Origin of the sequence: Paraburkholderia sp. Cpub6, assembly GCF_014201065.1 — a bacterium.
In the GTDB taxonomy this organism is placed as follows: domain Bacteria; phylum Pseudomonadota; class Gammaproteobacteria; order Burkholderiales; family Burkholderiaceae; genus Paraburkholderia; species Paraburkholderia tuberum.
The window spans coordinates 1-51492 of sequence record NZ_JACHDM010000031.1 but is presented as its reverse complement, the minus strand read 5'-3'; the positions used below and the strand labels follow the sequence as shown (position 1 = coordinate 51492).

Below are 51492 nucleotides of genomic sequence, written 5' to 3'. Positions count from 1 at the left end.
CTTCTGCCGCAGAAATTCCCGCAGGGAGGAGCTTGGTTTTGCGGATACGCTTGTTCTCGATGACGCGCTCGAACGTCCAGCGGTAGCGGCGGCGACCGGCTTTTGTAATGGTTTCGATTGGCATGATGCGAGGAATTTGTAGAGCGATTCGAGTTCGTAGACGTGAGTTTTGTGACCGAGTTTGTAACGCTGAATTATCTCGCCGGCTCGGTCTATCCGGCTTATCGCATACCGCGGCACCCCGAGGATCTGCGCCGCTTCGGTCGCGCTCACGCGCTTGCCTTTCACAATGTCCATTTCACACCCCAGTGTTTGCGCGTGATTTCTAGAATTCGTTGTGCTGCTGCGGTCATGCTAGGATTTGCGGGACCTTTTGGAGGCCACGATGGAAGATGCGTTTCAGATTACGGACGTAAGCGATGTCACCACGGGCGATCACATCAGCTTTGTGATCAGCGACCGCGACGGAAAGGTGCCCGCCAGGGTCTCCGGCACCGCTCTTGCGGTCCTCGCGGGAACCGATCAATTTGCAAATCGGCTTGACGTATTCAACAAGCATCGCGAAACGATTCGAGCAGCGGCATACAAATCGCGGCGAGCTAATCCGACTCTCGCGATGGTTTTCCTCGGCGCCAACGACTTCGGCGGCTAAGCCATGCGCAAGTGGAGTTTGGCCACTTGGGCCATGTTGGTTGCTGCCGCGGCGGTGCTCATTGCCGCATGGATGTTCAGGTACGAGACCACCGAGCGCATTGGTATCGTTTGGGACCGGTGGTCGCACGACTTCTGCACGGTGGGAAGCGGACAGTCCGGAAAGCTTATTCATTGCTTCGGCGACATGTGATTCGTCGTGCTGGCTCAAGCCTTATCTTCCTTCTCTGTGGATGCCGCGATAGCGGCGTCGACGCCGGCCGCGGCGCGGTCATAGCTGGCATCCGACACAAAGCTGAGTTCGCCATAGCCGCTGACCGAGTAGCCGATCAGCTGCGCGAACTGCTGGCGATCCACGTCCGTGAAGTCGAGCGCGGCGATCGTGTTCAGATCGATGCCGCCGTTGTCCAGCAGGTGCCGCACGATGTCGTTCTGCTTGAATCGGACGGCGCCGTGTCCATCAACGATGAGCGGCTGCATAGGCGCCATCGCGCGGGCTGCGCGAACCTCGGCGATCAGCGCGAGCACGGTAGCTGGCTTGACGGCCCGGAAATACGCCTCGGCGAGGCCCGGTGCTTTGCCGATACCGTAAAACTGGACGCCAAGCGCTTCGCCGTCGTAGTTCAAGAAGTCGGCTTCGAGCGTCACGGACCCTTCGCCGCCGCATGCCGGGCACTCGACGTGGCGGCCGTCGTCGTAGTGATCGGCGGACTCGGCGCTATCAATATCTTGCGGCGTTGCGGCGCTAGCTGCTGTCTCTATTGCGTCAAGGTCGAACGCCGCGCGCTCGTCGGGCCGCGCAACTTCTTGCGTGTTCTCGGCAACTTTTTGCGCAGCAGGGGCGACGGGAGCGGCGTCTTTGTGGTCGAGGAAGTGGCGGTATGCGCCTTCGATGAATCCTTGCTCGATCATCGCGGCGATGCGTCCGGCTCGTTCAGATTCATTGGGCACGGCAGCGATACGCAACGCCAGTCGGCTCAGGCTTACCTCGGCGGCCCGTAAGCCGGCCATCGTTTCGAGCGCCGCGAGACCCTTGTTCACCGCACGCCGTTGGTTCGGCGTCATCTGCTCGATGTCGGCTGGATCTACCGGCGCTTGCGCCGTATCGGATGGAGGGAGAGCGGCGCGGCGGTTCCATGCGGAGACGGCTGATTCTGCGTCGCGATGCATCAGTGCGCCCTGCATGCCCTGGCACTTCCAATTCTCGCAACGCGCACCGAAGTGCTCGCCCATGTGCTCGAGTTCGGCCGGGCCACCGCAGAACGGGCACGGCTTCAGTTGTTTCGTATCCATCGTTTCCTCGTTGTCAGGCGCCGAACAGATCGAGCTGCGCGGGCGCTTCGGTTGTCTTCATCATGGCGCGGATGCGGCGCTCTGCGGCCCAGCGCAGTAGCGTTGCGTGCCAGCCCGGGTGATGCCGCGATACGCGCGCGTGGAACAGGTGAACGCGCGCCATGTGGATGTGCAGCTCGCGATCGTTCATCGTGTCCTCAGGCAAGATCGAGCGCGTGTTGCGCGCTCTCTTCGGTGAGCGCTTTCGAGCATGCGGGGTTCAGCCAGAGCGTTTCGACGCGCTCGCGCGCGCCGTCTGCCAAAGCGCGCCGGTCGACAAAGGCCCAATCGGCGTACAGATCGTCGTAGAGCTCGCTGTGATAGCCCGACAGGACGACCATTCCCGCCAAGCCGTGTAGCAGCTCCGCCAGTTCTCGATGCTGGTCATCGGTCATTTCGAAGCGATAGTCGGAACCCTTGTCGCGCGTAGACATGACGTAGGGCGGATCGAGGTAGAAAAGCGTTTGCTCGCTGTCCTGCTCGGAAATCAGCCCGAACGCGTCGCGGTTCTCGATGACGACTCCACGCAAGCGATCGATGATGTCGGTCAGCGCAGGCGGATAGTTGCGCCAGTCGCTGCAAGGCGAGGTGCCCGAATGCCGCGAATGCCGGCGGAACCCAGTGGCGCGGTTATGCGAATTGCTGCCATGCCCCATGAATGAACGCACGACCAGGCGCCGGGCCTGCTCGATTGGGTCGTCCGTCTTCTCGTACGACAGCTTGAATTCGTCCCTCGAATACGGTGTGAGCTCAATCGCGCTTAGCAGCTCGGCGCCGCGGTCGCGCACCACGCGAAACAGGTTGACGATCTCGCTGTCGAGGTCGTTGTAGACGTCCTGATAGCTGCGCTTCTTCGAGAGCAGAACTGAGCCGGCGCCGCCGAACGGCTCGACGTAGATTCGATGCTCGGGGAAATGCGAGATGATCCAATCTGAAAGCAGGAACTTCCCGCCGTGGTATCTCAGAATCGGCCTTGTGCTCATGCGAGTCTCGTGATTGATGGAGTTCAGCGGTATCTGTCTGGCGAATAACTGCCGTTTATTCGCGCAGCGAATATCGAAGTGCGGTTACGTGTCGGCCTGCCTTACGCGCTTCCGGACGGCCTGCGCCGTCGCCTGAGAGCAGCCGAGAAACTTTCGAATCGCGGCCACCGTGCTGCGGATCTCCCCGGTGGCGATAGCAGTCGCGACGCGGGCAGCGTCATCGAGCTGGCCTGCCGCTACCGACTCGACCGGCGCAGTCCCGTTACTGACTGTCGTTACTACCGTGACTGGCTCCGCGTTACTGGCTTGCAGGGCGGGCGTTACCGCGATTTCAGGAACAGCAGCCGGGGCCAAGGCGAGCAGCCAGGCGAAGCAGGCGACAGCCTCGAGCACGGCCGCGAAGGCGAGGCCAGCGATCAGGTCAGCGCGCGGGGCGGGTAGGCCGAACGCCGTCAGTGCACCCGTGACCGGATCCGCGAGCGCTGCGTCGTGCGCTGCGTCGGCGCGGTCGCTCGCGGATTCTGCCCGCTTCGCTTCGGCCATCTCCACGTCGAGCGCGTCGAGCCGTGCGGCAAGGCCCGTGCGCTCGATCCGGATGCCGGCGCACTGGTTACTGCAGCGCCTCTCGCTCACGCGAGCCAGTCGCGCTACTACGCCGGCGCGGTCGGCGGCGATCGTCGTCAGGTCGCGACCGGTCGTACCGACTACCGGTACCGCCGCGGCCCGCAGCTCGCCTGCATGCTTCTGCGCCATCAGGAAGAAGACCGCATGGCCGTAGCAGGTGGCCGCCATGCAAGCGAGCCAGAGAGCCGCGCCAACGATCCGCAGGCGCCAACCGTGCGGCCGGCACAGGGCAGGGAGCAGGTGAGCGGCAACAACCAGCACGACGCCGACAGCGATCCACAGTGCGCGCTCTACCATCCATCCACCGCGCTGCCAGCCAGCGAGGATGGACAGACAGACGGCAGTAGCGGTCGCCGCGAATGCCAGTAGTGCCGGCCGCGTTTTCATTGGCATTGCTGCCTCCTGAAACTCGCCGCAGCGCATGCTACGATCGCGGAAAAATTTCGGGGACTTGCATGCCAAAATGGCTTTTGACGTATTCCGGTGCAGTGCTGGCGGTCGGTGCGATCGTCGTTACTCAGAACCTCTGGGATCTCAGCAAATCCGATTGGGCGTCGTGGGTCCAGGCTGTAGGCGCGATCGCTGCAATCGTCGGTGCAATTTGGATTTCGAACAGCCAATATCGGCGTGAGGAGACTCGCCGCGCATCGGAAGAAGCATTGGCGAATTACCGCCTTATGGCAGAACTTAATTGGCTGAGCGATGAAATCGTCGGTTTCCTGAATCAGTTTGCGGACTTCGAGCCGGGGCAAAACGACACGTTCGTGATTGCTGATGACGAAGTCGCCGACATACTCACGCGTTTGACTTGGTGCAGACAGCACGTCGAACACAAGGGCCAATTGGCAATGCTTGGGACACTTCGTCATTCTTTTGTCGAGACCCTTCGGCTTGTCCGCGTGAAGGCGAAATACAACTCCACGGTTTTCGGGATTCAGGACTTGCGGATTTTGCGGGAATGGCGCAAGGAAGCGCTGGGCGTCCTGAATCACGCGGTTGGCGTCGAACCGAAGTCCCACTATCGCTCTACGCATGAGAAGCCCCAAACATCTGAAACCGCTTGAACTCGACGCCGAGATCGACGGCGAATAGTCCAGCGAGCCTCGAGATCATCAATTTCTCTTCGAATGGACCGGCCCACCCTAGCGCCGGTTGAAACCGTGGCATGAAGGGCCGCGGGACCGGTTAATCGCCGACGCGCGGATAGTGCGCATCGCACTCGTGTTCGCCAAAGGCTTCGTCGTGAGCTTCGGTATCGCGGTTCATGCCACCAAGAATCAATCCGAAGCACAGACCTACCGTGAAAGCACAGAGGACTACTAACGTCGGCATCAAGAGTGTTTCCATCGGTGAGCCTTTACGGGATCAGGTGTTACGCATGGAGACGCGGACTTGCTCGGTCTGCTCGTCGTCCCACTTCTGAGCGATTCCCAGGATGACGACGATCGCGACGAAAGCAGCGCACATACGCAGGCCAAATTTCACGTCGCGCATTACCACGCTCCCAGATAGCGGCAGATGCCTTCGACGATGAACGGCGAAGCGGCGAGGAATGCGAAGCAGACAAGCGGGCGCTTCGTGGTGCGACGAGCGTACTGCTCGAGCTCGGCATCGGTCATGCCACCGTCGACGAAGTAATCGATCTCGTTGCGAGCGCGCGTTTTCTCGGTGAGCCGAGGCGCGGGTACGTGCAAAGTGCTCATCTCAAGGTCTCCAGTCACCGCGGCAGCACTTCTTTACCGCGAGCGAAGGCAACATAGATACGCGCCTTCGGACAATGGGCCAGATCAGAGAGGGAGAGAACAACGACTGTGCGACCGAGCTGCGCGACGAAACGGCAATGGCCGTCGAGGCTTTTGGTTGCAGCACGGTGCATGGCTTTTCTGACGTTCATCTCTCACTCCGGTGATCTGGTGGTGTGTGAGATGCGCTCTAAGTACAAAGCACTGGCATGCAATGCTTTGAGCTTAGGGCGCTCCGCACGTCGGCGCTGTCATCCAGCGCTTGAGATGAAGTATAGAAAAACTAGACAATCAAAGTCAAGAACAACGAGACTTCGTGCGCGAGAAAATTTGTAACATGGAAATCGAGAGAAGGAGATGTTGGGGAGACGGCCCCGCCGAACGACGGGGCGCAGATTGCGCTTCAGGCGCCGAACAGATCGCCCTGCATATTGTCACCATCTACGGTGGGTTCGGCATCTGGAACTTCTGCGCTGACTTCATCCGGTGCGCAGAGATTCAGCGTTAAGCCGTTACCGGTTCTGAGGAGTGTCACGAATTCCTTCTGCGACACAACAAACCAGCCGCGGCGACTCCATCGTTCGGACGAGTCGTCGTCAATGTGTTTAAACAGGTCGAAACCCACTCGACCAGCTGTGATGACCGTTTTTTTCTTACCCGTTCTGCTGTCGGGTTTCGCTTCGCCGACTTGGATGGACCAATTTCCGCATCGGCTTTCGAACGTGTCGGTGACGCGGAAAGAATAAGCGGGTGGGTCACCTTGCTTTACGACGGCCATCTTTACCGAGCGGGCCATGACCGCTTTGTTGTCTTTGGATTTTCCTAGGACGCCGCCAGCAGCTTTGATTTTCGATTGCATGTCAGCGAGCGAGTCGAATCCACGACGTCGTGCCTCACCATCTCTGAGGACTTGGGTCTTGTTTGGCTCGATGATTTCTGAATAGGTGATGTCGAGAGCCGGTTTGGAGCTCTGATGCACCCAAAAGAACCAGCCTCGCGCGAAGCCCGAGACTTGACCGCGGTTGGCTGAAAAATCAATTTCCCCGATGGATGCACTCATCGTCAAGCCTTTTCAAATTGTTGTAGTTCGTCGTAAAAGGATCGCCATCAGGTTAAATGCGATGCCCAGTGCTGCTCCGTGACTATGACGAGCCCCGCGCCATCAGCAGCATACGAAGCGGCCTTCTGAATTTTTGCGCCGAAGGTTGAATGCAGCCAATCTCTTGAGCCGATCTCGCCGATGACCAAATAATGCAGTTTCTTCGTGATCGAGTCTGCGGGAACGCCGCCACGGAGTGAAACTTGGCCGTGACACCAATCACGCGTGCCGCTGTTGAACTTTCCTGTAAAGCAGAAAGTGCGTCCCGAAAACTCGATGACCGGCGCGGGCATGGTGACCGGTAGGCTTGTGGAGTTCGAGGTTTCGCCGCGCAGCTGCGCCGTATTGCCGCCAACGGTCGACATGAGGAGGCCGAGCAGGTCTTTTTGCTCATTGGAATCGAGTAAGCCGTCTGCGAGCGCGCGCTGTATGCGCGGATAGATAACATTGGCAGGCCAAAGTTCGGCTGCATCCCGATTGCAGTTCATCCAATCTAGGAGAAATTCAGCTTCCATCTGGTCGACATTACCGTCGGCCAAAACGCCCTTGATGATTCCCATGAGCTCATCAATCTTGCGCACCGAAACCGCTGAACTACGGAACCCGCGAAACGGTTGACCGTCTTCATCTTTTTCTACTGGCATGGTCTGGTCTCTCAGTACATTCGGCGCGATTGGCCGTTTTATGCGGGCTCATCCCGTTGCGCCTTCACCGCTAGTCTGGTCGCCACATGGAACGCTTCGCAATCCCGGCAACGTAGTGCATTTTGTCGATTTCGTCTTCGTTCAGCGTAATCTTTCCGTGCGCTTCATTGATCGAGAGCAGGGTATAGCGGCCGGCTGATTTGTAAGCCAGCTCTTTAACCATCACCCGGCCGTCTTTCGATTTGACCATCACCTCTTCGCCTGGCTGGATAGGGTGGTTCGGCTCGACGATGACAAATTCGCCATGTTTGATGCGCGGTCTCATGGAGTCGCCGGAGCATTCAATCGCATATGCATCAGGATCGGACGTCGGCCAATCGATGTAGCCGTCGCCGTGACCGACAGGGTATTCAATGTCGGCCCAGAACCCGTTGTCGCCAAGTTGCGCCATTCCTATCACCGCTAGTCGTTTCCGTTTCCCGAGGCCTTTGGGGCGGAACTCGTCGTTGTACTGGATAGCGGCCTTCTTTTGGCCCACGCGGGCCAGCACCCAGGCGCTGTTGTAGCCGAAAGCAGTCTGGACAGCGACCGCGTCCTCAACGCTGATCGCAGCTCCTTTGAGCCACGCCTCTACCCTCTCAAGCGGGATCGCGGCCTTTGCCGCAAAGGCGCTGGCGTCCATGCCAGTTTCCGTGAGCATCTCTTGCACTCGCTCGGCGACGTCTTTGCTGTCCAGTGCGCTCATGCTGCCGATGCTTGGCTGAGTATCCGGCATCGGGCACCTCGTGACGACGGAAATCTCTTGGATCTGAGCATAGCTCGGCTCGTGCCTGCCGTTTTCCCAAGCAGACACGTTTCCCTTGGTCACACCGAGCTTTTCGCCGAGCTGCTCTTGTGTTAGGTCGGCTTTCTTCCGGGCGGACCTGATCCAGTTTCTCATTTCCATGCGCGGAGGGTATAGGAAATCTAAACGATTCGGGTCTCGTTTTTCTTTACTTTCGGGTCTAGCAAATCTATACTTGATCGGAAGCTCACTCATTGCCGACCTCCACATGAACAAACATCCCATCGCGATCGCCGCGGCAGCTGTCGGTGGCTACAAGGCGCTGGCCGACATCCTCGGCGTTACGAAGGGCGCGGTTCATCAATGGATGTCCCCCGATCGTCAGGTGCCCATCGAACACTGTACGCCGATCGAGCAGGCGACTTCTGGCGCCGTAACGCGACAGATGCTGCGCCCGGACGACTGGGAGTCCATCTGGCCCGAGCTGGCTGGAAAGGGCGGAATCTCCGCAACTGATCGTGCCGCGGCGAGTGATGACGTTCAGCCACCCGCGGGGAACGTCAAGCGCGGGGACAAGATGGCGCGAATGGTGATTTAGCAGGTGCATTTGTTTGAAGGGGTTTTAGGACCCCTTCATTTGGCGCGTGGCCAAAGTAGTAATCCAAGTTGTAACCCGATGAATTTTTTCAACCGAGGTACCTAGATGCAGACGCAACAAACGCCGCACAAGGCCGCTGCACATTGCCTTAAGCCGGAGCGCGACGCGCCGGCGCCGCGCTTTTTGCCCGAAGAGCAGATCGCTAGCTGCGCGTCTTTTCGCGATGCCGTCTGGCTTGGCTGGGAAAACCGGCAGGTCCGAGGCATGACGAAAAGAACGCTAGCGGAGTTGTGCGGGCTGTACGCGCCGCACGTGACGAACTTCGTGAACCCACAGGCGTTCGACTCAAAGGGGAAGAAACGGGCGGATTTGCCGGCCGAGAAGGTCGACGAGTTCGAGCGTGTAGTCGGCAACCGTGCTGTCAGTCAGTGGCTTGCTGACCGTGCCGAGTTGACCATTTTGGAAAGGATGATCGCCAATAAGAGGTGACATGACTGATGAGGAAGCGCTCTCGAAAGTCCGAGGGGCATTTCGAAGCGTAAAGAAAGAGGTCGGCGACAACAAACATGCGATTCGGGAGGTGCTGAAAACACGACGAGACGAGGACCGGGACCTGTTCGAAGCTTTCAAGCAAGTAGGGCAGTTGATGCAGCGAACGCAGCAAGGACACTGAAGTACAGCGCCGGTCGGACCGGCCGGCGCCTCAAATGGGATGAATCGACACATAAGCCTCTTGCGCGGCAGGCGTCTTATGTCTGGATTTAGTACTACTGACCGCGATGTGGTCAGACCCATTGGAGGATCACATGCAACGAGTTTCCGTATTTGGCGCATCTGCAGCTGCGATCGCTGCCGCCATGTTGAATGGCGTTGGCAACACGGTCGCCGGCGCGGCACGCGGCGTTCATCGCGTTGCCGCAGGCACGAAGCGCGCGCGTCAGATGGTTTCGAAGAAGACGCTGCACAGCCGCAGCAAGTACATGCCGCACATCGGCGCGAAGGAGCAGGCGCGCGCCAAGCGCTCGTACATGGTCGACACGCACCCGAGCGGCGCGAAGCGTTCGGCTCCGACGATGCAGCAGCTCAGCAAGCGCGCGCACGCCGCGCTCCTGGATCAGAAGCAGGCCGCCTAACCTCCGGAGATCCGCCATGCAGACGGAAATCTATAGCGGCCACTCTGGCCGTCGCGTCGCCGAAACGCAGAGCGACGCGTATCACGCCATGCCGGCGAAGCTCCTCGCCGCCAAGCAGCAGATGGTGATCGACGCGTTCCGCGACGGTCGTCCGCCGCTGACGCGCGAAGACATCGCCGCTATCACTAATCTCAAGCTGAGCAGCGTCTGCGGCCGCGTGCGCGAGCTGCTCGACGCCGGCCGTCTCGTGGTTGTCGGTACCCGCAAGGATCTGGCGACCCACACGAAGCAGCAGCTTTTGGACATCGCTCCGAAGGCGGCCGCGTGAGCCATCACCTGGTCAACAAGGCCATGGAGGTCAAGATTCCGGGCGTCCGCAAATGGGTGCTGTGCGTTCTTGCCCATCAGGCTGTCATGTCGTCCGGCGAGGCGAAGATCACGATGGCAGAACTAGCCGAGATCTGCTGTCTTTCAACTTCGTGCGTGCGCGACCACGTCAAGAATCTTCATCACGCCGGCCAGATTGATGCCGTGTTGCTGCGCAACAGTTGCGTCTATCGCATTCGCGTGACGGTGGCCTGAAATGGCGCTCGCCGAAGTCATCCACATGCCTGAGTACCGGTCTCCGCAGTTGGAGGAAGGATACACGCGCATTGCCAACGAACTGCTCGAGGCCATCACGCTCGCGCCGTTCAGCCAAAACCAGTACAAGGTCATCCTGACCGTTTGGCGGATGACGTACGGCTTCAACAAGCAGTCTGACCAGCTCGCGCTTAGCCAGATCATGGCGCGCACGGGCATGCAGAAGCCGCAGGCGTCGCTTGCCGTCTCGCAGTTGATCGAGATGCGCGTGCTGCTCGCAGATGAGGGTCGCCACGCTCGCGTGCTCTCGCTGAACAAGGTCTATTCGAAGTGGGCGCAGGACGTTCGCGTCGTTCTGCCGTCATGGGGTTCTGAAAATCAGAACCATAAGGTTATGGAATCAGTAACGGTGGGTTCTGAAAGTCAGAACTCTACGGTTCTGGATTCCGGAACCACAAAAGACAAACCCAAAAGAAAAGACCAAAAGACAACTCCAAAAGAAAACCTTTCGCGCTCGCTTCGCGAACGCTTTGAGATTTTCTGGGAAGCGTACCCGCGCAAGAGATCGAAGAAAGCAGCAGAAAAGGCTTTCGCCAAGGTCAACCCGGACGAGCAGCTCTTCAACGACCTGATGGCAGGTCTGGAGCGGGCCAAGACTTCGGAGCAGTGGCGAAACCCGCAATTTCAGCCGCATGCAGCAACGTGGCTGAGCGACGGCGGATGGATGGACGAAATCCAGACCACGTACACCGATGACGAAATTGCCGTGATCCGAGCCTTTAACGGGGCACTCGGGGAGCGTATCGGCACTGTGGACGAGGCGGTCTTCGTTGAGGCGCGCGCCGGCGCCATCCGCGCATTCATGGGGAAGCTGGCAGCAGACCCTGAGGCATGGAAGCGCTATTTCCCGGCTGTGCGCGACAAGGTCGACCTGCCACCGCATGCGGGTTTCGATTACCTGATCAGCCCGAAGGGGTTCGGCGACGTCAAAGGACGCATGTCGGTCAAGCGCAATCCGGACGGGACCCGTGCGACGGGCGATTGGGACAAATCAGCGAGCGGCATCAAGACCAAGGCGCAGGAGATGGGCATCCCGTTCACCGAGGAAGATCCGATGCCGGCCGTCGCGGCGCGCGTCTGGGCTGCGCTCGCGAAGATGGAGAGCCAGGCATGACGAGCCGCAGCAACACGCTCCGCTACCCGCAAGGAACGACGAAGGTCGGCAGGGCGCATGTGCGCGAGTCTGTGCGCGCACCGATGACGACGGCGCAGCGCCGCATCTACGAGAAGACCGGCGTCCCGCCGCAGACGGCCGCGATCGACGTCGACGACCCGTTCGACCCGTCGCTGATCACGGCTGCGCCAGCAAAGAAGCAGTCGAAATACCGCAATCAGAAATGCGAATCGGGCGGCATCAAGTTCGACAGCAAGCGGGAGATGGCGCGCTGGCATGAGCTGGTGCAGATGCAGGTACGCGGCGAGATCAGCGAGCTTGAGCTTCAGGTGCCGTTCATCCTGGCGCCGGCGGCGGTGATTGGTGGGCGCAAGCGCCCCGCGCTCCGCTATGTCGCCGACTTCGTCTATGAGAAGAACGGCAAAACGGTGACCGAAGACGTGAAGGGGCGCGTCACGGAGGGGTATCGCATTAAGCGCCACCTCATGAAAGCCGTGCTCGGCGTCGACATCGTGGAGATCTGAATGAGCACCGAATGCGTTAAGGCATCGCTTTCCCGTCATCAGGTCGATGCTGACACCGGCTGCTGGAATTGGATGGGCTCCAAATGCAAGGACGGTTACGGGAAGGTGAACTTGAAGATCGGCGGGAAGCGGTTCTCTCTCGCGCATCGCGCTAGCTATTTCCTGCACAAGGGCGTGATCCCGGCGGGCCTTGAGATTGATCACGAATGCAAAAACCGCGGCTGCGTGAATCCCGAGCACCTGCGGGCCGTGACGCATGCGATCAATGTCGACGCTGCTGACTACACCGTGAATCACCGCAACGCACGGAAAACGCATTGCCATAAGGGGCACGAATTGAGCCCGGATAACGTAATTCAAGAGAAGTCTCGGACCGGCATTGCTCGCAAGTGCAGACAGTGCAAGCGCGATCGCGAGGCATCCAAACGTCATTTGATGGCCGCGCGCGGCATCACGATCAAGGAGGTGAAGTAAATGGGCGGTCGTAAATGGAGCGAGCAAGAGGACGCCGTCTTGCGCGAGGTGAGCGAATCGGATGTGACATTGCTTTCGCAGATGCATCGTCTGCCAGGGCGCGAGTGGAATTCCGCAAAGTGCCGTGCTTCGAAGTTGGGCCTGGCACTCTCGAACCACGTCGAATGGACCGAGGAAGAGCGCGCTGTCCTGCGTGAAATCTGGACGAGCGATATGTCGATCAAGGTCGGAATGAAGCGTCTTCCTCGGCGCGGATACGACGCCGCTCGGTCAGAGGCTCAGCGACTGGGTATATCTGGGAAGCGCGGTAGAACGGGTCGCATTGGATATGCATTCGTCAAGCCGGCAATCATCGCGGCCCTTGAAAAAGAATCGCCCCTTCGCGCGGACCAGCTCGCGCAGATTACCGGTGCCACCGTTCGCCAAATTCATAAGACGCTCGCTGCGGGCCGATCCACCACTTTCCGTGTCGATGACTGGTCTCGGAAGTCGACGTTCGGTGATCCGACTGCATGCTGGGCACTCGGCGCCGCGCCCGATGCGCCGAGGCCAGCCCGGAAGCCGACTCACGTCTCGCAGAAGGAGTCTGCCGCTCGCATGCGAGTCCGCGCCGGCCGCTTCAACCCGTTTGCGACTCTGGTATCGCAGGTGGCCGCATGAAGCTCTATCTCGCTGGCCCGATGACCAGTTACCCGGAGCTCAACTTCCCGCTGTTCCATGCCGAGACGGCGCGACTGCGCGCACTGGGCTTCCAGATCGTCAACCCGGCAGAGATCGTCACCGATCCGACGGCTCAGTGGCTTGACTGCATGCGTGCTGACATCAAGCAGCTCGTCGATTGCGATGGCGTTGCGCTGCTGCCGCGCTGGAACGAGTCGCGCGGCGCGTCGATCGAGCAACGTCTCGCACGCGACCTCGGTCTGCGCGTCTACACGGCGGCGCACCTGATCGGCCTCGCTGGCGACATTGCGGTTGTCTCGCAAGCTGCGGTCGTCGAGATGGTTCCGGAGGCAGCGTGACCGACCGCATAGTTTGCCGTTGCCGCCATTGCGGAAATGAGACAGAGGTCTTCGGCTCAAGCTTCTGCGCTGCGCACGCGGATCATTGGCTGACCGAGATGTATCGGCGGTTCGATGACCTGTGCGAAGAGGGCTATACGCGCTATCAGGCCCGCATCATGGCTGGCCTCGCAGACCCGGCGGAATGATGTGGAACTCGACATTCAAGAAGCCGGGCAAGCGACTCGAGCGCAAGCCGTTCAAGGCGCAGCTCGACCGAAACACGCAAACGTTGGTGCGCAAGTCGGCCATGAAGTCGAACAAGAAGCGCGTCACGGTCGCCGACGGCGCGAAGTATCTCGCGGCGTGCCGCGGCGAGCCTTGCTACCTGAACGTCAAGTGCCCGTGGTCGGATTGGGCCGACCCGACGGTCGTGGATTGCCACTCAAACCAGTCGAAGCACGGGAAGGGCGGCAGTCTCAAGGCGAAACACTGGTTCACGGTGCCGGGGTGCGCCAAGTGTCACGAATGGCTGGACCGCAGCGGCGCGCCATACGAAGAGAAGTGCGCTGCTTTTGACGATGCGCTGGCTCGGTGGGAGCCGCAGCGCGCACGCAAGATGGGAATCGCGATGCAGGAGGCAGCGTAATGCAGGTGTTTGTGAATTTGCCGCTGAAGTCGCTGCGCCGTGTGCGCGGCAATGCGCAATCGACGTATCACAGCGGCTGGTTCAACGTTGTGCGGCTCTATGGGCCGGAATGCAAGTCGCACGATCGCACCACGCTGGGCCGCGGCTATGTCTGGGTCGACATCGAGATTGCCGACGACCTGAAGCCGCATTTGTCGACGGCCGGCTACAACGAAGATGGAACGCTGCGCGTGCAGGTGTGGGTGAACACGCATCAAAAGACGCTGGCGCCGTTTCTCGCCAGCGGTGACAAACAATGGGATGTGAGGGGGAGCGAATGAAAATCATCCAGCGTGGTAGGCCTCCCAGCGAGCGCGAGTGGAAATTCACATGCACGAACTGTCGGACGATCTTTGAGTGCATGCAGAGCGAGGGCCGCCTCACGAGCGACCAGCTTGACGGGGACACACTGTCGATTGCATGCCCTGTCTGCGACCGGACCTGCTATGGGAGCCCGAAATGAGCGCACACGCATACATCCAATACGCCGACGTGCCTCAGCAACTTATCGATTCTAGCGGTCAGATCATTGACCGCGACACCGGTGCCAAGCTGATCGCCTTCGACGGATGCCCCCAGGTAGGCGAGCTAGAGGTGCTGGCCGACGGTCGAATTCAGATTGAATATTCGTGGGCGCGCAACGTCGATCTTCGTCACAGCCTTGCTGACTGGCTGACGTATCACGGCATTCACTTCACGGTGGTCATGTGAGCCAAGACAGCGAATATCAGATGACCGTTGACGGCCGCGATCTGTTCGACGTGATCCGCGGCGCCGTGAAATCGGCAATCGAGGATTTCGGCACCGACGACCGCTCGACCGATTGCTGGCTCTGGCAAGAGGCCACGCAGCGCACGATCGAGGCAATGAACATTTTCAACGCCTGGCGCGGCGCGTCGCCGGAAATGGCTGAGGCCAACCGCAGCGCTGTACGGATATTCGACGCGCGTGGACGAAGCATTGAGGTGCTGGTCTCTGCGCCGGTCGCGCGCCAGATCGAAGAGTTGCGAGCCGAGCGCGATCACCTATTCGGCCGCATCCGCTCACTGGGGGAAAAGTCAGCATGACAACGCAACGACCGAAGGGCGGCGAACTCGCCAAGCTGGCCGGCATGTGGTCGAACGAGCAGCCGTTCCGCGACTGGGTCGAATCGATTCAGGCAAACCCATGCCACGGCGCCGAGGGCGCGGCCGCATTCATCCGCGCCGTTTGCGGCGTCGACAGTCGCGCGCAGCTCGACCACGACGCTGCGGCGCGCGCGAAGTTCGACCACCACATCCGCAAGCCCTATGCGAGATACCGCGCATCGGTGGGTTGCGTATGAGATTGGCCGAGCAGCGCGATCCGATGATCATCGTGCAGGAGCGGCAAGAAAGGACGTGTGCGGGCTGTCGGAATTTGGACCGGGATTACACGCCGGGCTTCCGCAAGTTCACTTGCAGGAAGGGCCAGCAGAAGGCGCAGCAAGACGTATTCAACATGATTCGATGCACAAAATACCGCACGGGGGATAGATGAGCGATTTTCAAAACATGGAGCATAGGCTCGACAACTGGGGATCCACCGTGCGATCGCCCAAGTTTCATAGCGGCGTGTGTGCACAATGGGCGCGGCTGTGCGTCGCGCTGCGCGACGGCGCCGGTGCACCGTCGGCTGTCACGCCGATCGAGAAGGACGGGTGGCTGATCGAGGCGGCTTGGTCGTCGATGCCCGACCACGTTTCGAAGTGGGTGTTGAAGTACACGTACGTTTTGCGCATGTCGCCTGAGCAGGTGCAGACGAGAATGCGCAAGACGCACCGTGCAGTACTGCGCGGCCGGCGCTTCGATCTCGTGCTCGCCGAGGCGCACGCGGCCATATCGAAGCGCATCGCCGCGCTGTCGGCGAAAGAAATCATCAAAATTGTTCGCGCAGATGGTTGTAAACCCGAGAAATCTGTTTTATAGTCGGGTCTCGATGACCGAATCCGCCTTGCGCGTGAGCTTTTGCTTCCCTGATGGGAGGCATAGGCGTCGGTAGAAAAAGCCTGCTGAGCGAACGCCAGCGGGCTTTTTTCATTTCAGCGCGCGATTTGAAGACGGGGTGAGCCATGAAGCGATAAGCGAGACGAACGCCACTTAAACGCTCAATCGCGAGCACGGCACGCACCCCACCGCACGATTCATTAATACGGCTCTGTGTGAGCTACAGCGACGCCTATCGGTGTTTGGGACTGGATTGAATTCCAGCGCACACGGCGCGTATATGTCGGGACCGCTCAACGCCAACGGCGTCTGGCGCTACATGCGATCCAGAGGGAAATAAGCCGCGAGCGGGTCTCAAAGTGCTTTCAGATTGGCGCCGCAACGCGTAGATCGGCTGCGCAGTGCACAGCCTGGCGACGTCAATCTGAGGGCGCATGCTCTCTATCTGTCTCCTCCGACGACCTCCGTCGACGGATCTGCCCGGCCACTGAGCCGGGCCTTTTTATTCGTTAGGCCATGGACTTCGCGATCAGCGTCTCGGCTGACCTGAAGGCGCTCACGAAATCGCTGTCGCAGCTCGAAAAGCAGCAGTTGCCATTCGCGATTGCGCAGACGCTGACAGCGGTCGCCAAGATCGCGCAAGCCGATGAGAAAGCCGCAATGCCGGAAGTGTTCGACCGGCCGACGCCTTTCACCGTTAGCTCGGTGGCCGTGAAGGGCGCTCGCAAGACTGATCTCGAAGCCCGCGTGTTCATTAAGGACATCGCAGCGGCATACCTCGAACCGTATGAGTTCGGCGGCAACCACAAACTGATTGGGCGCGGCAAGACGTGGCTGAACCCGAAAGATCGTAATCTCCTCAACCAGTACGGCAACTTCAGCAAGTCAGCGATGCAGCGCCTTGAGGCGCGCCCTGACGTATTCGTCGGCACGATCAAGACGAGGAGCGGTGAGCAGATCGGCGGTGTGTGGCAGCGGCCACAGAACGCGAAGGTCATCAAGCGGGCCGGCAAGCGCGGCGTCGCGGTACGCGGTGCAAACACGACAGGGCATCTCAAGTTGCTGATCCGATTCGGCGATGCGATGCCGGTCAGACGTCATCTGGAGTTCGGTGATCGCGCGCTCGAATCGGTCGACGCGAACTTCGCGCGCGAGTTCGACAAGGCCATGGCGAAGGCGCTGGCGACTGCGAAACTGAGGTGACCATCCTGAGGCGCACCGGTTTGGTGCCGGCCGGGAGGCGGAGGGGAGGCCGTCCCACATCGTGGGCGGGTCCCTCCCGCCCTTCCGGACACGCGGGCACTGCGCGCGCGCGATATTTCTCTAGCTGTGAAATTTTTGAATTTGGGTAACAGGTAACAGATCCGCGCCATGAACCAGAGTGAGTTTGCCGCGCTTCACGGCGTTAGCCGGAAGACCGTCACGAAATGGAAGGACCGCGGCTGGCTTGTGTTTGCGGGCGATGAGGTCGACGTCGAGGCCTCGAATGCGCTGCTGAAAAGATACCGTCGCGACGGCGTGCCGGCTGTTACCCCGACGCCGGAAGGTAACGCGGCAGGTAACAAGCCTGCGCGGCCGAAGCGCAAGGTAACAGAGGTAACGATCAAGGAGGGAGAGAGCGGCGCCCAGGCGGCCGTTCGTCTTCTGGTGGCCAGCGGTGCCGACATGGACATCGAAGAGGCCAAGCGGGTCAAGGAGAACTACCTCGCTCTGCGAGAGCAGCTTGAGTACGACCGCGATGCCGGACTGGTCGTAGAGGTGGCAGACGTTGCGAAGGCGGTGGGCGAAGAGTACGCCAAGGTTCGGACGAAGCTCCTCGCCATACCGTCCGAGCACGCCCCACGCATTCAACGATTGAAGACGGTTCAAGAGGTGCAGGATGTCTTGCACAGCATCATTGTCGAAGCGCTCGAGGAGTTGACCCGCGATGGAGATGGGAACACCGCTTAGCGAGCGGCGTTACGCCATCGGGTATGACGTGATGCGGCGCGAGCTCCTGGCAGCACGCCGTAGAAACATCCAGCCGCCGCCGCGGCTGACGCTCAGCCAGTGGGCTGAGAAGTATGCAGTCCTGTCGCGCGAGACGAGTGCTCAGACAGGCAAGTTTCACGCATTTCCGTACCAGAACGGCATCATGGATGCCATTACGGACCCGTCCGTAGAGACGGTCACGGTCAAGAAGTCGGCGCGCGTCGGATACACGAAAATCCTCGACCACGTTGCCGGTTTCTTTATCCATCAGGATCCTTCGCCGATCTTGGTCGTGCAGCCTCGCGTCGAGGATGCCGAAGATTACAGCGTGACGGAAATCGCGCCGATGCTGCGCGATACGCCGGTGCTTGCCGAGATTGCCGGGGATCTCAAAAAGAAGGACTCCCAGCAAAAGATCGCCAAGCGGATATTCCCGAACGGATCATCGATCTCCTTCGTTGGCGCGAACAGCCCTGGTGGCTTTCGCCGGATTACTGCCCGCGTCGTGATGTTCGACGAGGTCAACGGGTACCCGGTAATGGGCGCCGGCAAGGAAGGAGATCAGATCAAGCTTGGCATCAAGCGGTCGGAGTCTTTCTGGAATCGAAAAATCGTTCTCGGGAGCACGCCTACGGTCAAGGGCGAAAGCCGGATCGATAAAAGCTTCGAGAAAAGCGACCAACGGCATTACTACGTGCCGTGCCCGCACTGCGGTGAATTCCAGATCCTCGAATGGGGCGGTCCAGAGACCCCTTACGGGATGAAGTGGGACAAGGACGAGCAAGGCGTTGGTTTGCCGGAAACGGCCTACTACGTCTGTCGTCACAACGGCTGCATCATTTACGACGTCGACAAGCCAGCGATGGTCGGCGCGGGCGAATGGCGCGCACACAAGCCGTTCGCAGGGCATGCCGGCTTCCACATCTGGGCCGGATACAGCCTGTTCTCGAATGCGGCCTGGCCGAATCTGGTCGAAGAATGGTTGGATGTGAAGGACGACCCGCTTATGCGGCAGACCTTCGTCAACCTGGTGCTCGGAGAGGATTACGAAGACCGCGGCGATCGCGCTCTCAGCGAAAACCGCCTCGCGGCGCGCACTGAAGTTTGGGCGGCAGAGGTGCCCGATGGCGTCGGCGTGGTCACGGTGGGCGGTGACGTCCAAGACGACCGCGTCGAACTCGAAACGATCGGCTGGGGCCGCAATGAGGAAAGCTGGTCGATCGACCATGCGGTCATTGAAGGCGATCCAGAAAGCGTCGAGTTGTGGGCGCGCGTCGATGCATATCTGAAGCGCATCTGGCGCCGGGCTGACGGCCGCGGCTTCGAGGTGACCGCGGCTTGTATCGACTCTGGCGGCCACCACACGCAGAAGGTCTATGAGTTCGCTAAAGCGCGGCTAGGTCGTCGAATCTGGGCGATCAAGGGTGAATCGGCGCGCGGCGGTGCGCGCTCGCCGGTTTGGCCGACAAGGCGCCCATCGTCTCGAAACAAGTCGACTTTCCGCCCGGTGATCGTTGGCGTCAACGCGGCGAAAGACGTGATTCGCGATCGGTTGCGGCGCGATCCCGACGAGACCGACGGCGTCCTGTCGTACCCGGCCGGGTACATGCACTTCCCGAGTGATCGGGACATCAACTACTTCGCGCAGCTCATCTCGGAGCGATCCGTCACGAAGGTCGCGAACGGACAGAAGTTTCGAGTGTGGGAGTTGCCGCCAGGGCGCGCGAACGAAGCGCTCGACATTCGTGTGTATGGCTACGCCGCGCTTTGTGGGCTGATGCATATGGGCCTGAAGCTGAACAAGCGCGTAGAAGCGGTCGCGGCTGATCCGACTCAACTGGTTGAGCCGGCGCCGGCGGCGCCCGAGGTGCAGGAGATCAGTGTCGTCAGGCCAGCGCGGCCGGATGGCCCGGTCATCAAGCAGGAAGCGCCTGTCAAGAAAACGCGTCTGCGGCGGCTCGCCGGCTGACGAACTGGAGAACCACGTTGCCCTGCTTTGACCCGAACAGCAGTCTGCTGGCCGGCATGGATCAGACCGCGCTGCGCGCGTCGCTCGCGAGCGCGCAGCAGGTCTATCTAGCGCTTTCGACTGGCGGCCAGGCCGAATCGCTTTCGTACACGCAGGGCGACGGTACGCGGTCCGTGACATACACCCGCGCGAACCTCGCACAGCTTGCCGCGGCAATACAACTTATGCAGGCGCAGCTCGGCATCGTTGTGGCGCCGCGCAGAGCACTTCGACTGACATTCACACGCCGATGACCGAAACGAACGTACAGATCCTTGGCGCTGACGGCCAGCCGTTGCCAGCGCGCGGGAGACGTGCGCTCGCGCTGAACAGCTTTGGCGGTTCCGGCAGCCAGGTTGCTTTTGACGCGGCCGACATGGGCGGCCAGCACATGCGCGACTGGCAGCCATTCCTGTGGTCGCCCGACGGTGAACTCAATCCGTACCGCGATCGCATCGTGTCGCGCGTGCGCGATCTTGTGCGCAACGATGGATGGGCTTCTGCTGCCGTAACCCGTACCCTCGACAATGTCATCGGTGCGGACTTTCGTCCGATCTCGAAGCCAGACTATCGTGCGCTACAGGCGCAGACCGGCCTTAAGACATTCGACCACCGTTGGGCGGATGAATTTGGCCGCGCTGTCGAAGCAGGTTACCGCACGTGGGCCGAAGATCCGGGCCGTTTCAGCGATGCTCAGCGCAAGCTGACAATCCCGCAGTTGATGCGCCTCGCTTTCCGCCACAAGGTTGTCGACGGTGACGCGCTCGGCATGCTGCGCTGGATGCCTGAGCGGCTAAAGCGCGGCGCGCGCTACGCGACAGTCCTGCAACTGATCGACCCGGATCGGCTATCGAACCCGCAGCAGAATTTCGATAAGCAGATCATGCGGGGAGGCGTCGAAATTGATGAGGACGGTGCGCCTATCGCGTATCACATTCGCAAGGCTCATCAGGGCGACTGGTTCAGCGGAAACAAACAGGTTTCGTGGGAGCGCATCCCGGCGGAGACCGAATGGGGCCGCCCGATCATCGTTCACGATTACGATTTCGACCGCGCTTCTCAGCACCGCGGCGGCGCCGGCATCCTGACGCCGGTCCTGCAGCGTCTCAAAATGCTGATCAAGTACGACGGCACGGAGCTCGACGCCGCGATCATTAACGCGATCTTCGGCGCATACGTCACAAGCCCGTTCGACAAACAGCTTGTTGGTGAGGCGCTTGGCGATGGGGAAGAGGAGGCCGTCAACGGCTATCAGGACGCGCGGGCCGACTTCCACGATAAAAACGATTTGCGCCTTGGGGGCGCACGCCTGCCGATCCTGTTTCCGGGTGAAACGATCAACACCGTTTCCGCCACCCGACCCGCTGGCAACTTCGCCGAGTTCGAAAACGCCATGCTGCGCAACGTCGCGGCCGGCACCGGTATGTCTGCTCAGCAGATCAGCCAAAACTGGGCTGATGTGAACTACAGCTCGTACCGCGCTGCAGCGCTGGAAGCGTGGAAGACGTTCGACCGTCGCCGCAGTGACTTTGGGCGCGGCTTCGGTATGCCGATCTACGCGGCATTCATGGAAGAGGCTTTTGACGTCGACGCTTTACCGTTGCCAGCTGGCGCTCCGGACTTCATGTCGGCGCGCGCGGCATACACGCGGGCGTGGTGGATCGGCCCAGGCCGGGGATATGTGGATCCGCTGAAGGAGCGACAAGGCCAGGCGCTCGGCGTCGAGACCGGGCTGTCCACGCTCGAGGAAGAGACCGCGCAGGCGTCCGGTACTGACTGGCGAGACAACGTCGACCAACGCGCCATTGAGGTCGAGTACTACACAAGCCGCGGCGTGCCGCTCCCTTCGACACTGCAGGGAGCGCCTGCCGAGGAAGTCACCAAGGAACCTCAAGCACAATGAACCATCTTTTGCCGCGGCTGGCGCAGCGTGTCTTCAACACGCCGCTGATGCTGCACCCGCGTAAGGCGGAAATCGTGCTTGCGGCTCTGTCCGATCGGCTCGGCATCGGTCTGATAGGCCGACTTGATGGATCGACCGGCGCGCCGATGGCGATGGAAGACGATGATTACGGTTTCGCGGAACCCGGCAACAATCCGCGAACTGGCTACGACATGGTCGGTCCGGTTGCCGTCATCCCGGTTCAGGGGACACTGGTTCAGAAGCTCGGTTCGCTACGACCATGGTCCGGCATGACGGGCTACGATGGCATTCGACAGAACCTGTTCACCGCGCTCGACGACTCGTCGGTCAAGGCGATCGTTCTGGACATCGACTCGCCGGGTGGCGAGGTCGCCGGGTGCTTTGACATCGTCGATACGATCTACGCGGCGCGGGGCAACAAACCGATCTGGGCAATTCTGAACGAGTCGGCTTACAGCGCGGCTTACGCGATCGCAAGCGCCGCAGACAAGATATATGTTCCACGGACGGGCGGCGTCGGCAGCATCGGCGTTATCTGCGCGCACGTGGACATGTCGCAGGCGCTGACGAGTGCAGGCATCAAGGTTACGTTCATCACCTACGGCGATGCAAAGGCCGACGGGCACAGCGAGATTCCACTGTCCGACGACGCGAAAGCTCGCTTTCAGGCTGACATAGACACGATGGGTCAACTGTTTGTCGACACAGTGGCCCGCAACAGGAATATCTCAGCCGCCACGGTTCGGGATACGCAGGCCGCGACGTTCATGGGCGACAGAGGTGTCGCACTTGGGCTTGCGGACGAAGTGGCGGCGCCAGATGCCGCGTTTCGGGCGTTGATCCAGCAGATCACCGCCTAAACCATCTCCAAAGGACGTTACACATGAAGCTCTCGAAGCTCGCGAGCGCGATGCCGTTCGCCCATTTCCTCGGCATGCCGAGTGCGGCCGCATCGCGCGCGGAAGACGACGAACGCAAGCAGCGCGAAGGCGAGTCGGACGACGACTACGCCAAGCGCATGGAAGAAGAAGACAAGAAGGACGAGGACGCGCGCAAGGCAGAGCAGGACAAGAAGGACGAGGAAGCGCGTCGCGCCGAAGAGGGTGATGACGACGCCGACGCGGAAGCCGACGACAAGGACGACAAGGAAGAGGGCAAGCGCGCCGGCCGGGCGGGCGCGGCTCGCCAGCGCGAGCGTGTGCGTTGTGCCGCCATCGTTGCCGAAGGCATCAAGCTCGGCAGCGTGAAACAAGCTTGCTCACTCGCTTTCGACACAAGCATGACCGCAGCGCAAGCAGTTGGCGTGCTCGCGGCTGCTGCAGCTGATCGTGCAGGCGACGCGAATGCAGCCGCGCCGGTACCGCGTCGCGTCCCGTCGATCGACGAGCGCATGGCGAAGGTTGTCACCCCGAACCCAGGTGCATCGACGCCTGCTGCTGCAGCGCCGTCGCTCGCCGATCAAATCCTCGCGGCCGGCAAGATGCGTCGCGGCGAAATTTAAACCCTCCCCAATCACGGAGAATCACAGATGACTTTGACTGTCACCACGGTTGGGGAGAACCCCCAAGTGCCGTCGATTTCGGCACAAACCTTTGTTCCGGACCAGCTTATTGCGGGCCCGAAGCAGATCGTCACGCGCAATGTGACGCTGACCGGCGGCCCGTATGTGCGCGGCACGGTGCTCGGCAAGATCACCGCCAGCGGCAAGTACACCATTGCGCTTTCGGCGTCGGCGGACGGTAGCCAGAACCCGACCGCCATCCTCGCCGATAACGCCGACGGCAGCGCCGCAGATGTTGTCGCGGGCGCGTTTCTCGAAGGCGAGTTCAACAGCAACGCTGTCACGTTCGGCACGGGCATCACGCTAACGGCCGCGCAGGATGCACTGCGGCCGCTCGGCATTCATCTCAAGTCCTCGGTCTCGGCTGCTGACCCGAGCTAAATCCAACCTGAACTGATGCGATAGCCCCGCCCTTGAGCGGGGCTTTTTCATTTGGGCCACAACTCGGAGAGTGCAATGCCCGGAAATCTGATTTATGACACCAACACCCTGATCGGTGTCGTCCAGAACTTGAAGCTGGCTCAAAGCTGGCTGCTCGACAAATTCTTTCGCAACATGATCGCGGAAGACTCGGAGTTCGTGTCGATCGACGTCGACGTCGGTAAGCGCCGCATGTCGCCGTTCTGCTCCCCGCTGGTCGAAGGCAAGCTGGTCGAAAGCCGCCGCTTCCAGACGAACACGTTCAAACCACCGTACATCAAGGATAAGCGCGCGCCGGATCTGCGCAAGCCTGTTCGCCGCATGATCGGCGAGCGCATCGGCGGAGACTTCCCGCCCGAAGTGCGCGAGCAGATGAACCTCGAGTTCGAGCTCAACGATCAGATCGACATGCTGACGCGCCGTCTCGAATGGATGGCCGCGCAGGTTCTGCTGACCGGCACGCTGACCGTGACTGGCGAAGGTTTCCCGACCACCGTGATCGACTTCGGTCGCGATGGCTCGCTTACGGTCGCCCTGACCGGTGGCGCCACCTGGACGGCTGCCAACATCACTGCCGGCACGGCAAATCCGACCGGCAACATCGAGACGTGGCAGACGCAGATTCTCAAATCGTCGGGTGCGGTTGCGACCGACATCGTCTTCACGCCGAAGGCATGGAACGGCTTCAAGCTCGATCCGGCGCTGAAGGGTGCCATCCTGTTCCCCGCGCTGGGCGAGAACGGCAACGTCGTGAATGTCGGCGCGCAGATTCAACGCGGTGCCGTCTTTAAGGGGCGCTGGGGTCAGTACGATCTGTGGCTCTACAACGACTGGTACGTCGACGATAACAACGTCGAACAGCCGATGCTGCCGGACGGCTCGCTGATTATGTCGGGCCCGGATCTGCAGGGCACGCGCGCTTTCGGTCAGATCATCGACCCGAAGTTCAACTACGGAGCGCTTCCTTTCGCTCCGAAGACGTGGCTCGTCGAGGATCCGGCTCAGCGTTTCCTCATGATGCAATCCGCGCCCGTCATCATCCCGAGCCGCGTGAATGCTGCGCTGGCTGCAACCGTCGCTTGAGGTGAACATGGCTGAGAAACTCATCGAAGCAGTTGTTGCGCGCGGTCGCACCCTCCACGACCAACTCAAGCCGCACGAAGATCCGGTCATCAAGAAGGCCGGCGAGACGGTCAAGCTGCCGGAATCCGAAGTGAAGCGCCTGCGCGCGCTCGGCTTCCTCGTTCCCGAAAAGGTCGAAGAAGTAGAAGCCGAGGGCGCGCAGATCACCGGCGGCCAGGTCTCTGTGACGCAGTCGGAGTAAGCCGATGGACTGGGACGATGTAGTCGACGCCAAGATCCTGACGCCGCTGCAAAAGACGTTCGGCACAGGGATCACGTATCAACCTGCAGTCGGCGCACCGTTCCAGATTACCGGCATCTACGACAAGGCTTTCTTCGGCATCGATCCGACGACCGGAGAGACCATCGTCACGACGCAGCCGACAGTCGGCGTTCAGCTTTCGCAGTTCGTCGGCCAGCCGCAGCCGCTGCAAGGCGATCAGCTGCTGATCCTCAAGACGAGTGAGCAATGGGAAGTCCGGGAGGTTCATCCGGACGGCCACGGCGCCGCGCGGCTGATGCTTAACGTACCGGGGCAAACCGATGTCTGATCAGACTGCGCGCGCGGGATTCCGCGCTGCACTGCTGTCCGTTCTCGGCACTGTGCAGGGCGTGAATCTGTATTCGCCTGGCGACTGGAACGTGACGGCGGCGAAGCTGCCGGCGATCAAGGTGCGATACGGCGGCGAGGAGAAGCGGTCGCGCGGCAACAACGGGCAGACCTCGTTCGACACTGTGAGCGTCTTTGAGCTGCGTGTCGAAGTGTCGGAGCGATCCGGCCCGGCCGCGCTGCTTGCGCTCGAAGGTCTTCAGGCTGACATTGAGGCGGCGATCTTCAAAAGCGTGCCGCTGCGCGCGCTAGCGCAGGACTTCCCGTTCATGCGCACGCAGACTGAAGTGAGCGCCGACGGCGAGGCGCACGTTGGCGGGATGCTCATCGCGCTCGGCGTGCAGATGTTCGAGACGTTCTATCCAGATGTCACCGCGCAGCTCACAGAAATCGATCTGACTGCGGACCTCGTCAACGTGTTCGACCCGACGACCACTTATCCGAATCCGCCTTTCCCTGACGCAGTACCGCCGGCGCCGCGAACCGAAGGGCCTGATGGCAGGGCTGAAGGCTTCGTCAAGGCCACATTCACTTAAAGGAGTGACGAATGATCGTCAAACCTGCACCGGGCCTCAAAGTGCGGCATCCGGTCACGAAGCAGTTTTTGCCGCCCGAAGGCATCGAAGTGCCGGAAGGCGACATTTTCTGGACGCGCGCGGCGAACGACGGTGACGTCGTCATCGAATCCGCGGCGGCCGCAACCGCAACGAAGAAGGCCGGGGGTGACGCGCAATGACCGTCCCGTTCAAACAGATTCCGCAGAACCTGCGCACCCCGCTGTTCTTCGCTGAAATCGACAATTCTCACGCCAATACGGCGGTCGCGAATCAGCGCGGGCTGCTCATCGGCCCGATGACGACTGGCGCGGCGGTCGCGAACACGCCGCTGCTATCGGCCGGCACCGGCGACGCGAACACGCAATTCGGCGCGAACTCGGTGCTTGCTCTGATGACGGCCGCGTATCGCGATAACGACCAGTTCGGCGAGCTATGGTGCCTGCCGCTGGCGGACGATGCCGGTGCGACCGCAGCGAGCGGCTCGATCGCGGTCACCTCGGCGCCGACGGCGAACGGCACGCTGGCGCTGTATATCGCCGGCCAACTCGTTTCGATCGCAGTGGCCTCCGGTCAGACGACGGCGCAAGTCGCCGCGGCTCTCGCTGCGGCTATCAACCTGATTCCGGGCATGCCGGTGACGGCGAGTGCGGCGACGAACACGGTCACGCTGACGGCTGACAACAAAGGCCTCGTCGGCAACGACATCGACATCCGCTTCAACTACCAAGGCGCGGCGAATGGCGAGGTGTTCCCGACCGGTTTCGCTGCGACTATCACGGCGATGTCCGGTGGTGCGACGAACCCGGTGCTAACCACCGCACTCGGCAATCTGCTCGACATGCCGTTCGACTTCATCGCGTGCGCGTTCACGGACACGACGTCGATGGACGCGATCAAGGCGTTCCTGAACGACTCCACCGGCCGCTGGAGCTGGGAACAGCAAGTGTTCGGTCACGCGTTCTATGCGTACCGCGCGACGTGGGCAACTCTCACGACGTTCGGTACCGCTCGGAACAACCAGCACGAAACGGTGATGGGCTTCAACGACTCGCCGACGCCACCGTGGCAGTGGGCCGCGTCGGTCGCGGCTGTCACCGCGGTCAGCGTGCGTGCGGATCCGGGCATCCCGATGCAGACGGTCGCGCTGACCGGTGTGCTGGCACCGCCGCTGCAGTCGCGCTTCAACCTCAGCCAGCGCAACACGCTGCTGTACGACGGCATCTCGACGTTCACCGTCGCGGACGATGGCACCGTCGCGATCGAGAACCTGATCACGACGTACCAGACGAACGCGTCGGGTCAGCCGGACAACAGCTATCTCGAAATCGAGACAATGTTCCTGCTGACATACGTGCTGCGCCGGCTGCGCACGATGGTGACGACGAAATACGCGCGCGTGAAGCTCGCGGCCGACGGCACCCGGTTCGCGCCGGGCTCGGGCATCGTCACCCCGAAGATCATTAAGGCCGACCAGATCGCGGAATACCGCGCGATGGAGTACGAGGGCTACGTTCAAGGCAGCGACGTCTTCGCGCAGTCGATCGTGGTCGAGCAGAACGCCTCGAATCCGAACCGCGTGGACGTTCTGTGGCCGGGGATTCTGATCAACCAGCTGCGCATCTTCGCGCTGCTGGCGCAGTTCCGTCTGTCGACCACGCAGTCCTGATCTGTCCGTCAACGCATAGCGCCGCCCTGATGGGGCGGCGTTGTCATTTCTGGGAGCCGTAAATGGCGAACAACACAGGCCTCATCGCCGGTACCGCATACCTGACCGTCGACGGGGTGAATTACCAGCTCGAAGGCGAACTGAAGTACGACGTCGCCAAGGTCACGCGTGAAACGAAGTCTGGTCAGGACACGGTGCATGGTTTCAGCGAAATGCCCAAGGCGCCGTCCATCAGCGCATCGATCCGGGATTCCGGCGGCCTAAGCCTCGCCGCGATCAACGCTATGACCAACGTCACTGTCGTGCTCGAGCTTGCCAATGGAAAGACTGTGATCGGCCGCAACATGTGGACTGTTGAGCCGAGCGATGTCGACACGGTCGAAGCGAAATTCCCTGTGAAATGGGAAGGGCTGCAAGGCTGCATCACGGAGAACTAAGCGATGAATGAAACGAAGACGATCGTCCTGCGGAAGCCCTTGACGCATGGCAAGGATGACGCGGAGACGGTGGTCAGTGAGATCACGCTCCGTGAGCCGCTCGCTGGCGACTATGAGAAGGCCGAGCAGTCGGCCGGCGTTTATGGCACGTCGATCGCGCTGATCGCGCTGCTCAGCGGCGTGCCGATTGACGTCATCGACCAGATGTACGGCAGCCAGATCGACGAGGCGGAAGAGTTCATCGCTTCGTTCGGTCACGACGCCGCACGCAATCCTGAGCGTAGCGCCGACGAGACCGTTATTCAATTGACGACGCCAGTCAAGCTTACGAAGGAAGACAGCGCGCTCAATCTGGCGTCACTGACGCTATGCGAGCCGACCAACCAGCAGAAGCGTAAAGCCGAGGCGGCGGGTGGCCCGTTCGCGCGTATGGTGGCGCTGATCAGCCTGATCGGCAAGGTGCCGAAAAGCTCGGTGCGCGCGATGTGTGCGCGCGACTTCCTCGAGGTCGTGGCGTATTTCAACGGTTTTCAGGTTCGGCGATCACCGGACTCGGACGACTGATCGCCGCACGGATCTCGATTCCGGAGTGGTGGGATGACCGTCTCGCCGAGCTGACGCACATGATGCGTTGGACTCCGGATGTGGTCGAGCAGATGACAGAATCCGAGACCCTGCGCTGGCTCGAAAGAGCGCGTCGCCTGGGCAAACGCATTGGAGTTGGCGCATGAACATCGGTGGCGGCGCAGGCGCCGTGCTCAGCACCGCCTCGGGCATTGCAAATCTGGCCAGCTCACTGGCCGCGCGGCTGGGCGGATCCGCTCAGTCGTATTTCGACCAGCTGCGGCCGGCGTCGTACCGCGGCGTGCCGTTCGTGTCGCTCGGCAGCGAGGCCGCGTTTGGCCGGCGCAACCAGATGCACCAGTATCCGCAGCGTGACACGCCGTGGATCGAAGATCTTGGGCGAGGCGCGCGGCGCGTCCGCATGCATGGCTTCGTCATAGGCGACGACGTCATCGCGCAGCGCGACGTGATGATCGCGGCGGTCGAGACGGCCGGCGATGGGGAGTTGATCCACCCGACGCTCGGCCGGCTGTCCGTCAATCTCGATGGCTTCCGCAGCATCGAGCACTGGCAGCATGGCCGGTATTTCGAGTTCCAGTTCGAATTCATCGAAGCCGGCCAGCGGACGTATCCGACGGCTGAAACGGCGACGACGCAGTCGGTCCTGAACGCAGCGACCGGCCTGAACGTGGCCGCCGCGCTGAACTTCGCGAAGACCGCATTGACCGCCATCTCGTACGGCGCGGCCGTGCTCGGCACGGTCGTCAATACGGCGCTCGGCTGGTACACGTACGCGAAGAACATCGTTGGCGACGCGCGGAATCTGTTCCAGCTGCTGTTTAACCTGCCGGGCGACTTCGGTCGCTTCGCGGGCGGCGCGACGGTGCCGACGTTCAGTAAGTATCCAAGTTCGTCGATGCAGTCGGGTCAGACGACCGAATCGATGATCGAGGCCGCGACCGCGGCGCGCGCGGCTGTCAGCACTGCGGCATCGACGATGGCGGCGGCCGCCGCTTCCTTCGACGCGACGACCGTCGACGCGTTCACGTCGTCAGTGCAGGGCGTCGCCTCAGCCGTTCTGGCGGCGACCAACGACCCGGACGACTCGATCCGATTGCTGTCGACGCTCTCGACGTTCGTCCCGGACGCCGGCACGACGACGTCAGTCATTGGCACGGCGATGGGCAATATGCAGTCGGCCTGCAGCGATCTGTTCAGGCGCACTGCAATCGGTTCCGTCGCGCAGGCATCGTCGACGTATCAGCCAACGTCGAGCGATGACGCGGCGCGCGTGCGCGACCTCGTGACAGGCCTGATCGATACTGAGATGACTGTCGCGGGTGACCAGGGCGAAGACGAGACGTATGAAGCGCTCTCGACGCTGCGTGCAGCGGTTGTCGCCGACCTGAACAAGCGCGGCGCGGGACTGTCGGCGATCAAGACGTTCACGCTGCCGTCGACGCTTCCGTCGCTCGCACTGGCGACCCGGCTGTATCGCGACCCGACGCGCGCGGACGAGCTCGTCGCGCAGGCGAACCCCGTGCATCCTGCATTCATGCCGACGACCTTTAAGGCGCTGGCGACCTGATCCTTGAGCGGCTTCAATGGCAAGCAAAATCTCCATCGCAATCACCGCAAAGAATCAGGCGTCGGGCCCGATTGCGAAGGTGACGAACAGCCTGACGAAGCTGCAAGCGCAGGCGAACAGCGGAAAATTGAGCGGACTCGGTCGCTCGATCACCGCAGGGTTTGGCTCAAGCAGCGGCGCGATCTCGGAAATCGCGAGCTTCGTCGGCAAAGCGGGCATCATAGGCGGCGTCACAGCGCTGACGTTCAAGATCGCCCAGCTCGAATCGCAATGGGCGTCGTCGGTTCGCTCCATGAGCAATCTGGCGATACGGAGCGGCCTGTCGCCGACATCGGCATTCGGCGTGCAGTACGCCGGGCGCCTCGCGGGGCTCGCGCCCGAGCAGGCGAACGCTGGCATCGAGCAGGTAAGGCAGACGTACAGCGACGCAATCAACAACCGCAATCCTGAGGCGCTCAAGCGCTTCCAGGCGGCAGGCATCTCGACGGACCCGAACAGGCTTGAGTCGATTGAATCGGTGCTTACGAAGCTGGCAGCATACGCGGAGACGCTGCGCGGCCAAGGCAAGTATGGCGGCGCACAGAACTTCCTGAACGCTGCAGGCGCGGGATCGCTGGTCGACTTTCTGGATCGAGGCTCGGCTCAGGTTGCCGCTGATCTCGCGACCGCTAAGGCGTACGTCCCGGACGAGCAGGACATCCAGCGTGCGAAGGAGTACGCCGATGCGTCAGCGAGGCTGGGCATCACATATGACCGCCTAACAACGTCCGTCCTGAGCGGCGTCGAGCCGGCGCTCAACTCGTTGCTGAGTGGGATTCAGTTCTTTTTCGACGCGGCGAGCAACCGCGGCAGGCCAAAGCCACAGCCGAACGGTGCGAACAGCACAGAACAAAGGATTTGGGACGGGTTCGGGCGCTTCGGCAATCTGTTGCGCGGCAATGGGCCCGCGACGATGGCTCAACTGAATGAGAAAACGTCGGTCGGCAATGGTCTGCAGCTTGAGCAGGCTCGGTCCGATGTCGAGTGGTACATGAACCATGGCCTCTCGCGTGAGCGCGCGATCGGCATGGTGGCTAACGCGAGCCGCGAGAGTCGTCTTGACGAACGCGCCGTCGGAGACAACGGGAATGCTGTAGGGCTTTTTCAGTGGCATCCAGACAGGCAGGCCCTGTACCAGCGCACCTTCGGGCGGCCGCTGGCATCTGCTAGCCACGAAGAGCAACTCGGCTATTCGCTCTGGGAGCTTCAGAACAACGAGGCTGCGGCCGGGCGCGCATTGTTCGATACCAACCGCTCCGATGAGGCGGCCGCGCGGGTTTCATCGCTTTACGAGCGACCGAAGGATCCCGGCGAGGCAAACATCCGGGCCGGCATCGCACGGCAATTGGACGAGGAACTTGGTCAGGGTACCGGCGAGCCGGGCAAGGTCCGGGTCGAGATCGTCCACAAGAATCCGCCGCCTGGCACGAGCACGAACGTCACGTCGTCTCCGAACGTCGACACGCAATTGAAAACGGACCGCCAGCAAGCCCCGCTTGGCGATCAATACGCCTACTCGCCTGGTAATTTCTGATGCCGAATGCAGATCGCATTGTCGACGCTGTTGGCGCTGCGCCCGGAACCGATGAAGTGCGCGTGCTGCTGACGCAGGACGGATTGCTCCTGACAGGCTGGAAGGCGGTCCGGATCACGCGCTCGATCGAGTTCGCGACATCTTCGTTTCTGCTGACGTGCTCGGCTGACGCGAACACACTCAAGCTGGTGTCGCGCGAGGGTGCGCCGGTGACGATTTCGATCGGCAGCGACGTCGTGCTCGCTGGATATGTCGAGACCATCGAGACGATCCTGACGCCGACATCGCACGACATCACGATCTCGGGCCGCGGGAAGCTCGCCGATCTTGTCGACTGCTCGTGCCGGATCGATCGGATCAATGCGAACACCGGGCTGAAGGCGCTGTGCGCGAGCATAGCGACGCCATATTCGGTCGACGTCTTCGTCCCGCCGAACGGGACGCAGGCAGTTCTCGATGCGCTCCCGGCGCTTCCTCGGCAGATCGTCAGCATTACCGAGACGGCGTGGGAAGTCATCGAGCGGTACGCGCGCTACTGCGGTCTGCTGGTCTATGAGAGCGAAGAGGGCGAGCTGACGATTTCGCAGGCCGGGACCGAACTTGGTGGATCGGGCGTCGCGCTCGGCAGCAACATCGAAGCGATCGTCTGCACGAAGAGCACGCTCGGAACGTTCAGCACGTACAACGCGGTACTGAGCGCCTATAGCATGGGCGCGGACGATGAGAGCATAGCTAACCTGCCGGTCGTTACGGTCGCGGCAACGGGCACAGCCGCGAACCCAGGGCGAACCCGGCCGACATATTTCGTCTCTGAACAAAGCGCGACAGACAGGCGTTTCATCGAGAAGCGCGTCAACTGGATGGCTTCGCGGGCATATGGCCGCGCGCGGCGCGTGCGCGTGCTGGTGGATAACTGGCGCGACGCAAGCGGCTCGCCCTGGCTTGTCAACGTCAACTATCCGGTCTCGGGCGCCTTGGCTGGTGTCCCGGACAACACGATTCTTCTGCTCGCTGAGGTGACGTTCATCCTGAGCGAGAAGGGCACGCACGCCGAGCTTGTCTTCGGGCCGCGCCAGGGCTTCCTGCCTGAGCCGATTGCGCTCGACGTGCTTCCGATGGATGAATCAACGCAAACACCCACGGAGCAATAGTGCTTGACCAACTGAACAGGCTTGCGCGCCGAATTCTGCTGTTGATGGCGCGCGGCACGATCGCGCTCGTTGACGACACGAAGGGCGTGCAGACGTTGCAGGTGAGGCTGAACCCGCTCGAGCTGATCCCGGATGTGCCGCGCTACGCAGAGTACGGCTTCACGTCGAACCCGCCGGCCGGATCGCAGTCGCTGATCGCCTTCAAGAACGGCGACCGTAACGACGGCTTTGTGATTGCCACGTCGAACGCGAAATATCGGATGACAGCACTTGCGTCGGGCGAGATAGCGATCCACGACAACAAAGGGCAGTCGGTCTATCTCTCAGCGTCCGGAATCGTCGTGAACGGCGGCGGTAACCCGATCACGCTGACAAACGCGCCGGAAGTCATCGCGGACACGCCGCTGCTGAAATGCAAGGGCGACATCCTGGACAACTACGAGACGAACACGCGGACGGTTGCCGGCATGCGCGAAGTCGCAAATTCGCACGTGCACCCTATCAACGACGTCCAGACAGGCGGTAGCACGATCAACACGCAGCCGCCGACGCAACAGGAGTAACGCATGTCCGACATCTCCGTCATCTGGGACGTCGACAACAGCCGCGGCGACTGGCAGTTTATCGCTCCGGTGCTCGTCACCGGGAATGATCTGCAGACCGCAGTGCTCGTCAGCATCTTCACCGATCGCCAGGCGAATCCAGACGATGTGATTACAGATGGAACGGGCGACCCGCGCGGCTGGTGGGGCGACATCGGCGAAGACAAGCCGATCGGCTCGCGGCTCTGGCTGCTCGACCGGTCGAAGCAAACGCAGGAAGTGCTGAATCATGCGCGCGACTATGTCAACGAGGCGCTTCAGTGGCTCGCTGACGATGGCGTCGTCGCGAGTATCGATGTGCAGACGCAGTGGGTGCGCGACACGTTTCTAGGCGTGCAGATCACGCTCTATCAACCGACGGGCTCGCAGATTTCGATGACGTATGCGTGGGCCTGGCAACAGCTCTCCTGACATGCCATTTCAAAGAAAGACGCTTTCCACCTTGCTAGCCGAGGTGGCGGCCGACATTTCGTCCGCGCTTCAGGGTGCCGATGCGCTTCTGCGCTTCGCCGTCCTGAAGATCATCGGCAAGATTCAGGCGGGTATGTGCAATCTGCAGTTCGGCTATCTCGACTGGGTCGCACGGATGGCCGTTCCCTTCACCGCCGAGGACGAATACCTTGAAGGGTGGGCGGCGCTGAAAGGCGTCTATCGGAAGGCCGCGACGTCGGCGCAGCTGACCGCGCAGTTCCTTGGGACGACCGGCAAGGTGCTCAGCTCGGGCACCGCGCTCGCACGAGGCGACGGGACGACCTATACGACGTCGACCACTGGTACGGTGGACGGCACCGGCTATGTGTCCGTCACGATCGTGGCTGATGACGCTGGCTCCGCTGGCAACGCCGACGCCGGCACGGCCGTTTCGTTGAGCCTCGCGGTCGACGGTATCCAGCAGGGCGGCACGATCACGGCGACGCTGCAATCCGGCGCAGACATCGAGGACAACGATGATCTGCGGAGCCGGATGCTCGACGCGTACCAAGGCACGCCGCAGGGCGGCGATACCGACGATTACGTCGAATGGGCGCTCGAAGTGGCGGGTGTCACGCGCGCGTGGTGCGCACCCAACAATTTCGGTGCTGGGACAGTCGTAGTCTATACGATGTGGGACAACGCCGAATCGACGCATGGCGGGTTCCCGCAGGGAGCGAACGGCGTCTCGCAGAACGATAAGGGGCCGGGAGGCCTCCCACGCGGCAATGTCGCCACCGGGGACCAGCTGGTCGTTGCCGACTATATCGTCGCGAAGCAACCGGTTACCGCGCTGGTCTATTCGTGCTCGCCGATCGCTAACAATCTGACGATCACGCTGTCAGGACTTATGTCGACTACGACAGCGACGCGAGCCGCGATCTCGGCCGCGATCGCCGACGTGCTGTTCCGCAACGGCGATCCTCGCGCGGGCACGATCAACCGCGACGACATCTCGGCGGCGATTCGATCCGTGTCGGGCACGAGCGGCTTTCTGATCACGCTTATTCAAGGCGTCGTCGGCACAACGACGACGACCTATCCGGGGAATATCGCCAGTGGGTTCGGGCAGTTGCCCGTGCTCGCAACGGTGAACTATGTCTGAGGTCCCATGCGCGCACCGAGTTTAATCGCCGCTGATTTTCTGAGGGCGATGCAGGGTCTCATGCCGCGAGGTCGTATCTGGCCGCGCGCGGACGATGCGGTGCAGACACAGGTTCTCTCCGGTCTGGCGCCAAGCTATGAGCGTGCGACGGCACGGGCGAACTATCTGCTCGTCGATGCATTCCCGGCAACGACATACGAGCTGCTGCCCGAGTGGGAATCGACGCTTGGCCTGCCAGATCCATGCGCCGGTACGGCGCCGACGATCACGCAGCGTCAGGCGCAGGTGGTTGCGCGATTCGTTGGAGTGGGTGGGCCCACTATCGCAAGCCTGACGGCGTTCGCGGCGAACCTCGGCTACAGCGTCACGATCACGCAGTACACACAGGCGCGCGCGGGCATGTTGAAGGCCGGCGATCCCTGCTGCGGGTACGACTGGAATTTCGCCTGGAAGATCACTGCACCACTGAATACGGTGGTGCGCGCCGTGGCTGGGGCAATGGCTGCAGGAGATCCGCTCGCAGCGTGGGGCAACAGCGTACTCGAGTGCGAGATCAAGGCGGTTATGCCTGCGCACACCATTCCAATCTTTGCATACGCATAAGAGGTCACATGTTTCGTATCGACGACGCTACCGCAGCAACCTCGCTGCCCACGCCTGAGGCGGCCGGCACGGAAGGCTATTTCACCGAAGGAAATCCGACCGCCGGCACGCCCGCGACGAACGTGCGCGGATCGTGGCTCAACATGATTCAGGAAGAGCTTTGCTCGATTCTCGCTGCGGCCGGCATCACGCGCTCCAAGACCACCTACAACCAGGTGAATAGCGCGCTGCAGAAGATGTATTCGCCGGTCATCGGTTCGGCTCGCAACGTGGCTATGACTGTTGCAGCCGCAAGCGCAACAGCGACGCTCACGGCTGATGAGATCGTCGTCGGCTCTGCACTGGGCGGGCAAAAGTACGTCCTCGCAAGCTTCAGCAAGACCATCAACCTCGCCACAACCGGCGCCGGTGGTATGGACACTGGCAGCGCGCCCGCATCGGGTTATGTCGCGCTCTACGCGATCTCCAATCCGACGACAGGTGCCACGGCGCTACTCGCGACTAATGCAACGTCAACCGTTGCGCCCAGCGTGTACGGCGGCGCCAACATGCCTGCCGGCTACGCGGCGAGCGCGCTGGTGAGCGTGTGGCCGACGAACGCAAGCAGTCAGTTCGTGCTCGGTAGCCAGCGTGACCGCAAGATCGCCATCCAGCCCTATACCGCGCTGACCCTGCCTACCAGTTCCACTTCGATTGGAACGACCGCCCTTTCGATTTCTGGCGCTGTCCCCCGTAACGCCTGCGCAATTGACGGACGACTCCAGATGTCGTTCACGACGGCGACATCGTGCGCGCCGCTGATCAATCTGACCGACGCACTTGGTAACGGTGGCCAGTGGCTATATGCGAGCGAAACCGGTCCGAGCGCCCAGGTTGGGGGGGCATTCGCAGAGTTGCTGACCCCGACTCCACAAACGGTGTATTACAACATCGGCAATTCCAATGCAGTGTCAGTGACTTACTACGTATACGTGACCGCGTATCGATTCTAAGAAGGATAAGTGATGAGTACTGTCTACGTTCAATTTTCGGACTCGACCAAGACAAAGGTGGTCGCAGTTTTTGGTTGCCCGCAGGATGCGACTGCATTTCCGAACCAAGGTGCAATCGATGCGACAGATGCGCGTTATCAGGCCTTCGTGAATCCCGCGTCGACGCTAACCGGAGCGCAGGCTGCGCAAAACGCCGTGATCGATTCGACCTATGCGTCGGCCGTGCAGCAAAGCGTCACGTTCAAGACTGCGGCCGGCGTCACTGAGACGTTTCAGGCGGATGCGGACAGCCAGACCATCCTGATGCAGGCCACTCAGGGCTATCAGATTGCAGGCGCAACGCCCTCCGGCTTCTACTGGAAGTCCGCAGATAACACGCAGGTCGCCTTCACCCTGGCTGATCTGCAAGGTCTTTATACGGCGATCCTCGCTCAAGGATGGACGGCGTTCCAGAAGCGCACGACGCTCAAGACGCAGATTTCGGCGGCCACGACCGTAGCCGCGGTTCAGGCAGTCAACTGGTAGCGGCTGCGGCAGACGAAACCCGGCGGCTGAGCGTGCCCTTGAGTTTGATGGCTCGCTTCTCGATCAGGTGCCAGGAAGCGAATCCCGCCATAGCCGACAGCGCCGCCGACCACACGAAAAACCTGTTGACGCCGATAGACGGGAAATAGTGCATCAGCGTCTGCTGGATCAGGAAGGCATAGACATACAGGCCATACGACACATCGCCGAAGCGCCCGGCGCGTCGGATGAAGCCATAGGAGGCGTTCGCGAATGAGACCGTGGCAAGCGGAACCAGCAGGATCAGGCTCCAGACTTCGACCGCGGTGGCATGCACGGCCAGCAGGAAGACGACGATGGGCATCCATGACCAGTCGGGCAGCCGGAAATCGTCTCGAAGCTGCCACAACAGCGCGCCCACGATGAAACTGCTCGCGCACCGGTAGAGTTCCTGCGTGGGCATCGTCAGGACAATACCCGACGCCTGGCGGATTTCCAGCCCATAGCAGAGCGCAAGCAGGCTCGCCAGCGCGGCAATTCTAGCCTGACTGCTGCGCAGGGTCAGGCTTATCGCCATGACCGAGCCGTACAGGAACACTTCCATCGGCAGCGTCCAGAGCGAGCCGTTGACGTTGTCCCTGAAGGGATTGTCCGCAAAGACGCCCGGCAGCGAAAAGCTCATCGGATACAGGAGGATGGACCGGCAGTACTGCAGCAGGAGCGGGCTGCGGATGTAATCTCCGAAGCTCAGGTTCGTGACGAGCGGCCCCACGACAAACGCCGCAAAGGCGATGGCCGCCGCGAGCCCAGGAAAGATCCGTAGGGCTCGCCGAGACAGAAAGCGCCCGGCATGCGGGTCGCGCTCCCAACTCGCGCTGACGAGATAGCCGCTCATGGAGAAAAAGGCGAATACGCCCACCGCACCCAGATCCCCTAGCGGGAAGGTGTTGTCGTGCAGTGGGCGAACATGACTGATCAGCACCGCGAGCGCGGCAGCCACGCGCAGAAAATCGAAGTTGTTGTCGTGTCTCATGGTGAGCCTTCTAGGGCCGCGAATGATACCTGATGCGGTCACAGGAGACTCCCGTATCGTGGTTAGTCATTTTCACCAACGATAGCCAAGCGTAACCATATGCGCCGCCCTGAATCCGAGCGGCACGTTACTGTTGCTGACGTTCTTCGACGGCGTCGAGATATACGTGTAGCGCAACGTCACACGCTTGTACGCGACCGATGCGCCGGCAGTCCACGTAAGCTGGGGCTTTGCGTCATGGCTCAGCGATTCGACCGAGCCTCGCGGTCCCCATGGGCTTGTGGCTGACTCGACGGTCATCTTGCTGGTCCACGTTCCCTTGAACACCGCCGGGCCGCCCTCGATGCTGAATCGCCAGTTGCCGAACTCATAGTACGGCTCTAGCGTCAGCGCGATAGCCTGCAGCGATCCCCCCGTGTCGAAGTAGCGCATTGGCCCACATTCGCCATTGCAGGACTTCGTTTTCGGGTTATAGCCGCCGACTCCATTGGCGTAGTCGGCGGCGTCTGGAACAGCGTCGCCGCGGATAGAGGCGGTCCCGAAATACATGTAGCTCAGGTTGACATCGACGCCCGGCAGCCATGAGCCGCGCGTGTACGGAATCGACGTGACGCCTATGCCAATGCGGCCAGCGGGAACACGGAGCTTCAGATGATGGCTAAAGCCCTGCTGGTAATACATGCCATCGCCCATCGCCGTGAAATTCGTGGCGCCAAGACCCGCTTCAGCATGAAAGAACGATTCGGCATGCGCGCCAGCGGCGACGCATCCGAGAGACATGGCTACGGCTGCTGCTCGCCATCCTGCGCCGGTCGGAATTCGGCTCCTGCCTGGCGCATCCTTGCGTAGATACGCTCTAGGGTTGCTTCGTCCAATTCGAGCTGCGCCATCATGGTGAAGAGCATTTGCGCGCTCATTGGCCGAGGCTCGCGAGGATTGGTGTACTTGCGCCAATGCTGATCGCCCGCAAGCCAACAGAGATCCGCCATTTCCTTGCCCGTGCGGCCAAGTTCCTTCTTCAGATCGGCAAGGCTTTGCGCGGGAGGATGCTTGTAGTGAATTGGCATAGCCGGGCACGCGGCGCGCGCGAAATGTGAGCTTCATGATCGTCCTTTCGGGATAAACGGGACTCGCGAATGCGTTTCCCTATGGATATGAAGATAGCCCTATTGGGGCTAGTAGTCAAGCAGCAAACAACGACGATTTGACCATCAGCCGCCTCGAGCGGCTTTTTCATTTCCGGGGCCAATTTGAACCATCCAACTCAGGAAGAGCAACAGCTCACCAACGACGAAAGGTTCGCCATGGTCGACCAGCGATTCATCGACATGCAGGAACAGATGGACCGCCGCTTTGCGGGCGTCCATGACTCGATCAGCGAGAACACCGAGCTGACGAAGGCAGCCGATGAGCGATCGCGTCGCATCGAAACGAACACACAGGCGCTCGTCGAGATATTCAACCGGGCAGGGCAGAGCGCGACGTTCTTCGCGCGTATGGCGCGGCTCCTTCGCAGTGCGGCGATCTATCTCGGCCCTTTTCTGACCGTTGGCGGAATTCTCTGGGCCCTTGCTCACGGCAAGTGGCCGACTCTGGACTGACCATGATCCTCACGCTATTCGAGACGGAGCTTCGTCGAGACGAGGGCGTTCGGTATTCGCCGTACCTTGACACTGCAAATCCGCCGAAACGGACCATCGGCGTCGGCCACAACATGGACGTCTCGCCACTGCCGTCCGCATGGTCATTCCCGCTCATCGATGCCCAAGTGAAACAGCTGCTCGACCGCGACGTGTCGACGACGCTCGCGAAGCTCGACAAGGCGATGCCATCGTGGCGCGAGATGGACGAAGTACGTCAGCGCGTCATCGCGAATATGTGCTTCAACCTCGGTATCGGCAGCGCGACCGCAGGCACCGGCCTGCTCGGCTTCAAAAACACGCTCGCGGCCATGCAGCGTGGCTCGTATAGCGTCGCCGCTGCGGGCATGCGCAACTCGAAGTGGTTCGGCCAGGTCGGCGCGCGCGGCGTTCGCCTATGCAGGGCGATGGAAACCGGCGTGATGCCGAGCTAGTTGCTACCCCTATCAATGGGCCGCCTTCGGGCGGCTTCTTTCGTTTACGGACATGACACAACAACTACCCGCAGTCCCGCACGAACACCTTGTGAAGGTGACGGACGTCGAGCTGGAGTACTACCCGGACCACGCCGAGCCGCGCACCGAGTCGTCGACCTTCAGGCACACGAAGCAGGCCGGCCACAAAGCAGGGCTGCGCTGCGCGGTGAGCGGCCAGCCGTCGCCGGAGTACCACCACCTGTTTTGCGAATGGGCCGACGCCGACGCCGTCGACTGGACGATCGTCAAAGCGATCGCGACGGGCGAGATCACCGAGATTCCGGTGCTCGACCCGATCACCGACCAGCCTAGCGGCGAGACCTTTCCTGCTGAGCAATCGCTGATCTGGCTCATCTGCCGCCTAGCCGAGCTGCGCGGCTTTGACTGGCATGCATTCGACCCGGTGGATCCGTCGACCTTCGTCGACGGGATGGCGAACATGCTGCCGCTCGACGTGAAGTTCCACCGATCGCCGGCGCACGGCATTCACCACCGCACGTGGCCGACGTTCGTGTTTCAGGCGTACCCGCGCAAGGCCGGGTTCGTGTTCACCCCTGACGAGCTCGTCAGTCAATCGAAGGAGCATTCATGAATCGAGCAATCATCAGCGGCGGCCTCACCGTGTCGGCCGCCGACATCATCCCCACGGTCGACTGGGCTATGAATGGCTTTCACGGTGCGCCGCCGGCCAATCTGTCCGGCCTCATCGCTGGTGCAGTCGTGATGGCGATTCACGCCGCATACAACTGGTTCGCGGCTCGCAACGCCGCAAAGCAGGCCGCTCAGGCCGCCGCTCAGCAGTAATCCTCCCGCCGCGCTCGCGGCACCTCTGAAGGAAGTCCCGAAATGAAAAAGCTCATGCTGCTCGCGGCAGGCCTTGTCGCGTCCATCGCTCTCAGCGCCTGCACGACCGCTCAACAGGCGAAGGTGGCCACCGTTGCAACGACCATCAACGGGCAGGTGAAGAAGGCCTGCGCGGTGTTCGATCCGGTCACTGATGACGTGACCGCACTGTATGCGCTCAACCCGAAGGTCGACGCCGCGATCGACGGCGTCAAGGCGCTGTGCGTCGCCAACGCCGCGATCGATCCGGCCACGGTGCAGACGCTGTCCGACACCGTTCTGCCTGCCGCAATCAAGGCGCTCGCCTCGATTCCGGGTCTGACGGTGGCGCAGGTCCAGCAGGTAGGCGGCATCCTGACACTCGTCAACACGACGCTGGCGATCGGGGTGCAGGTCTATGGCGCGATGGCGCCGACCGCCGCGTCGACACCGCTCGCCGGCGCACCGCTGCAATGACGCCGCGCGACTTCGCGCTGCTGGCGCAAGAGGCGTACACCGCGAGGCCCGACATCGGTATCGCGGATAGCGCCTCGCGCGCCATCGTGCGGCGGACTGCGGCAGGGCTCGTCGTCGCGTTTCCGGGGACCGACAACCTCGATTGCTGGGGCGCTGACTTCGACATCATGCCGGTGGCGGTCGCCGGCATGGGCGACGTCCACCGCGGCTTCTGGCAAGCGTGGGATGCGATCGCGATTTCCGTGCTGGTGGCTATCGGCAGCCAGCCGGTGACGCTGGTCGGCCATTCGCTCGGGGCGGCGATCGCGATCCTCGGTGGCGCGGCGCTGGCCGTCGCAGGCAAGCCGCCCGTCGGTGTCTATGGCTTCGAGCCGCCGCGCGTCAGCCCGGACCTTACCATCAGGACGTTACTCGCCAAGGTTCCGGTCAAGCTCTATAAGAACGGGAACGACTTGGTGCCCGACGTTCCGCTCGGGTGGAATCACGCTGCTCTTCTGACGCACATCGGAAGGCCGATTTTGTCGATCCCCAACCTCGAGGATCACAAGCTTACGCGCGTGATTGCGGCACTTAAAGAGTAGTATTCTCGGCACCTGTCACGGGCTTCCGATACCCTCGTCAGCCGGTCATTGACGGCGCGTCAGTCCAGTTCGAGGTTCACAGAACGGGGCCAACGACTACGGCATACGGAGGGAAGCCGAATGGTGCAAAGAGTTGCACCGTGACAATCACAAATCCGGACTCTCTCCTAAGTTTGAGCTTATGCATGGCCGCGTCCATCTCCGACGGCCACATCAGTGTCGTCCATTCTCTTCCAACGTATCGCCACGCCGGGTCGTTGTCTTTAAGTAAGCACAATCCCTGTACGATCGGAATGAAACCGTCAAGGCCGCATTGGGCGACAGCGTAGCTGTATGCGATTTTCGCCATCAACGCGCAGAAGTGCTTGGGAGAGAGTCCGTAGCGAATCCTCAGTTGTTCGATCGAGGGACCCTGCAATTGGATTTCGTCTTTGAATTGGTGCAGGTTTACGGCCATCTCAGGCCACGTGCCGCCGACTGGCTCGCCAGAGATTAATGTCGGCGTTGGCAGCGAGAGTGATATAAAAGCACTCGGCAGTTGGGCTTCTTCTCCGGTTAGCTTGCGGACTACTCCTGCGCGAACGGCCTCAATAAAAAGCGCCGAGAAATCCGTTTCTTTGTGTCGTTTAGAACCAATACCTTTGTTGTGGCGAAATAGAGCCCAAACTCCACGCAACAGGTGTCTTTCGCAGTTACTGGTGATCTGGGCGCACTTTACGCAGCTTGACTGTGGCAAGGTCATGTTACCGAGCAGCCCGGCAGGAATAACGTGTTCCTTCGTCAGTTTGACGTCTGACCCGCAGTAAATGCACCTTCCGACCGGCGCGTATGTTTTCATCTAACGCCCCCGAGTTTCCTCAAGTAAAGTAGGTGTGGAGAACAGTGCTCGCATTTTCGGCAGTGATGCGCTCCTTTGCCGCCCTGAAACAAGCCCATGACCAGACGTCGCGATTAGTTAGAGCGGTGCATTGCTGAACTGCCGTCCCTAAGCAATCACACAACCCCGATCTCAAGACGCTTGCCCAGCGCCTCCAGGGCCTCAGCAATCGTATCGATCTTGGTTGAGTGTCCAATATCCATAATCCGAGTCACAGTCTGCGGACTGGTATTGAGCCGCCTGGCAAGCTCGGCTGGCGTCACCTTTTTATCGATCATCGCGTTCAGCAAAAGGACTTTGGCTGATGCGCTGGCAGGCAGCGAAACCAATTCCTCACCCTTCCTTGGATCCGAGGGCGGCGGTACGACCCGGTTATCTTCAAAATAAAAGTCCATCGCGGTCAGCAGCGCGTCGGCGGCCTCTGCCCGGGCCTCGTCCATAAAATCGCCTTGGGTAATGGCCTCGGGAATATCCCGAAACGTAACCACAAAACCGCCTTCTTCTGCTGGCTCGAATCGAGCTGGATACCTCAACATGTTGCACTCCATTGCGGGTGAGAGATGGCACATGGAAAGCCCCTCGCGGGGCTCCCCTTACTTCAGACCTAGCTGCTTCAAGATCGCCTGTCGGGTTCCCTCTTTGATTTCCTTGCTGAGGTGCCGCGACAGTATGGTTTGCTTGCCGTTCAGGTAGACCTTCGTGTGTCCTGCTCCCTCCTTGAAAGTCGCCCCCTGTTGAGCCAGCCACCGCTTGAACTCACCTGTCTTCACCATCCCTCCGTGTCGTTAGCATGAAGGTATCTTAATCAACTTTTTTGTTTATATCAACGATTTTGTTTATTCTTTTCGGAGGTGGATCTTCGTCATCGGCGCCGATCGCGCGCACCCAGTGCACGCACCCATGCTCCGGCTGCGCCTGAATCTGTTTCCGATCGCCGTACGTGCAGAGGACATGGGAGCCGTCGGCTAGCCATTGAGCGAAGTGTTCGCAGCCGACGCATGGGCGTGGCGTGCCGTACGGGTCGAGGTTTGCCATGGCTTGAATCCTGTATGGATATACAGTATATGACATGGCAGAATGACCGTTCCCGGTATCGGAGCGGAGACGGGCATGTCGATTCTCGTGGGCACTGCGTCGTGGACTGACAAGACACTGATCGAGTCGGGCGCTTTCTATCCGCCCGGCTGCACCAGCGCCGAGGCGCGCTTGCGGTATTACGCTGGCGTCTTCCCCATTGTCGAGGTCGATTCCTCCTATTACGCAATGCCCAGCGCCAGCAATAGTGTGCTGTGGGTCGAGCGCACGCCGCCGACGTTCGTCTTCGACATGAAGGCGTTTCGCCTTTTTACCGGCCATCAGACCGAGCCAAAGTTTTTCCCGAAGGATCTGCAGGCCGAACTGCCGAAGACGGACAAGAAGAATCTCTATTACAAGGACCTGCCGCCGGCCGTGCTTGATGAGCTATGGGCTCGCTTTTTCGAAGCGCTGCAACCGCTGCACGTCGCCGGCAAGCTCGGTTCGGTGCTGTTTCAGTTTCCGCATTGGGTGACCGCCGCACCCAAGGCGCTTGAGCACGTCGAACACTGCGCCGAGCGCATGCACCCGTTCCTCACCGCGTTCGAATTCCGGCATGAAAGCTGGTTCAACGAGAAGCACCGCGAGTCGACGCTTGCGATGGAGCGGGAGCGCGGGATCGCTCACGTGATCGTCGATGCGCCAGAGGGGGTGGCGAAGCGCTCACATACGGTCTGGGAGACGACGTCACCTGAGCTTGCGATCGTGCGACTGCATGGTCGCAACGCGTCGACTTGGAGCGGGGCCGAGTCGGCGGCCGAGCGATTCAACTACGAATACAGCGATGACGAACTGCGCGAACTTGCGCCACCGATCGAGGCGATCGCGAAGCGCGTGGCGCGCACGCACGTCCTGTTCAACAACTGCTATCGCGATGTGGCGCAGCGCAACGCAGGAACGATCATGCGGCTGTTCGAAGCCGCGAAATAGCAGGGCGTGGAAGGCGCAGTTCGGCCATGAGCTGCCGTTCGACAATGGCTCGTAGATCGTCGACAATTGACCGCGTTTCCGTAGAAAACTACTGACCGAGGGGCCATTTGCTATGGAATTCGAGCACGCTCTCGTCGTTGGCGGTACCGGCATGCTCGAGAAGGCAAGCCGTTACTTGTCTGATCATGCATCACGCCTGACATTAGTTTCCCGGAATGGCGAAGGTGCTCGAACACGATTGGGTCTGCCTAGAGTCAATTACATATCGGCGGACTGGACCATGACCACAACGTTTCTCGACAAAGTGAAACCAGTATTCGATCTTTGCCCGGTCGATCTTATCCTGTTGTGGATGCACCGGTCCGGCTACGATGCGAGGCTCAGTATGCTCGATATGGCGCGCGGATCGAACTGTCGCATCATTGACGTGCACGGAAGTGGTGTTGGCGATGCCCTGGCAAAGGTCGAGCAACGTCGATTTGATGCGGGCCAAGCGGGTTGCCGTTACAACGCCGTGTTGCTGGGCACTGTCAAGGATGGCGGCGAATCGTCGCGCTGGCTAACCCACGATGAAATATCGGCGGGCGTTATAAAGGCAATAGAGGCTAAAAACGACGTTATGGTTGGATATGTCTGACCAACTGCCCCAGGCGATTGTCTGCTTTCAAGCGATGCGAACGACAGCTACGGGTCGAGGGTGTGTCAAAACTCGAAATTGCCCGGTTTGCGGGTGTCACTTTACCCCTCCCGAAGTGGCGCCAGGCCGATACAGAGCATTCTGATGGGTCGACTTTCGCACACGACGTTGAAGCCGCACGTTTTGACACACCCTCGGTCGCGTGCTGCCGATCGCAGCCTAGCGAGGTTGAAGCTGCGTATGCAAAGTGCATGAGTCGGAACCCGGCCATCTCCGGCCATTCGATCGAGTTCTCGGGTGGACATTTGAGCGTCAGGTGCGTCCATACAACGGACGTTCCCGCTTTCGGCCATGTCAGTGCGTCAGACAGTTGGTCGTGTTGCCGAAGCTCGTGCAGTTCGTGTACACGGGCCGATTTATCGCGTTGATAGCCTGTTGTGTCTGTAGGTAATTTGCCATCGCCTGTGCGGCCTGCGCGCGCTGCTGCATCTCGGCCTGATACGACTGCTGTAGATCGCTTTGGATACGATTCAATTCGGCGATCAGCTTGGCTTTACCGATGTTTTCCTCGCGCTGCTGATCCTGAAGGTATTGCCCCCACGTCGTTTGCTGGTTAATCAGCGACAGCACAGCCGTATCGCTTTCCTGATAACTGTCCAGCAGGATAGGAACTACCGTAGGCGTTACCGTCATCAGCTCGTCCGCAGTTGCCTTGCGGCACGGCTGGATCATGTCGTGAACTGCGTACAGGGATTTAATCTCGTCCGGTGACGCATGGTCGGTGCTATTTAGCTGTGCCAGCGTCGCGTCAGCTGGGTCCATCGGGAGTCGAGCGCGTATCGGTGCCGCCTGAGGGCTGTTGTACGCCTCGGCAGCGCAAGCCTTCCTTTGCGCGACAGTCTGTTTGAGGACTTCCGACATATGACTTGCTCGTTGCTGCGTGGCGGTCTGGCACCCGGCAAGCACGGCGGCGGCGAGTAGAAGTGCGATTGTGGTTTTCATGGTCTTTCTCGTGTACGTTACCGTATCGATCGCTCACATCGGAGGATAGGCAACGGCCAGGAAAACTTCCGAATTTTTCCCACCGCAGCGTTGATCTGCGCAAACGGATGGAGATCACGACGCGAACGGCCGCAGCACACTCGAAAACGGTCGTACGAAGACTTGTTTTCGAACGACGGTGACGGGTCGGGTCCGGCCGACCGCGTCTGGCGGCAGCCGGCCATTTCTCGACGATCGAGATTGGTTCCATATTGCTGACGTTCAGTGCGCTCGGGTCTTTGTTCAGCGGTTTCGTAAGCTTCTCCCCTTCACAGCTCAAATACCGGATGCCAAAGGATTGGACTGGCTGGGTTTCGCCAGCCTGGCGACAGAGGCGAGACCGTTATCGGACGTGCTGCTCATCTTCGAAAAAATGCACTGTTGAAGTTGGCTGCATGCTCTGGCTTAAGCACACTTCTGGCATTTCCAGTTGCAAAAATACTTTTCTTGTCTGGATCGTGATCCTTGTCGAGCAGTTTTAAATTGGCGGCATGAATCATCTCATGTATAAACGTGCATTCGTCAGTTCGAAAGGCTGCGGTATTGACCAGTACGAATGGTTGAACTACGACACCGTCGACCTTTAAGCCCGATTTTGTTGCTCCGAAGATGGGGTTTGCTATTTTCGGGAACGGACATGCAATAACGCGCAAGACACCACGACATCCTGGTCTCATCTTCTCGGCCGCTCTGCGCACCTGCTGACAGTCCGGATCAAAGTCTGGATCAACGGGAGAATCGTACGGAAATTCGGCGTCGGGAGGAGACGCCACACTGCTTACGATGTTTATTCCCAACGGTTTTAACAGGCCTATGGCCTTGATTAAGTACCTCAAGACTTGACCGCTGCTTCTGCCTGCTCCCCTTGACGGTTGCCACAGAATGTCCAAGTTCCCCGGCAAAACGATGGGGGTCGTTCCCGCTGCAATGGTAAGGGCTCTTGAAGCCGTTCCAGCTTGAACCGGGTCTCCACAGTAATACGAGGAACTCCGGACCCGCCGGTGTTCCCACGCGAGCATTTCCTGGTCCAACGTTGCCATTGTCATCTTGCCAACGATGTTGTCCGCTTGTGTTTGGTAGGAGTAGTTGATGATCTTGCGTTTCTGTTTGAACGCCAAAACAGCGGTGGAGGTCGAACGGCCGTAGAACCTAGCTCGCAGTTCGCTAAGATCAATATTCGCCTGGTCCAAGATGGACAGTGCCAATTGAATTTTTGCGACGTGCGTTCCGTGGGCGCCCTCCAGAATATGGGCGGCATCATGAACAAGTGACGCTTGCAAAGCAGGATCGCCGCGAAAAAACGTGGAGGCAAGCATTCTATCCGCCATAATCTTTCTCCGATTGCTGCAATTAAGGTTAGTCGAAACTAGCGATGCCCACTTTCTTGTTCAACGACGGTCGGGTATGGGTCGCAGAAATGCGTCCGCCGAGCAACGCGTAGTCAGCCTCCAATTTCCGCTATGCAGCAGAGTATGTCGGCATCACCCACGAAATGCGGATGCCCAAATTTCCGTGTGGGTTTTTCTGCCGTAAAACGGTGAATACTGTTCGCATGTACAGCATTTCGACCGCCCGCAAACCCTTATAACACCGTGAAACCCTGCCAAAAGGCTGTATGCATCGACAGGTGTATCGGTCTTCAAACCCAGTTGAGGGCGTCAGACGCTCTCGGGTCGGTTCGACTCCGGCTGCCTTCCGCCACAAGGGTTTGTGGGATTTCATCGCGCGGGGAAATGTGAAGGAAACCATAAAACTTCCGTCTGGAAGTTAATCGGTTTGAAAATCGCCTGCCCAATTTACATTTCGTTACAGGGCGGCGCAACAACCAGCCGGAGTGATCAACGCGCACCTAGCCGAACCGGTCCGATCGCGATCGGAGGAAGTTGGACGTCGGCCTCCGAAGTATTGTGACCGTTCCTTCTTTTCACGAGGTGGCTCATCGACCATCGCGGTGATTCGAAATCAGTCAAACTCGTCGGCCGCGAGTCGCTGACGCTGAGGAAAGCGAATGCTCTTTGCCGATCCATTGCCGACGGTCGGGTCGTCGCGGTTCCAACGGCAGGTTTCGGAGTGGAACGACCATACTGCGCCTTCGTCTATGGACTCGTCTTCAGCCTGAGCCGTCATTCGAGCATCGGTGCCGGTCAGGCGGGTATGGGGCGGCGGATTCAACCGGTCGATGCAACACAATGAACGTCGCATGAGCCGACGAGGTCGTTGCGCTCCGCGTCGACGCGAGCCCGCTGTTCCGCAACGCTCGCTATGCGACGAAATGACCGTGCCGACTTCTGCGAGCCCTTCTCCAGTCACGAACGCCTGTTGCAAGGCAATGACGTAGTGTTTGACAGTCATGTTTGATCCTCGGTTGATAAACGCGCCGCATGGTCGGAAAGGCGCGGTGGCATTGATATCCTCTCTCTGCCATGACTGACCTGTTCGACGCGACAGGCTACCGAGCCGGCGAAATGCCGCTGGCTGGCGACAGTCTGCGCAGCAAGATCGACACCTATACCAACGTATCGCCGGCTGACCACATGGATTAAGCGACGATCCCAATGTAGGGATGGTTCAATCGTTCGCCTCGGTCTATCGTTCTTCCAAGCGGGAAAGTCTCATTCCGCTGAAGAGCGACCCGAATCAGACAGCACGAGGTGAACGGTTCCATGGACAAGTTCATGAGCATGCGCTTCTTCTCCCGAGTAGTCGAGGCGGGAAGCTTCGGCGTCGTTGCGGAGCATATGAGTTGCAGCAAGGGGAACGTATCGCGTGCCGTCTTGTCACTCGAAGACCAGCTGCAGGCGCGGCTCCTGCAACGCACGACACGTCGGGTATCGCTGACGGAACCCGGCAAGCGCTACTACCAGAAGTGCAAGAGGATCCTGGCCGACCTCGACGATGCCGAAGCCGAAGCACGCGACGCCCACACCCGCGCGCGCGGAAAACTCCGCGTTCACTGCGTAACCGATCTCGGCCTCGGACAGTTGACGCACTCGATCATCGAATATCGCAGGCGTTTTCCTGCCGTTTCAGTGCATCTTAAGTTCCTGCCGCGTATGGCGAACCTGATCGCAGACGAGGTGGACGTCTCCATCGTGTCCGCGCCGACGCTGCCCGACTCGCGCAACGTATGCAAGCTGATCTGGCAATGCGAACGTGTACTGGTGGCCGCGCCCGCCTTTCTTCAGACGCATCGGATCGAAAGAGCGAGCGACCTCGAAGATCATGCGCTGACGCCGATCCCCTTCAACGCCAAACCCGACGACCATCCCATCGGGTTGAGCCTCGTCAGGTCCGCGGAACCTGAAGCGGGCAGCCAGTTCGTCATCAACGACACCGAGGCGACCCGTCTCGCGACGCTGGCAGGCGCAGGCATCGCGGCATTGTCGGTCCATTGCGTGATTGACGACATCCAGAATGGAAAGCTCATTCAGTTATTCCCTGAGTGTCGTCTTCAACGCACGAGAGTGTTCGTTGTCTATTCATGTAGACATCATATCGACGCGAAGATCAAAACCTACGTCGACTTTATGACGTCGCCCCTGAGGGAAACGCTCGATAGCAGTTTCGGGAGCGTGTCCGCCAGTGAAGCGCTCAATCGCGTTGCGCAGATTTGTTTGGCTTCGGGCCTTTCTGATGTACGCAATACAACCTGAACCGTCAGACATTTATCGTCGTTGGTCAATTAAAAACGCGCTGTGTGACTTTCTTTCGCGCGTGATGGAGAACGCAAGATGCACACGATCAGACTACCTCGCATTCGGGCAAGCTATGTCGTTGCCGCGTGTATTGTGGCAATTGCCGCAATGTGTGAGTCTCAAACCCCCGGTCTGATGCAGGCCATTCTCGTCGTCGGTGCGAATGCGCAATTGCCGCTCGAATGCCTGGCCGCAGAGAGTCCAGAGAACGCCGAGCCCTCGCCTGCTGTTCCCGTCGCCGACCGTTCCGAATGGAAGGGGCATGTCCCGACGCAAGGCCGCCCGCCACGCAAATGCTAGAAGAATACAACTCTCCCGTGCGCATTCGACGCGAGCGCCGTAGCATGACTGGCTACGAGCGAAGCGTGACCAGTTTCAAGTACTGGACGTAGACTCACCGCGCACTTCATTCACCCGTTCTCATCGATACACAAGCGGTCGCGATCGGGCTGAATTTCTGAGGTGGAGACTCGCCCCGATGACGATCACGCACGAACAAGCCATGTCGATGAGCATCCCGTCCAAGCCGCTGGCCTACGACTCTCAATGCTGCGATCTCTCCATACCTAAACCGTACAGTTTATTGTCGTTGGCGTGGGCGGTGAACCTTGATAACTATGCTGCCTAGTATTGTAAAGCGCGAAAGGGAGTAGGAGATCATGCAGGAGAGATATTTGACAACGCGCCAGACCACCCGGATCGTCATCGTCGGCGGCGGCATCGCTGGACTTCTGCTCGCGACCAGGCTGGGCAACACGCTTGGCCGCAGCGGCCGCGCTCAGGTCA

The 51492-nt window shown here is 60.5% G+C and carries 77 protein-coding genes (1 of these 77 only partly in view); 55 read left to right on the top strand and 22 right to left on the bottom strand.

All coding sequences use genetic code 11. The features are described 5' to 3' along the window. Positions 1 to 124, bottom strand: the 5' end (the start) of a protein-coding gene (locus HDG33_RS32145; RefSeq protein ID WP_184038978.1) for a site-specific integrase. It extends 869 nt beyond the left edge of the window; the window shows 124 of its 993 coding nt (coding positions 1–124); its start codon is at positions 122 to 124; the stop codon falls past the left edge of the window. 261 nt (positions 125 to 385) lie between these two features. On the opposite strand from HDG33_RS32145, the gene HDG33_RS32140 reads away from it, so the two are divergent. Further along, a complete protein-coding gene (locus HDG33_RS32140; protein WP_184038975.1) occupies positions 386 to 652 on the top strand; it encodes a hypothetical protein in 267 nt (88 codons plus the stop codon). 206 nt (positions 653 to 858) lie between these two features. Here HDG33_RS32140 and HDG33_RS32135 read toward each other — a convergent pair whose 3' ends face one another. The 4 genes from HDG33_RS32135 to HDG33_RS32120 form a co-directional block, all read right to left on the bottom strand. Next, the gene (locus tag HDG33_RS32135; RefSeq protein WP_184038972.1) at positions 859 to 1944 is read right to left on the bottom strand and encodes a Lar family restriction alleviation protein; all 1086 of its coding nucleotides are present in this window, start codon (positions 1942 to 1944) and stop codon (positions 859 to 861) included. 13 nt (positions 1945 to 1957) lie between these two features. Beyond that, a complete protein-coding gene (locus HDG33_RS32130) occupies positions 1958 to 2134 on the bottom strand; it encodes a hypothetical protein (RefSeq protein WP_184038969.1) in 177 nt (58 codons plus the stop codon). Between the two features lie 7 nt (positions 2135 to 2141). Continuing rightward, the gene (locus HDG33_RS32125) at positions 2142 to 2966 is read right to left on the bottom strand and encodes a DNA adenine methylase (protein ID WP_184038967.1); all 825 of its coding nucleotides are present in this window, start codon (positions 2964 to 2966) and stop codon (positions 2142 to 2144) included. Between the two features lie 84 nt (positions 2967 to 3050). After that, positions 3051 to 3983, bottom strand: a complete 933-nt coding sequence (locus tag HDG33_RS32120; protein WP_184038965.1) for a hypothetical protein — start codon at positions 3981 to 3983, stop codon at positions 3051 to 3053. A gap of 62 nt (positions 3984 to 4045) precedes the next feature. Between HDG33_RS32120 and HDG33_RS32115 the strand changes: the two genes are divergently transcribed. Continuing rightward, positions 4046 to 4654, top strand: coding sequence for a hypothetical protein (locus tag HDG33_RS32115; RefSeq protein ID WP_184038963.1), 609 nt, complete (start codon positions 4046 to 4048; stop codon positions 4652 to 4654). A 121-nt stretch (positions 4655 to 4775) separates the two neighbouring features. Here HDG33_RS32115 and HDG33_RS32110 read toward each other — a convergent pair whose 3' ends face one another. The 7 genes from HDG33_RS32110 to HDG33_RS32085 form a co-directional block, all read right to left on the bottom strand. Beyond that, positions 4776 to 4937, bottom strand: a complete 162-nt coding sequence (locus HDG33_RS32110) for a hypothetical protein (RefSeq protein WP_184038961.1) — start codon at positions 4935 to 4937, stop codon at positions 4776 to 4778. A gap of 18 nt (positions 4938 to 4955) precedes the next feature. After that, the gene (locus tag HDG33_RS37770) at positions 4956 to 5084 is read right to left on the bottom strand and encodes a hypothetical protein (protein WP_260330655.1); all 129 of its coding nucleotides are present in this window, start codon (positions 5082 to 5084) and stop codon (positions 4956 to 4958) included. Next, on the bottom strand, positions 5084 to 5293 hold the full coding sequence (locus tag HDG33_RS32105) for a hypothetical protein (RefSeq protein WP_184038959.1): 210 nt from the start codon (positions 5291 to 5293) through the stop codon (positions 5084 to 5086). Before HDG33_RS32105 ends, HDG33_RS37770 begins: the two co-directional genes overlap by 1 nt. A gap of 14 nt (positions 5294 to 5307) precedes the next feature. Beyond that, a complete protein-coding gene (locus HDG33_RS32100; RefSeq protein ID WP_184038958.1) occupies positions 5308 to 5484 on the bottom strand; it encodes a hypothetical protein in 177 nt (58 codons plus the stop codon). Positions 5485 to 5735: 251 nt separating this feature from the next. After that, positions 5736 to 6392: a hypothetical protein gene (locus tag HDG33_RS32095; RefSeq protein WP_184038956.1), complete on the bottom strand. Its 657-nt coding sequence runs from the start codon at positions 6390 to 6392 to the stop codon at positions 5736 to 5738. A gap of 47 nt (positions 6393 to 6439) precedes the next feature. Further along, entirely contained in the window at positions 6440 to 7075 is a 636-nt protein-coding gene (locus tag HDG33_RS32090) for a BRCT domain-containing protein (protein ID WP_184038953.1), read from the bottom strand. A 70-nt stretch (positions 7076 to 7145) separates the two neighbouring features. After that, positions 7146 to 8114 (bottom strand): XRE family transcriptional regulator, encoded by a 969-nt coding sequence (locus HDG33_RS32085; RefSeq protein WP_184038950.1) that lies wholly within the window; start codon positions 8112 to 8114, stop codon positions 7146 to 7148. Between the two features lie 13 nt (positions 8115 to 8127). Between HDG33_RS32085 and HDG33_RS32080 the strand changes: the two genes are divergently transcribed. The 42 genes from HDG33_RS32080 to HDG33_RS31875 all read left to right on the top strand — a co-directional run bounded on the left by HDG33_RS32080 (position 8128) and on the right by HDG33_RS31875 (position 37444). Then, complete coding sequence (locus HDG33_RS32080) at positions 8128 to 8457, top strand: Cro/CI family transcriptional regulator (protein ID WP_184038947.1); 330 nt, start codon at positions 8128 to 8130, stop codon at positions 8455 to 8457. Positions 8458 to 8562: 105 nt separating this feature from the next. Beyond that, entirely contained in the window at positions 8563 to 8946 is a 384-nt protein-coding gene (locus HDG33_RS32075) for an XRE family transcriptional regulator (RefSeq protein ID WP_184038944.1), read from the top strand. A 1-nt stretch (position 8947) separates the two neighbouring features. Next, entirely contained in the window at positions 8948 to 9130 is a 183-nt protein-coding gene (locus tag HDG33_RS32070) for a hypothetical protein (RefSeq protein WP_184038941.1), read from the top strand. Between the two features lie 184 nt (positions 9131 to 9314). Next, entirely contained in the window at positions 9315 to 9590 is a 276-nt protein-coding gene (locus HDG33_RS32065; protein ID WP_184038938.1) for a hypothetical protein, read from the top strand. A gap of 16 nt (positions 9591 to 9606) precedes the next feature. After that, positions 9607 to 9918 carry a hypothetical protein gene (locus tag HDG33_RS32060; protein WP_184007208.1) on the top strand — a complete coding sequence of 104 codons (312 nt, stop codon included), beginning with the start codon at positions 9607 to 9609 and terminating at the stop codon, positions 9916 to 9918. After that, complete coding sequence (locus HDG33_RS32055; protein ID WP_184038934.1) at positions 9915 to 10172, top strand: hypothetical protein; 258 nt, start codon at positions 9915 to 9917, stop codon at positions 10170 to 10172. Before HDG33_RS32060 ends, HDG33_RS32055 begins: the two co-directional genes overlap by 4 nt. A gap of 1 nt (position 10173) precedes the next feature. After that, on the top strand, positions 10174 to 11346 hold the full coding sequence (locus HDG33_RS32050) for a replication protein (RefSeq protein WP_184038931.1): 1173 nt from the start codon (positions 10174 to 10176) through the stop codon (positions 11344 to 11346). Beyond that, positions 11343 to 11870 (top strand): DUF1064 domain-containing protein, encoded by a 528-nt coding sequence (locus HDG33_RS32045; RefSeq protein WP_184038928.1) that lies wholly within the window; start codon positions 11343 to 11345, stop codon positions 11868 to 11870. The genes HDG33_RS32050 and HDG33_RS32045 overlap by 4 nt, the downstream gene beginning before the upstream one ends. Beyond that, positions 11871 to 12344 (top strand): HNH endonuclease signature motif containing protein, encoded by a 474-nt coding sequence (locus HDG33_RS32040; protein ID WP_184038924.1) that lies wholly within the window; start codon positions 11871 to 11873, stop codon positions 12342 to 12344. Then, on the top strand, positions 12345 to 13004 hold the full coding sequence (locus tag HDG33_RS32035; protein WP_184038921.1) for a hypothetical protein: 660 nt from the start codon (positions 12345 to 12347) through the stop codon (positions 13002 to 13004). Continuing rightward, a complete protein-coding gene (locus tag HDG33_RS32030; protein ID WP_184038917.1) occupies positions 13001 to 13363 on the top strand; it encodes a DUF4406 domain-containing protein in 363 nt (120 codons plus the stop codon). The genes HDG33_RS32035 and HDG33_RS32030 overlap by 4 nt, the downstream gene beginning before the upstream one ends. 187 nt (positions 13364 to 13550) lie before the next feature. After that, the gene (locus tag HDG33_RS32025) at positions 13551 to 13991 is read left to right on the top strand and encodes a hypothetical protein (protein WP_184038913.1); all 441 of its coding nucleotides are present in this window, start codon (positions 13551 to 13553) and stop codon (positions 13989 to 13991) included. Further along, positions 13991 to 14311 (top strand): hypothetical protein, encoded by a 321-nt coding sequence (locus tag HDG33_RS32020; protein WP_184038910.1) that lies wholly within the window; start codon positions 13991 to 13993, stop codon positions 14309 to 14311. The genes HDG33_RS32025 and HDG33_RS32020 overlap by 1 nt, the downstream gene beginning before the upstream one ends. Before the next feature lie 178 nt (positions 14312 to 14489). Continuing rightward, positions 14490 to 14741 (top strand): phage portal protein, encoded by a 252-nt coding sequence (locus HDG33_RS32015; protein WP_184038906.1) that lies wholly within the window; start codon positions 14490 to 14492, stop codon positions 14739 to 14741. Continuing rightward, positions 14738 to 15097, top strand: a complete 360-nt coding sequence (locus tag HDG33_RS32010; RefSeq protein WP_184038903.1) for a hypothetical protein — start codon at positions 14738 to 14740, stop codon at positions 15095 to 15097. The genes HDG33_RS32015 and HDG33_RS32010 overlap by 4 nt, the downstream gene beginning before the upstream one ends. After that, the gene (locus HDG33_RS32005; RefSeq protein ID WP_184038900.1) at positions 15094 to 15354 is read left to right on the top strand and encodes a hypothetical protein; all 261 of its coding nucleotides are present in this window, start codon (positions 15094 to 15096) and stop codon (positions 15352 to 15354) included. Before HDG33_RS32010 ends, HDG33_RS32005 begins: the two co-directional genes overlap by 4 nt. Positions 15355 to 15544: 190 nt before the next feature. Further along, the gene (locus HDG33_RS32000; protein ID WP_184038897.1) at positions 15545 to 15976 is read left to right on the top strand and encodes a hypothetical protein; all 432 of its coding nucleotides are present in this window, start codon (positions 15545 to 15547) and stop codon (positions 15974 to 15976) included. Positions 15977 to 16510: 534 nt separating this feature from the next. After that, entirely contained in the window at positions 16511 to 17197 is a 687-nt protein-coding gene (locus HDG33_RS31995; protein WP_184038895.1) for a hypothetical protein, read from the top strand. A gap of 168 nt (positions 17198 to 17365) precedes the next feature. Then, positions 17366 to 17944, top strand: coding sequence for a hypothetical protein (locus HDG33_RS31990; RefSeq protein ID WP_184038891.1), 579 nt, complete (start codon positions 17366 to 17368; stop codon positions 17942 to 17944). After that, positions 17922 to 19934 carry a phage terminase large subunit family protein gene (locus tag HDG33_RS31985; RefSeq protein WP_184038888.1) on the top strand — a complete coding sequence of 671 codons (2013 nt, stop codon included), beginning with the start codon at positions 17922 to 17924 and terminating at the stop codon, positions 19932 to 19934. The genes HDG33_RS31990 and HDG33_RS31985 overlap by 23 nt, the downstream gene beginning before the upstream one ends. A gap of 17 nt (positions 19935 to 19951) precedes the next feature. Continuing rightward, the gene (locus tag HDG33_RS31980) at positions 19952 to 20227 is read left to right on the top strand and encodes a gpW family protein (protein ID WP_260330654.1); all 276 of its coding nucleotides are present in this window, start codon (positions 19952 to 19954) and stop codon (positions 20225 to 20227) included. Continuing rightward, positions 20224 to 21876 carry a phage portal protein gene (locus HDG33_RS31975; protein WP_184038885.1) on the top strand — a complete coding sequence of 551 codons (1653 nt, stop codon included), beginning with the start codon at positions 20224 to 20226 and terminating at the stop codon, positions 21874 to 21876. Before HDG33_RS31980 ends, HDG33_RS31975 begins: the two co-directional genes overlap by 4 nt. Continuing rightward, complete coding sequence (locus HDG33_RS31970) at positions 21873 to 22757, top strand: S49 family peptidase (protein ID WP_184038869.1); 885 nt, start codon at positions 21873 to 21875, stop codon at positions 22755 to 22757. The genes HDG33_RS31975 and HDG33_RS31970 overlap by 4 nt, the downstream gene beginning before the upstream one ends. 23 nt (positions 22758 to 22780) lie before the next feature. Next, entirely contained in the window at positions 22781 to 23398 is a 618-nt protein-coding gene (locus HDG33_RS31965; protein WP_184038858.1) for a hypothetical protein, read from the top strand. A 27-nt stretch (positions 23399 to 23425) separates the two neighbouring features. Beyond that, on the top strand, positions 23426 to 23839 hold the full coding sequence (locus HDG33_RS31960; RefSeq protein WP_184038854.1) for a head decoration protein: 414 nt from the start codon (positions 23426 to 23428) through the stop codon (positions 23837 to 23839). A 75-nt stretch (positions 23840 to 23914) separates the two neighbouring features. Further along, positions 23915 to 24961 carry a major capsid protein gene (locus HDG33_RS31955; protein WP_184038851.1) on the top strand — a complete coding sequence of 349 codons (1047 nt, stop codon included), beginning with the start codon at positions 23915 to 23917 and terminating at the stop codon, positions 24959 to 24961. Continuing rightward, complete coding sequence (locus tag HDG33_RS31950) at positions 24933 to 25202, top strand: hypothetical protein (RefSeq protein WP_184038841.1); 270 nt, start codon at positions 24933 to 24935, stop codon at positions 25200 to 25202. The genes HDG33_RS31955 and HDG33_RS31950 overlap by 29 nt, the downstream gene beginning before the upstream one ends. A gap of 4 nt (positions 25203 to 25206) precedes the next feature. Next, positions 25207 to 25551: a hypothetical protein gene (locus HDG33_RS31945; protein WP_184038838.1), complete on the top strand. Its 345-nt coding sequence runs from the start codon at positions 25207 to 25209 to the stop codon at positions 25549 to 25551. Then, positions 25544 to 26146 (top strand): hypothetical protein, encoded by a 603-nt coding sequence (locus tag HDG33_RS31940; protein WP_184038833.1) that lies wholly within the window; start codon positions 25544 to 25546, stop codon positions 26144 to 26146. Before HDG33_RS31945 ends, HDG33_RS31940 begins: the two co-directional genes overlap by 8 nt. 11 nt (positions 26147 to 26157) lie before the next feature. Further along, on the top strand, positions 26158 to 26346 hold the full coding sequence (locus HDG33_RS31935; RefSeq protein WP_184038829.1) for a DUF2635 domain-containing protein: 189 nt from the start codon (positions 26158 to 26160) through the stop codon (positions 26344 to 26346). Further along, on the top strand, positions 26343 to 27833 hold the full coding sequence (locus HDG33_RS31930) for a phage tail sheath subtilisin-like domain-containing protein (protein ID WP_184038826.1): 1491 nt from the start codon (positions 26343 to 26345) through the stop codon (positions 27831 to 27833). Before HDG33_RS31935 ends, HDG33_RS31930 begins: the two co-directional genes overlap by 4 nt. 62 nt (positions 27834 to 27895) lie before the next feature. Continuing rightward, positions 27896 to 28270 carry a phage tail tube protein gene (locus tag HDG33_RS31925; RefSeq protein ID WP_184038820.1) on the top strand — a complete coding sequence of 125 codons (375 nt, stop codon included), beginning with the start codon at positions 27896 to 27898 and terminating at the stop codon, positions 28268 to 28270. A gap of 3 nt (positions 28271 to 28273) precedes the next feature. After that, a complete protein-coding gene (locus HDG33_RS31920; RefSeq protein ID WP_184038816.1) occupies positions 28274 to 28834 on the top strand; it encodes a phage tail assembly protein in 561 nt (186 codons plus the stop codon). A 163-nt stretch (positions 28835 to 28997) separates the two neighbouring features. Then, positions 28998 to 30422, top strand: a complete 1425-nt coding sequence (locus HDG33_RS31915) for a DNA circularization protein (protein WP_184038813.1) — start codon at positions 28998 to 29000, stop codon at positions 30420 to 30422. Positions 30423 to 30438: 16 nt separating this feature from the next. Then, on the top strand, positions 30439 to 31995 hold the full coding sequence (locus tag HDG33_RS31910) for a phage tail tip lysozyme (RefSeq protein ID WP_184038810.1): 1557 nt from the start codon (positions 30439 to 30441) through the stop codon (positions 31993 to 31995). Beyond that, a complete protein-coding gene (locus tag HDG33_RS31905) occupies positions 31995 to 33146 on the top strand; it encodes a phage baseplate assembly protein (RefSeq protein WP_184038808.1) in 1152 nt (383 codons plus the stop codon). The genes HDG33_RS31910 and HDG33_RS31905 overlap by 1 nt, the downstream gene beginning before the upstream one ends. Continuing rightward, positions 33146 to 33709, top strand: a complete 564-nt coding sequence (locus HDG33_RS31900) for a phage baseplate assembly protein V (protein WP_311548402.1) — start codon at positions 33146 to 33148, stop codon at positions 33707 to 33709. The genes HDG33_RS31905 and HDG33_RS31900 overlap by 1 nt, the downstream gene beginning before the upstream one ends. A gap of 3 nt (positions 33710 to 33712) precedes the next feature. Beyond that, complete coding sequence (locus HDG33_RS31895; RefSeq protein WP_184038805.1) at positions 33713 to 34159, top strand: phage GP46 family protein; 447 nt, start codon at positions 33713 to 33715, stop codon at positions 34157 to 34159. Between the two features lies 1 nt (position 34160). After that, a complete protein-coding gene (locus HDG33_RS31890; RefSeq protein WP_184038802.1) occupies positions 34161 to 35324 on the top strand; it encodes a baseplate J/gp47 family protein in 1164 nt (387 codons plus the stop codon). A 6-nt stretch (positions 35325 to 35330) separates the two neighbouring features. Continuing rightward, positions 35331 to 35927, top strand: a complete 597-nt coding sequence (locus HDG33_RS31885) for a YmfQ family protein (RefSeq protein WP_184038799.1) — start codon at positions 35331 to 35333, stop codon at positions 35925 to 35927. An 8-nt stretch (positions 35928 to 35935) separates the two neighbouring features. Beyond that, positions 35936 to 36919, top strand: a complete 984-nt coding sequence (locus HDG33_RS31880; RefSeq protein ID WP_184038796.1) for a hypothetical protein — start codon at positions 35936 to 35938, stop codon at positions 36917 to 36919. A 12-nt stretch (positions 36920 to 36931) separates the two neighbouring features. Further along, complete coding sequence (locus tag HDG33_RS31875) at positions 36932 to 37444, top strand: DUF4376 domain-containing protein (RefSeq protein WP_184038793.1); 513 nt, start codon at positions 36932 to 36934, stop codon at positions 37442 to 37444. Here HDG33_RS31875 and HDG33_RS31870 read toward each other — a convergent pair. The 3 genes from HDG33_RS31870 to HDG33_RS31860 all read right to left on the bottom strand — a co-directional run bounded on the left by HDG33_RS31870 (position 37434) and on the right by HDG33_RS31860 (position 39523). After that, complete coding sequence (locus HDG33_RS31870; RefSeq protein WP_184038791.1) at positions 37434 to 38456, bottom strand: acyltransferase; 1023 nt, start codon at positions 38454 to 38456, stop codon at positions 37434 to 37436. The two genes, HDG33_RS31875 and HDG33_RS31870, sit on opposite strands and share 11 nt — an antisense overlap. A gap of 72 nt (positions 38457 to 38528) precedes the next feature. Beyond that, positions 38529 to 39236 carry a hypothetical protein gene (locus tag HDG33_RS31865; RefSeq protein ID WP_184038788.1) on the bottom strand — a complete coding sequence of 236 codons (708 nt, stop codon included), beginning with the start codon at positions 39234 to 39236 and terminating at the stop codon, positions 38529 to 38531. A 2-nt stretch (positions 39237 to 39238) separates the two neighbouring features. After that, a complete protein-coding gene (locus HDG33_RS31860; protein WP_184038784.1) occupies positions 39239 to 39523 on the bottom strand; it encodes an XRE family transcriptional regulator in 285 nt (94 codons plus the stop codon). A gap of 183 nt (positions 39524 to 39706) precedes the next feature. Here HDG33_RS31860 and HDG33_RS37765 point away from each other — a divergent pair, with 183 nt between their 5' ends. From HDG33_RS37765 to HDG33_RS31830, 6 genes are read left to right on the top strand one after another with little or no spacing between them, the layout of a single operon-like run. Further along, positions 39707 to 40057, top strand: coding sequence for a hypothetical protein (locus HDG33_RS37765; protein ID WP_260330653.1), 351 nt, complete (start codon positions 39707 to 39709; stop codon positions 40055 to 40057). Between the two features lie 2 nt (positions 40058 to 40059). Further along, complete coding sequence (locus tag HDG33_RS38495; RefSeq protein WP_184038781.1) at positions 40060 to 40530, top strand: glycoside hydrolase family protein; 471 nt, start codon at positions 40060 to 40062, stop codon at positions 40528 to 40530. Between the two features lie 52 nt (positions 40531 to 40582). Beyond that, entirely contained in the window at positions 40583 to 41164 is a 582-nt protein-coding gene (locus tag HDG33_RS31845; RefSeq protein WP_184038777.1) for a hypothetical protein, read from the top strand. Further along, the gene (locus HDG33_RS31840) at positions 41161 to 41376 is read left to right on the top strand and encodes a hypothetical protein (RefSeq protein WP_184038774.1); all 216 of its coding nucleotides are present in this window, start codon (positions 41161 to 41163) and stop codon (positions 41374 to 41376) included. Before HDG33_RS31845 ends, HDG33_RS31840 begins: the two co-directional genes overlap by 4 nt. Positions 41377 to 41418: 42 nt before the next feature. Beyond that, on the top strand, positions 41419 to 41871 hold the full coding sequence (locus HDG33_RS31835; protein WP_184038772.1) for a hypothetical protein: 453 nt from the start codon (positions 41419 to 41421) through the stop codon (positions 41869 to 41871). Beyond that, a complete protein-coding gene (locus HDG33_RS31830) occupies positions 41868 to 42452 on the top strand; it encodes a lipase family protein (RefSeq protein ID WP_184038769.1) in 585 nt (194 codons plus the stop codon). Before HDG33_RS31835 ends, HDG33_RS31830 begins: the two co-directional genes overlap by 4 nt. Positions 42453 to 42528: 76 nt before the next feature. Here HDG33_RS31830 and HDG33_RS31825 read toward each other — a convergent pair whose 3' ends face one another. From HDG33_RS31825 to HDG33_RS31810, 4 genes are all read right to left on the bottom strand, one after another. Beyond that, complete coding sequence (locus tag HDG33_RS31825) at positions 42529 to 43290, bottom strand: hypothetical protein (protein WP_184038767.1); 762 nt, start codon at positions 43288 to 43290, stop codon at positions 42529 to 42531. A 155-nt stretch (positions 43291 to 43445) separates the two neighbouring features. Further along, a complete protein-coding gene (locus HDG33_RS31820) occupies positions 43446 to 43865 on the bottom strand; it encodes a type II toxin-antitoxin system HicB family antitoxin (RefSeq protein WP_184038765.1) in 420 nt (139 codons plus the stop codon). 57 nt (positions 43866 to 43922) lie between these two features. Beyond that, positions 43923 to 44099 carry a type II toxin-antitoxin system HicA family toxin gene (locus HDG33_RS31815; RefSeq protein WP_184039023.1) on the bottom strand — a complete coding sequence of 59 codons (177 nt, stop codon included), beginning with the start codon at positions 44097 to 44099 and terminating at the stop codon, positions 43923 to 43925. 31 nt (positions 44100 to 44130) lie between these two features. Next, positions 44131 to 44364, bottom strand: coding sequence for a hypothetical protein (locus tag HDG33_RS31810; protein WP_184038762.1), 234 nt, complete (start codon positions 44362 to 44364; stop codon positions 44131 to 44133). Positions 44365 to 44439: 75 nt separating this feature from the next. Here HDG33_RS31810 and HDG33_RS31805 point away from each other — a divergent pair, with 75 nt between their 5' ends. Together HDG33_RS31805 and HDG33_RS31800 are read left to right on the top strand one after the other, a co-directional pair. Continuing rightward, complete coding sequence (locus HDG33_RS31805) at positions 44440 to 45333, top strand: DUF72 domain-containing protein (protein WP_184038760.1); 894 nt, start codon at positions 44440 to 44442, stop codon at positions 45331 to 45333. A 112-nt stretch (positions 45334 to 45445) separates the two neighbouring features. Continuing rightward, a complete protein-coding gene (locus HDG33_RS31800) occupies positions 45446 to 45970 on the top strand; it encodes a hypothetical protein (RefSeq protein WP_184038757.1) in 525 nt (174 codons plus the stop codon). A 354-nt stretch (positions 45971 to 46324) separates the two neighbouring features. On the opposite strand, the gene HDG33_RS31795 is transcribed toward HDG33_RS31800, so the two are convergent. From HDG33_RS31795 to HDG33_RS31785, 3 genes are all read right to left on the bottom strand, one after another. Next, entirely contained in the window at positions 46325 to 46972 is a 648-nt protein-coding gene (locus HDG33_RS31795; RefSeq protein ID WP_184038754.1) for a hypothetical protein, read from the bottom strand. Positions 46973 to 47370: 398 nt separating this feature from the next. Beyond that, positions 47371 to 48327 carry a hypothetical protein gene (locus HDG33_RS31790; protein ID WP_184038752.1) on the bottom strand — a complete coding sequence of 319 codons (957 nt, stop codon included), beginning with the start codon at positions 48325 to 48327 and terminating at the stop codon, positions 47371 to 47373. 646 nt (positions 48328 to 48973) lie between these two features. Then, the gene (locus HDG33_RS31785; protein ID WP_184038749.1) at positions 48974 to 49363 is read right to left on the bottom strand and encodes a hypothetical protein; all 390 of its coding nucleotides are present in this window, start codon (positions 49361 to 49363) and stop codon (positions 48974 to 48976) included. Between the two features lie 311 nt (positions 49364 to 49674). Here HDG33_RS31785 and HDG33_RS31780 point away from each other — a divergent pair, with 311 nt between their 5' ends. The 3 genes from HDG33_RS31780 (at position 49675) to HDG33_RS31775 (ending at position 51334) form a co-directional block, all read left to right on the top strand. Beyond that, on the top strand, positions 49675 to 50664 hold the full coding sequence (locus HDG33_RS31780) for a LysR family transcriptional regulator (protein ID WP_184038739.1): 990 nt from the start codon (positions 49675 to 49677) through the stop codon (positions 50662 to 50664). 78 nt (positions 50665 to 50742) lie between these two features. After that, the gene (locus HDG33_RS37040; protein WP_260330651.1) at positions 50743 to 51006 is read left to right on the top strand and encodes a hypothetical protein; all 264 of its coding nucleotides are present in this window, start codon (positions 50743 to 50745) and stop codon (positions 51004 to 51006) included. Positions 51007 to 51184: 178 nt separating this feature from the next. Further along, the gene (locus HDG33_RS31775; RefSeq protein ID WP_184038737.1) at positions 51185 to 51334 is read left to right on the top strand and encodes a hypothetical protein; all 150 of its coding nucleotides are present in this window, start codon (positions 51185 to 51187) and stop codon (positions 51332 to 51334) included. Positions 51335 to 51492: the final 158 nt, after the last annotated feature.

What these genes read in the sequence shown, in the direction of transcription:
- HDG33_RS32140 (WP_184038975.1), top strand. Translation starts at nt 386, where the DNA reads ATGGAAGATGCGTTTCAGATTACGGACGTAAGCGATGTCACCACGGGC.
- HDG33_RS32135 (WP_184038972.1), bottom strand. Translation starts at nt 1,944, where the DNA reads ATGGATACGAAACAACTGAAGCCGTGCCCGTTCTGCGGTGGCCCGGCC.
- HDG33_RS32130 (WP_184038969.1), bottom strand. Translation starts at nt 2,134, where the DNA reads ATGAACGATCGCGAGCTGCACATCCACATGGCGCGCGTTCACCTGTTC.
- HDG33_RS32125 (WP_184038967.1), bottom strand. Translation starts at nt 2,966, where the DNA reads ATGAGCACAAGGCCGATTCTGAGATACCACGGCGGGAAGTTCCTGCTT.
- HDG33_RS32120 (WP_184038965.1), bottom strand. Translation starts at nt 3,983, where the DNA reads ATGCCAATGAAAACGCGGCCGGCACTACTGGCATTCGCGGCGACCGCT.
- HDG33_RS32115 (WP_184038963.1), top strand. Translation starts at nt 4,046, where the DNA reads ATGCCAAAATGGCTTTTGACGTATTCCGGTGCAGTGCTGGCGGTCGGT.
- HDG33_RS32110 (WP_184038961.1), bottom strand. Translation starts at nt 4,937, where the DNA reads ATGGAAACACTCTTGATGCCGACGTTAGTAGTCCTCTGTGCTTTCACG.
- HDG33_RS37770 (WP_260330655.1), bottom strand. Translation starts at nt 5,084, where the DNA reads ATGCGCGACGTGAAATTTGGCCTGCGTATGTGCGCTGCTTTCGTCGCG.
- HDG33_RS32105 (WP_184038959.1), bottom strand. Translation starts at nt 5,293, where the DNA reads ATGAGCACTTTGCACGTACCCGCGCCTCGGCTCACCGAGAAAACGCGC.
- HDG33_RS32100 (WP_184038958.1), bottom strand. Translation starts at nt 5,484, where the DNA reads ATGAACGTCAGAAAAGCCATGCACCGTGCTGCAACCAAAAGCCTCGAC.
- HDG33_RS32095 (WP_184038956.1), bottom strand. Translation starts at nt 6,392, where the DNA reads ATGAGTGCATCCATCGGGGAAATTGATTTTTCAGCCAACCGCGGTCAA.
- HDG33_RS32090 (WP_184038953.1), bottom strand. Translation starts at nt 7,075, where the DNA reads ATGCCAGTAGAAAAAGATGAAGACGGTCAACCGTTTCGCGGGTTCCGT.
- HDG33_RS32085 (WP_184038950.1), bottom strand. Translation starts at nt 8,114, where the DNA reads ATGAGTGAGCTTCCGATCAAGTATAGATTTGCTAGACCCGAAAGTAAA.
- HDG33_RS32080 (WP_184038947.1), top strand. Translation starts at nt 8,128, where the DNA reads ATGAACAAACATCCCATCGCGATCGCCGCGGCAGCTGTCGGTGGCTAC.
- HDG33_RS32075 (WP_184038944.1), top strand. Translation starts at nt 8,563, where the DNA reads ATGCAGACGCAACAAACGCCGCACAAGGCCGCTGCACATTGCCTTAAG.
- HDG33_RS32070 (WP_184038941.1), top strand. Translation starts at nt 8,948, where the DNA reads ATGACTGATGAGGAAGCGCTCTCGAAAGTCCGAGGGGCATTTCGAAGC.
- HDG33_RS32065 (WP_184038938.1), top strand. Translation starts at nt 9,315, where the DNA reads ATGTTGAATGGCGTTGGCAACACGGTCGCCGGCGCGGCACGCGGCGTT.
- HDG33_RS32060 (WP_184007208.1), top strand. Translation starts at nt 9,607, where the DNA reads ATGCAGACGGAAATCTATAGCGGCCACTCTGGCCGTCGCGTCGCCGAA.
- HDG33_RS32050 (WP_184038931.1), top strand. Translation starts at nt 10,174, where the DNA reads ATGGCGCTCGCCGAAGTCATCCACATGCCTGAGTACCGGTCTCCGCAG.
- HDG33_RS32045 (WP_184038928.1), top strand. Translation starts at nt 11,343, where the DNA reads ATGACGAGCCGCAGCAACACGCTCCGCTACCCGCAAGGAACGACGAAG.
- HDG33_RS32040 (WP_184038924.1), top strand. Translation starts at nt 11,871, where the DNA reads ATGAGCACCGAATGCGTTAAGGCATCGCTTTCCCGTCATCAGGTCGAT.
- HDG33_RS32035 (WP_184038921.1), top strand. Translation starts at nt 12,345, where the DNA reads ATGGGCGGTCGTAAATGGAGCGAGCAAGAGGACGCCGTCTTGCGCGAG.
- HDG33_RS32030 (WP_184038917.1), top strand. Translation starts at nt 13,001, where the DNA reads ATGAAGCTCTATCTCGCTGGCCCGATGACCAGTTACCCGGAGCTCAAC.
- HDG33_RS32025 (WP_184038913.1), top strand. Translation starts at nt 13,551, where the DNA reads ATGTGGAACTCGACATTCAAGAAGCCGGGCAAGCGACTCGAGCGCAAG.
- HDG33_RS32020 (WP_184038910.1), top strand. Translation starts at nt 13,991, where the DNA reads ATGCAGGTGTTTGTGAATTTGCCGCTGAAGTCGCTGCGCCGTGTGCGC.
- HDG33_RS32015 (WP_184038906.1), top strand. Translation starts at nt 14,490, where the DNA reads ATGAGCGCACACGCATACATCCAATACGCCGACGTGCCTCAGCAACTT.
- HDG33_RS32005 (WP_184038900.1), top strand. Translation starts at nt 15,094, where the DNA reads ATGACAACGCAACGACCGAAGGGCGGCGAACTCGCCAAGCTGGCCGGC.
- HDG33_RS32000 (WP_184038897.1), top strand. Translation starts at nt 15,545, where the DNA reads ATGAGCGATTTTCAAAACATGGAGCATAGGCTCGACAACTGGGGATCC.
- HDG33_RS31995 (WP_184038895.1), top strand. Translation starts at nt 16,511, where the DNA reads ATGGACTTCGCGATCAGCGTCTCGGCTGACCTGAAGGCGCTCACGAAA.
- HDG33_RS31990 (WP_184038891.1), top strand. Translation starts at nt 17,366, where the DNA reads ATGAACCAGAGTGAGTTTGCCGCGCTTCACGGCGTTAGCCGGAAGACC.
- HDG33_RS31985 (WP_184038888.1), top strand. Translation starts at nt 17,922, where the DNA reads ATGGAGATGGGAACACCGCTTAGCGAGCGGCGTTACGCCATCGGGTAT.
- HDG33_RS31975 (WP_184038885.1), top strand. Translation starts at nt 20,224, where the DNA reads ATGACCGAAACGAACGTACAGATCCTTGGCGCTGACGGCCAGCCGTTG.
- HDG33_RS31970 (WP_184038869.1), top strand. Translation starts at nt 21,873, where the DNA reads ATGAACCATCTTTTGCCGCGGCTGGCGCAGCGTGTCTTCAACACGCCG.
- HDG33_RS31965 (WP_184038858.1), top strand. Translation starts at nt 22,781, where the DNA reads ATGAAGCTCTCGAAGCTCGCGAGCGCGATGCCGTTCGCCCATTTCCTC.
- HDG33_RS31960 (WP_184038854.1), top strand. Translation starts at nt 23,426, where the DNA reads ATGACTTTGACTGTCACCACGGTTGGGGAGAACCCCCAAGTGCCGTCG.
- HDG33_RS31955 (WP_184038851.1), top strand. Translation starts at nt 23,915, where the DNA reads ATGCCCGGAAATCTGATTTATGACACCAACACCCTGATCGGTGTCGTC.
- HDG33_RS31950 (WP_184038841.1), top strand. Translation starts at nt 24,933, where the DNA reads ATGCTGCGCTGGCTGCAACCGTCGCTTGAGGTGAACATGGCTGAGAAA.
- HDG33_RS31945 (WP_184038838.1), top strand. Translation starts at nt 25,207, where the DNA reads ATGGACTGGGACGATGTAGTCGACGCCAAGATCCTGACGCCGCTGCAA.
- HDG33_RS31940 (WP_184038833.1), top strand. Translation starts at nt 25,544, where the DNA reads ATGTCTGATCAGACTGCGCGCGCGGGATTCCGCGCTGCACTGCTGTCC.
- HDG33_RS31935 (WP_184038829.1), top strand. Translation starts at nt 26,158, where the DNA reads ATGATCGTCAAACCTGCACCGGGCCTCAAAGTGCGGCATCCGGTCACG.
- HDG33_RS31930 (WP_184038826.1), top strand. Translation starts at nt 26,343, where the DNA reads ATGACCGTCCCGTTCAAACAGATTCCGCAGAACCTGCGCACCCCGCTG.
- HDG33_RS31925 (WP_184038820.1), top strand. Translation starts at nt 27,896, where the DNA reads ATGGCGAACAACACAGGCCTCATCGCCGGTACCGCATACCTGACCGTC.
- HDG33_RS31920 (WP_184038816.1), top strand. Translation starts at nt 28,274, where the DNA reads ATGAATGAAACGAAGACGATCGTCCTGCGGAAGCCCTTGACGCATGGC.
- HDG33_RS31915 (WP_184038813.1), top strand. Translation starts at nt 28,998, where the DNA reads ATGAACATCGGTGGCGGCGCAGGCGCCGTGCTCAGCACCGCCTCGGGC.
- HDG33_RS31910 (WP_184038810.1), top strand. Translation starts at nt 30,439, where the DNA reads ATGGCAAGCAAAATCTCCATCGCAATCACCGCAAAGAATCAGGCGTCG.
- HDG33_RS31905 (WP_184038808.1), top strand. Translation starts at nt 31,995, where the DNA reads ATGCCGAATGCAGATCGCATTGTCGACGCTGTTGGCGCTGCGCCCGGA.
- HDG33_RS31895 (WP_184038805.1), top strand. Translation starts at nt 33,713, where the DNA reads ATGTCCGACATCTCCGTCATCTGGGACGTCGACAACAGCCGCGGCGAC.
- HDG33_RS31890 (WP_184038802.1), top strand. Translation starts at nt 34,161, where the DNA reads ATGCCATTTCAAAGAAAGACGCTTTCCACCTTGCTAGCCGAGGTGGCG.
- HDG33_RS31885 (WP_184038799.1), top strand. Translation starts at nt 35,331, where the DNA reads ATGCGCGCACCGAGTTTAATCGCCGCTGATTTTCTGAGGGCGATGCAG.
- HDG33_RS31880 (WP_184038796.1), top strand. Translation starts at nt 35,936, where the DNA reads ATGTTTCGTATCGACGACGCTACCGCAGCAACCTCGCTGCCCACGCCT.
- HDG33_RS31875 (WP_184038793.1), top strand. Translation starts at nt 36,932, where the DNA reads ATGAGTACTGTCTACGTTCAATTTTCGGACTCGACCAAGACAAAGGTG.
- HDG33_RS31870 (WP_184038791.1), bottom strand. Translation starts at nt 38,456, where the DNA reads ATGAGACACGACAACAACTTCGATTTTCTGCGCGTGGCTGCCGCGCTC.
- HDG33_RS31865 (WP_184038788.1), bottom strand. Translation starts at nt 39,236, where the DNA reads ATGTCTCTCGGATGCGTCGCCGCTGGCGCGCATGCCGAATCGTTCTTT.
- HDG33_RS31860 (WP_184038784.1), bottom strand. Translation starts at nt 39,523, where the DNA reads ATGCCAATTCACTACAAGCATCCTCCCGCGCAAAGCCTTGCCGATCTG.
- HDG33_RS38495 (WP_184038781.1), top strand. Translation starts at nt 40,060, where the DNA reads ATGATCCTCACGCTATTCGAGACGGAGCTTCGTCGAGACGAGGGCGTT.
- HDG33_RS31845 (WP_184038777.1), top strand. Translation starts at nt 40,583, where the DNA reads ATGACACAACAACTACCCGCAGTCCCGCACGAACACCTTGTGAAGGTG.
- HDG33_RS31840 (WP_184038774.1), top strand. Translation starts at nt 41,161, where the DNA reads ATGAATCGAGCAATCATCAGCGGCGGCCTCACCGTGTCGGCCGCCGAC.
- HDG33_RS31835 (WP_184038772.1), top strand. Translation starts at nt 41,419, where the DNA reads ATGAAAAAGCTCATGCTGCTCGCGGCAGGCCTTGTCGCGTCCATCGCT.
- HDG33_RS31830 (WP_184038769.1), top strand. Translation starts at nt 41,868, where the DNA reads ATGACGCCGCGCGACTTCGCGCTGCTGGCGCAAGAGGCGTACACCGCG.
- HDG33_RS31825 (WP_184038767.1), bottom strand. Translation starts at nt 43,290, where the DNA reads ATGAAAACATACGCGCCGGTCGGAAGGTGCATTTACTGCGGGTCAGAC.
- HDG33_RS31820 (WP_184038765.1), bottom strand. Translation starts at nt 43,865, where the DNA reads ATGTTGAGGTATCCAGCTCGATTCGAGCCAGCAGAAGAAGGCGGTTTT.
- HDG33_RS31810 (WP_184038762.1), bottom strand. Translation starts at nt 44,364, where the DNA reads ATGGCAAACCTCGACCCGTACGGCACGCCACGCCCATGCGTCGGCTGC.
- HDG33_RS31805 (WP_184038760.1), top strand. Translation starts at nt 44,440, where the DNA reads ATGTCGATTCTCGTGGGCACTGCGTCGTGGACTGACAAGACACTGATC.
- HDG33_RS31800 (WP_184038757.1), top strand. Translation starts at nt 45,446, where the DNA reads ATGGAATTCGAGCACGCTCTCGTCGTTGGCGGTACCGGCATGCTCGAG.
- HDG33_RS31795 (WP_184038754.1), bottom strand. Translation starts at nt 46,972, where the DNA reads ATGAAAACCACAATCGCACTTCTACTCGCCGCCGCCGTGCTTGCCGGG.
- HDG33_RS31790 (WP_184038752.1), bottom strand. Translation starts at nt 48,327, where the DNA reads ATGCTTGCCTCCACGTTTTTTCGCGGCGATCCTGCTTTGCAAGCGTCA.
- HDG33_RS31785 (WP_184038749.1), bottom strand. Translation starts at nt 49,363, where the DNA reads ATGACTGTCAAACACTACGTCATTGCCTTGCAACAGGCGTTCGTGACT.
- HDG33_RS31780 (WP_184038739.1), top strand. Translation starts at nt 49,675, where the DNA reads ATGGACAAGTTCATGAGCATGCGCTTCTTCTCCCGAGTAGTCGAGGCG.
- HDG33_RS37040 (WP_260330651.1), top strand. Translation starts at nt 50,743, where the DNA reads ATGCACACGATCAGACTACCTCGCATTCGGGCAAGCTATGTCGTTGCC.
- HDG33_RS31775 (WP_184038737.1), top strand. Translation starts at nt 51,185, where the DNA reads ATGACGATCACGCACGAACAAGCCATGTCGATGAGCATCCCGTCCAAG.